The organism is Bartonella sp. AP280QHHD, assembly GCF_042196125.1.
Classification (GTDB): domain Bacteria; phylum Pseudomonadota; class Alphaproteobacteria; order Rhizobiales; family Rhizobiaceae; genus Bartonella.
Window position 1 is genome coordinate 1 of the sequence record NZ_JBHIPQ010000038.1, and the last position, 57,671, is coordinate 57,671.

Consider the following 57,671-nt stretch of genomic DNA (forward strand, 5'->3'; position numbering starts at 1 on the left):
CTAAAACAGCCTAATGATAGGAACCGCGTGCCTATTAATAAAACAATCCCTGCCGAAATCAAGCGAGGAGACAGATGAAAACAAAACAAGCAAAACCAGTGAAAGCCGAACAACTTAGAAGTTATTATGAAGAAAGCCGTGGCTTAGAACGTGATCTTATCAATGAATTTATAAGGTCGCGCAGAACGGCATGGCGTGTTGCGAGTACTGTGGGTCTTTTTGGCTTATTCGGTATGATATGTGGAGTTGTTGGATTTTCTCAACCAGCTCCAACTCCCTTAGTATTGCGCGTTGATAATACGACGGGTGCAGTTGATGTTATCTCAATCATGCGTGAACACGAAGAAAGCTATGGTGAAGTTGTAGATAGATATTGGCTAAACCAATATGTACTTAACCGCGAAACTTACGACTACGATACTATTCAACTGAACTATGACACAACAGCACTTTTAAGTGCGGCATCTGTTCAACAAGAATATTATAAAATCTATGATGGAGAAAATGCACGGGACAAAGTGCTTTCCAACAAAGCACGTATTACAGTTAAAGTACGATCAATCCAGCCTAATGGACTCGGTCAAGCAACTGTACGTTTTACGACTCAGCAACTTGACAGCAACGGTGCTGCTACTGGACCAAAACAGCACCAAATTGCAACAATTGGTTACACCTATGTTGGTGCACCCATGAAATCATCTGATCGATTGCTTAACCCCCTTGGTTTTCAAGTAACAAGTTACCGTTCTGACCCAGAAATACTGTTGAATGATTAAGGAATTGATTGTTATGAAAAAACTTGCGTTCGTTGTTCTATTGTCTTCGTTTTCTTCTCTTTATACGGTACCTGTGCAGGCGCTCAAAAGTCCATCAAATTCACAATATGATCATCGCATTCGCTATATAACATATAACGAAGCCGATGTGGTTCAAATTGAAACAGTTCTTGGTGTGGCAACACATATTATTCTTGAAGAAGGTGAACAGTACATAACTCATGCCTTTGGCGATTCTGAAGCCTATGCCTTTGCTCATAAAGGGCGGCATATTTTTATTAAACCAAAAGCAGAACTTGCCAATACCAATCTCATCGTTGTAACCGACAAACGGAGTTATAAATTCCGACTACAATTTCGGAATGACCGTGCGGGATCAACATATGAATTGGCTTTCCATTATCCCGATTCAAACGATGAAAAGTCAGAAGAAAACAATCGACGCCTTGCGATTGAACGTGGTTTTCACCAAAGCGTCAACGGCTATAATCTCAGTTATACCATGAGTGGTCACCAAGATATTGCTCCGATAAATGCTTGGGACAATGGGCGTATTACTTACTTTAAATTTCCCGCTAACATGGATATGCCATCGATTTATGTCGTAGATGCTGAAGGTAATGAAAGCTTAATACCACGCACCGTTATCGGCAGTTCTAATGATATTATCGCCGTTCATAAGGTCAATCCTAAATGGCTTATACGGCTTGGTAAACGCGCTCTAGCTGTTTTTAATGAAGCCTATGACCCCAATGGCGTACCAAACACAACAGGGACAGTATCTTCGGTGGTTTATCGTATCAATAAAGGAGGAAAATGATGTTTGACAATAAGGAAGGAGAGGGAAAAGGTACAAAACTGGACAACGTCGAACAAAAACATATTGAAGGTACCTATGGAGGGTCCGAACTAGGTTCTGAACGTCGTCCAACAATTCCAGGTACCCGTGCATTGTTAATGGTAGGACTTATTGTCATAGTAGCGATACCGATTGCCTTGACTTGGAAAGCTTTTAAAATGCGTAATACCGTGGAGGTTGAGGAAGAAAAACCACAACAAATAGTACAGCAAATTATACCAAACTATGTCCCTCGGATTATAGAAGAGCCAAAGATTGTAGAAGAAGCAGAAAAATCAACACAAACAGAAGATTCAAACTTGGATATTCCACCGGCATTGAGTAAACTTCTTCAAACAGCCATTCCTCCACATATGCTCCAAGATTCTGAAGAATTAGCACGCAAACGTATGCTCAGTTCTAGCCTTAACAACGGTGGTAGCGAAGGATCTACAGATACAAATAATAAAGCATCGAATAATGATAGAGGTAATGGCGTATTATTTGATAACCTTCAGCCCGTGCGTTTAGGTCAATCACATGCGATGCAACTTCGTAACCGTGACTTTTTGATTACACAAGGAACGCAAATAGATTGTACGTTAGAAACAAAAATCATTACATCACAACCCGGAATGACGACGTGTCATTTAACACGCGATATTTATTCCACGAGTGGACGTGTTGTTTTGCTTGACCGTGGTTCTAAAGTTGTTGGTTTTTACCAAAGTGGCATACAACAAGGACAAACGCGCGTGTTTGTGCAATGGTTACGCATTGAAACGCCTTCTGGTGTTGTTGTCAATCTTGACTCACCAGGCACAGGTCCTCTGGGTGAAGCGGGTATTGGTGGCTGGGTTGACAGACATTTTTGGGAACGATTTGGTAGTGCAATTATGGTAAGCATTATCGGTGATTTAGGAGAATGGGTAAGAGGAAAAGTTGGTAAAAGCAGCAAAGAAAATAAAGATAACTCACAAAATAAAGGAGCTCAGAATGCTGAATCTATAGCAATCGATGTTCTTCAAAATTCCATCAATATCACACCAACACTTTACAAAAACCAAGGCGAACGAGTAAATATTTTTGTTGCTCGTGATCTGGATTTCAGCGATGTCTACAGTCTCGTCACACGTTAACCCGATACAAAAAGATCAAGCAGTTTTTCAGCTTCTGCAACCGCTTGATTGTTTTTTAGAAGATCCCACGATCACTGAATTATCGATTTGCCGCCCCTGTGAAGTATGGACGAAAAGCTTTAAGGGTTGGCAACTACATAGCGTACCAGAGTTAACAACCACTTTTTTGCAAACGCTTATTACAGCTATTATCGTTTATAACGGTATGGCTCCCAGAAGTATTAATTATGTGCTCTTGCCTGGTGGACAACGTGGTACAATTATACAAACACCAGCTGTTGTTGATGGTGCTCTTTCCTTTGTAATTCGTAAACATTCTCTCATAGTTAAAACGTTAGAAGAACTCAAAGAAGAAGGGGCATTTGACGATTTTTCTGATGTAAGTTTTAATAAGCCTTCAGCAAAAGAAGCCAATAACTTGTTATCGAGGCAGGACTTCACACGGTTGGAACCATTTGAAGTTCAACTCTTACAAAGTAAACGTGAGGGAAAAATTCTTGAATTTTTGGAAGAATGCGTCCTTCACAAACGCAACATTATTATTGCAGGCAAAACAGGATCTGGTAAAACAACATTTGCTCGCTCTTTAATTGAAAAGGTCCCTGTAGAGGAGCGTATTATCACAATTGAAGATGTTCATGAGCTTTTTCTACCCAATCATCCCAATCATGTACATATGATTTATGGTAACAATGTAGGCCGTGTTTCAGCTGAAGAATGCCTAGATGCGTGTATGCGTCAGTCGCCTGACAGAATTTTTCTCGCTGAATTGCGAGGCAATGAAGCATGGGAATATCTCAATTCGCTCAACACTGGTCATCCCGGATCGATTACAACAACGCATGCTAACAGCGCTTTGCAGACATTTGAGCGATGTGCCACCTTGATTAAAAGATCAGAAATTGGCCGGCAACTCGAGTTAGAAATGATAAAAATCGTTCTCTATACAACAGTTGACGTAGTGTTGTTCTTTAAAGATAGAAAACTCTCTGAAGTCTTTTACGACCCGATTTTTGCTAAATCAAAAATCGCTTAAGGGGAGCTTCCTCTCTCGGTAATATGAAGCAAACAAAAATAGCCGTAACTAATTGTTACGGCTATTTATTTAACTTTTCCTATTCTCTTTGCTTCTCCGATGGATTTTCTACACTCTTCATGAGGAAAAAAGTTAATAGACAACAACTCTACGAGAAAACCAAATTATACATAAGGTTCTCTTTATTCTCTTGCCTTTGATCATTCTTTCCATTTACCTTTTGAAAAAGTATCTTTGATGCAAAAAAGAAAAAATAGCTGCAAAATAAATATTTAAACAAAAGAAAAGAATAAATTTTGATTCGCCTATCAATGAAAGCTTCGTAAAATAGGTACTTTCGATCATCACAAATAATTATCGTCATCAAGACCAAAACTTATCGTTTAAAAATTCTAAGCGCTATTTTCAAGTGATTAATAAATATGTTTTTTAACCAAACAATCTCCAAATACGGAAAACCTCATACGAAATAAATTATCATTTCGATTTAGCATCCATAAACCACGTTCTATTTGGTAATAAAAAGTATAGTAGTATATACGACGTCTTCTTCGGACGAAGAAAGATTCTTAACCTCCAGTTGTTCGTAAACAACCAAATTTCTCTTAAGCAAGCTTTGCTAACCATATCACGTGGCTTATGTCCCTCTCCTAAAGATGATATCCATAGACTACATAAGGTAAGCTCTACTCTGAATATTCCTGCTCTCTTCTCTGCACCACAAAAAGCAAAAATTCCTAAAAGAACAGATCTACAATCACTCTTCTTAAGATGCATCACATTGTCTTATAAAGAGTGTTCATTATTTTGCGTGTTGGATAAAAGATCTTAGTACCGTAGGATTCTCTCATTTCAAAGCTGTTTATTAACCAAAACCATGTCTCTTGCACATTATAAGTAAATAAAGCCGTATAGAATGAAACTGTACAAAAAAGCACTAAAAATGCCTTTTATAAACCATCCAAAATGCCAAAAATTGTCACAACATTGGGAGTTTGCAAAGTGTCTAATGGCGCCCAACTTGTTCTTTTATGAAGTGTAAAAATGGAGATGCTCTATAAATTTTATATTATTCATCGGGGCTTTACCATTATACCATCCACGAACTCTGTAGTGAAATAAGCTTAGGCACCTTAAAGAAAGGTTTCTTAAAAACAAGCGTGCAAATTGACAAGCAAAGTGTATTTGGTTCGGGGCGTTCTGTTTTACATAAGGGTTTTGATCTTATTAAAGAACGAGAGAAACAAAAGCGTGAAGCAATGTGTAATCTCTATTATTTAAAAGACATTACTCTAGATGCTTTTGAAAGCCGTAAAGCAGAATTAAAAAATGATGCTAAAAATGGAAACTGGTTTGCACCTTTACAGCTTCATATTCTCCTCAAATTAGGCGGCTGTAAGCAACTTTCAAAGATTGCGCCAACAGAGATACATAATACTCTTAACTCCCATCTGATAAGTAAAAGCTGCAACAGCAAAAGCTCTTTTAAAAAAACAACGCCATAAAGTCATTAATAAACCGGCAATGAATTGGAGAAATGTTCCAGATTTTTATCAAACACTCTGCAAAGCAACAATAATGATACAACTGGCTTTGCATCTGCTTATTCTTACAGGTGTTCGTACCCATCTCTTGCATCAATTCGTGAAGATCAGATTGAAGAGGATATATGGACAATTCTTGGCTCGAGAATACGAACGGTCTGCGTGATACTACAGGAAATTTCGCAGGCCCTTATGATCACAAATATTAAAAATTTTAAAACAAGCACGCTTGTTTTTTCGCAATGATTTCTGTTTTCTGTAACCGGCCGTAGTCCTTATTAATGTGAATTTCCTATCACAATATATAAGAGAGGTTAGGTTAAAAACCTGTCCACGTAGATTTCTCTCTCATTTACGTAATTGGCTAACAGACTCCACCTATCACACCTCAAAGGACGAAGCCTCTTAACACGCCACTGATCTGCAAACAATCCGCCCCCTCACCTAGCAGATTTCACCTTCTAACCACTCTAATTACCACATCCTAAATAAGATAGTGTTTTACAGCACAACAGAATAAATACCAAAACAATGACTGATTATACCGTTAATACTTGGACACCTCTTTTTCATGTTAAGAAATATCTTTTATGCTGAAAAATAAAAAACACTTTTACTGCTTAAACAACTTTCTTAAGCATACATACAAGAACAATGAAATACCCTAACATAATAAATAAGATCTAAACCTAGAAATCTCTATTTTTTATAGATAAAAACATATAAAATCAAAACCTCCGAAACTCGTCAAAATACAACATATTTTCTTTGATGATTGAATTTATTCAACTCAAACGAACCTACAAACACCGCTTATTCCACATTCGCAACACGTGTTCTTAGAATTCTTACTATCATTTTCTAAATTTTTAGAGAAACCTATAAATTTGCTATTTTTCAAACGTCTTATCTGCTCTTTAATGAATTTAAATCTATGACGTTACAATAATTTTAAATTACTTCCCCCTTAACTGTATGATCTATCTCTACAATAGAGAGGGATTTTACGTTCTCCATTCTTTGAGAACTATAAATTTTGTTTTTTAATGCGATTAACAATCCAATCTTTAAAATAAAAAATATGACCTTTATATATATAATGATATTATCAAAAATTCCTAATCCTTGAATATTAGCAATGTTTTCGATATTACAATAAATGTGTCGTAAAATGACGAATTGTCATAATGATCACTCCTTTGTATTTCATTTAGATAATTTACATGCGTTTAATATTTGTATCAGCATTTGTTTTTGTGCTATATTTATACAGAGTAATCATTTTTTATAAAAAATGATTACTTAAATCTGCATCAAAGTATAAATTATGATGCGAATTTAATAAAAATAAAAACACATGGCATATTGATTTTATTGTTTTTACATAGAACGCTATTTAAAGTATAGTTTACTCGAAAGACTAATGCCTTTTTAAAGGCAATAATAACTATACTAACCGCCTCATAGAAGCCAATAAATTTTTAGAGATTAAGCCTCAAAGAGGCACAAAAACATGCACAATTTTCTATTTTTCTTTTTACTGTTCGTTAATCGGTCAAATTTCAAAGATAATATTCAACTATGAGTTTTCTGCTCAGCCATTGCAAGGATTGCTTCTACAAGGATTGCTTAATTTTTAGAGATTACTTCGCTTTTAGAATGATTATAGCTACTGCGCCCCTATAAGCAGCCGATCTTCTTTTAGAGATTTAATTGCTAAAAGGAGATACAATTTCCCACCTTGCGCTTTATTTTGATCAATCAGTAAATTTTCAAAGGCGGCGTTCAACCATGAGTTTTTTAATTTCAGCAATCGCTTTCGCTGGATTTAATCCCTTTGGACAAGTTTGCGCACAATTCATAATCGTATGGCAACGATAAAGGCGGAAAGGATCTTCTAAATTATCAAGACGTTCACCACACATCTCATCACGTGAATCCGCAATCCAGCGATAAGCTTGAAGCAAAACAGCGGGCCCCAAATAACGATCACCGTTCCACCAATAACTTGGACATGAAGTCTGACAACACGCACACAAAATACATTCATAAAGGCCATCGATTTTTTGGCGATCGGAGTGACTTTGTAACCATTCTTTTGCAGGTTCAGGAGAAACTGTTTGCAACCAAGGCTCAATGACTCGGTGTTGTGCATAAAAACGCTTTAAATCAGGAACCAAATCTTTAACAACCGGCATGGAAGGCAACGGATAGACCTTAATGGGATGTTTTACATCATCCATCCCTTTGGTACAAGCTAATGTATTGGTTCCATCAATATTCATCGCACATGAACCACAGATGCCTTCACGGCATGATCGACGAAGTGTCAAAGTTGGATCAATATGGTTTTTAATAAACAAAAGCCCATCAAGAATCATAGGACCACAAGCAGAACGATCCACATAATAAGTATCTAAATGAGGATTTTCCTCATCATCAGGCGACCAACGATACACGTGAAATTCCGTCAGCTTTGTAGCACCTTCAGGTTTAGGCCAAACCTTTCCCGGTTTTACTTGAGAATTTTTGGGAAGCTTAATTTGTACCATATTTCATTCTCCCCTTAATAAACCCGTTTTTTAGGTGCAATGCGCTTTAAATCGATCCCACCATCAGCTTCAGATGTTAACGGGTCCACATGGACAGGTCGATATGATAATGTCACCTTACCCTCTTTTGACAAATGTGAAATCGTATGTTTACGCCAGTTTTTATCATCACGCTCTGGATAATCTTCACGAGCGTGAGCGCCACGGCTTTCTGAACGTGCTTCGGCAGAATAAACAGTCATGATTGCATTCGCCATAAGATTTTCAAGCTCTAATGTTTCAACCAAATCAGAATTCCATATCAGAGAACGATCTGTGACTTTGAGATCCGACAATTCCCCCCAGATTTTATTCATCCGTTGACATCCCTGTTTCAAAGAATCTTCTGTACGGAAGACTGCTGCGTCTTCTTGCATCGTGCGTTGCATTTTTTCACGCAATACAGCTGTTGGTATTGCCCCTTGTGCAAAACGTAAACGATCAAAACGCGCTATAATTTCGTCAACAGCTTCTTCATTGATGGGTGGAATTTCTGCATTCCGATCAATAACTTCACCCGCGCGAATGGCAGCAGCACGACCAAACACCACAAGATCAATTAATGAATTTGACCCCAAGCGGTTAGCTCCATGAACAGAAGCACATCCTGCTTCTCCTACCGCCATCAGCCCTGGTTGAATACGATCAGGCGAATCAGCCGTTGGATTGAGAACTTCCCCGTAGTAATTGGTAGGAATCCCACCCATATTATAATGAACCGTTGGCAAGATGGGGATAGGCTCTTTTGTTACATCCACCCCTGCAAATATCCGTGCTGATTCTGAAATCCCTGGTAAACGCTCATGCAAGATTGCAGGATCAATATGATTGAGAATCAAATGAATATGATCCTTCTTAGGTCCAACGCCACGCCCTTCACGAATTTCAAGTGTGATACAACGCGAAACCAAGTCACGTGAAGCCAAATCCTTAAAGGAAGGTGCATAACGCTCCATAAAGCGTTCACCTTCAGAATTGATTAAATAGCCTCCTTCACCACGAGCTCCTTCTGTAATTAAGCAGCCAGAACCGTAAATCCCTGTCGGATGGAATTGCACAAACTCCATATCCTGAAGTGGCAATCCAGCACGTGCGATCATTCCACCACCATCACCCGTACAGGTATGCGCCGATGTCGCAGAAAAATAAGCGCGTCCATAACCACCGGTTGCAAGAACAACCATTTTGGCAGAAAAACGATGTATTGTACCATCATCGAGATTCCATGCCACAACCCCCGTACAAACCCCATCCGTCATGATGAGATCGAGTGCAAAATATTCAATAAAAAATTGCGCATTATGCTTTAAGCTTTGTCCATAAAGCGTATGCAAAATGGCATGGCCTGTACGGTCAGCTGCTGCGCAAGTACGCTGAACAGGCGGACCTTCACCAAATTGTGTCGTATGTCCACCAAAAGGACGCTGATAAATTTTGCCTTCTTGCGTTCGCGAAAAAGGAACGCCATAATGTTCTAATTCATACACAGCAGCAGGAGCATTACGCACCAAATATTCCATTGCATCGGTATCGCCCAACCAATCAGAACCTTTCACGGTATCATATAAATGCCACTGCCAATTGTCAGGTCCCATATTTGAAAGCGATGCAGCAATTCCCCCTTGTGCTGCAACCGTATGTGAGCGCGTTGGAAAAACCTTCGTAATACAAGCTGTCTTTAATCCTTGTTCTGCCATACCCAGTGTCGCACGTAATCCTGCACCACCTGCCCCAACAACAACAACATCAAATTTATGATCTACAGTGCGATAAGGGGCGTTACCTGCTTTAGCACCCAGAGATGATCCTGTACCCGCCATACTTGTTTAACCCCCTAATGCAATTTTCAAAAGAGAAAAAATAATGATACCACCTATGAGAAAACAAAATAAAATATTTAACGTCAAAAAGAATATCCGAAAACCTTCACGTGGAATATAATCTTCAATCACTACCTGCATACCAAGTTTCATATGATAAAGGACCGAAAAAGTCATCAATCCCATCAAAATAGCAACAATAGGATGTGCAAGTCTTGCACGCACAATACTATAATCCTTTCCCACAAGCGAAAGAATAAGAACAATAAAAAATATCAAAAGTGGTAGATTGATAAACCCCGTCAAACGTTCTAGCCAAAAATGCTCTGTTCCTTCATGAGCACTGCCACGCCCCCGTACTTTTCCAAGTTCCGTTCGAAAATCTTTTTTCATGTCTCTTTTCACCCCCAGCTAAACAACGGTATATCCAATAATCCAAATCGCAAAAGTAACAATAAGAGAAATAAACACTGTCGCCCAAGCAGTGACTGTTGCCTTTTCTTTTGCCAAAAGGCAAGGCTTCAGATCCCAAACAATGTGGCGAACACCACCAACCATGTGATGAACCCCTGCCAAAGTATAAAGAAACAAAATACACAATCCAAACCAAGAACTATAAATTTCGTAAACTGTTCTAAATGTCTCCTCGCCACACGCAATAGCAATTAACCAAACAGCAAGAAAAACCGTTCCAACATAAAGTGCCATACCCGTAATGCGGTGTGCAATGGACATGGCCATAGTAATTGTCCAACGATAAATACTTATATGAGGGGAACGAGGGCGCTCTTTTATCCTAGTTGTCTCTATCATAAAATATCCTGACCTGGTTTATCATAAAATATCCTGACCTGGTTTTTGCAACCGCAATGAACGAGAAAGTTCGCGCAAAACGACTAAACATACTCTCTCGTTTTTACTTGTTTGGCATCTCAAGATACCGATATTACAGGTCGGTTGTCTCAAATAACGGATTAAAGGTCACGCATAAAAAAACCGATTACTCCCTGGATATGATCCGCAAAACTCGCCTTAATCTAATACACTTTTATCTTCACGTCAAAGGTCTAAAATCTTTTCCAAATATAAACAGACATTTTTTCAGATTAAACTTATCCTTTTGAGTATTCACGATATACGCAATAGTCTCTTAAACTGCACCCATAATTAAGCATAAAAAGAGGAAAAATTGATAGATTGAACATTTTTATGTCCACTCCAAGCCTTTTAAAAGGCAAAACGAATCAAGAAAGACACAAATAAGCGGCATAAAAGCCGCTTTTGCATAAAGTTTAGCCGATATAATCTTTACTCAGAAACTTGCTTTTCAACATCTGTGCTGACAGATGCTGCTTCTACTTTCTCAACAACCTTTTCAGCTTTTTTCCGATAATCTCTCTTTTCAGCGATACGTGCAGCTTTACCTCTCAAGCCACGTAGATAATAGAGTTTTGCACGGCGCACTTTACCACGGCGCACCAGCTCAACACCTTCAATCAAAGGAGAATAAACAGGAAATACCCTCTCCACCCCTTCACCATAAGAAATCTTGCGTACTGTAAAGGTCTCATTCAACCCACCGCCTGAACGCGCAATACAGACACCTTCATAAGCCTGAACACGCGTCCGTGTACCTTCTGTCACACGCACCATAACACGGACTGTATCTCCTGGCTGAAATGCTGGAAATTGGCGCTTTTCTTCAATTTTTGCACATTGTTCAGCTTCAAGCTGTGCGATAATATTCATTTCTTTTATCCTTCATGTTCTTTATCGAACAGTCAGAGCGCTCAACTCTTACCAAAAAAGCCTTTATTAAGAATAAGGAGCTCTTTAGGCTATGTCTTACACAGGAGCGAATACACCATTCCTTCATTTTAATTTTGGAACTACAGAAAACCTTTTATAAAAAACTCTCTAAAAAGAGAGCCATGCAATACACCACCTTATCATATGAATCAAGTTTTCTGATGATTTTTATTATAACGCGCATAAAGATCAGGGCGACGTTGACGTGTTAACAATTCGGCTTGGCTTTGACGCCAATCTGCGATCGCTTTGTGATGACCTGAGAGCAATACAGGCGGAATACCCCGCCCTTCGAAAAGAGAAGGGCGGGTATATTGCGGATGTTCCAGCAAGTCATTTTCAAAACTTTCACACCTTGCAGAAGCTGCATTCCCCATCACTCCAGGCAGAAGACGTATAATAGCATCTAAGATAACCAATGCGGCTGTTTCACCCCCTGAAAGAATATAATCACCAATAGAGACTTCTTCTAGTTCTCGTGCCTCTATGACTCGCTCATCAACCCCTTCAAAACGTCCACAAACTAACGTTACACCCGTATCACGAGCCAAGCTATGCGCGTAAGCTTGGTCAAAAGGACGCCCACGTGGACTCATCAACAATCTTGGCGAATCCTGTGGACAGCAATCAAGAGCAGCCGCCAATACATCCGCCCGCATTACCATACCAGCTCCCCCACCAGCAGGTTTATCATCAACGCTATGGTGTTTGTCTAAAGCAAAATCCCTAATCTGTACCGTCTCCAGTGACCAAATTCCACGCTCTAAAGCTTGCCCTGCTAAAGAATACCCTAAAAAACCAGGAAACATTTCAGGATAAAGGGTTAAAACGCGCGCCTGAAATTTCATTTTATTTCTTATCCTTATTTTCTTAAACAGACTCTTAATAGCAAAAATAGCACAAACAAGACTTTTAACGCTATAGCGTTAATCTGAGTCTTCTTGATCTGCGCCATATTTAATACGATCCTTCTAAATACTTGCACTAAAAAAGACTCTAAAAATTCAGGACTATTTCGAGATAAAGTGCTTACAATATCTGCTCAAAAGAGCATTTTTAATATTTTCACACATTCCACTTTTTATTGACGAAATTCATCTGTTGTTTTTTACCTTCATCTTTATTTTTAGATTCAAGCTATTTCCTTTTTATCATTGTCTCCCCATCAATTAAACCAGCGGCCATGGGATCAACAACAAGAAAACCAGAATCCATACAAATTTCTGGTACTGCCGCCTTACTAAAGGGAATAAGAACTCTTTTACCTGTATTCAAACGTATTTCAAGCAAATCACCAGCCCCGAAATTAAAAAAACCACACACTTCACCTAAGATTTTCCCCCCACAATCTTGGACACACAAGCCTATTAAATCGACTTGATAAAACTCATCCTCCATCAAATCATCAATTAATTGATCACGCGTCACATAAAGGCGAATCCCTTTTAAAGACTCAGCCGCATTACGATTTTCTACCCCTTTAAAACGTACAATCGCCTTATTTTTTTGTATGCGAAGAGTTACAATTTCATAAGAACGCCCCATATCATCATAAAGAGTGCTGTAAAACTTGAAACGCTGTGGCTCAGCACTTAGAATTTTAACAAAAACATCTCCTTTTATACCATGAGGCATACCAATAATGGCAAGATAGACTTTATTTTTAAGCTTTTCTTTATTATACTTCATGCAAAAATATTATCTCTCAAAAATGAACCCTTCAATCTTATAGTTTTCTATTCAATCTTGTTGCCATATGAGACAATCTTCTAAAAGACCTTTCTTGGTAACAAAAAACAAATTAATAAAGGAGAAAGTCTTATGGCAAATATTATGCTATTTTACAAAGATATCACACCAATCAACAAAATTTCCCATAAAAATCTAAAATTTGCTCCTCCAACTGATATGTCTTTTGCCAAGGATACTCATTGGGTTCCTTTAGCAAGTACTGAATATTTTCAAGCAGCGCTAGACTATCCTATTTTATTTATGTGCGCCGAAGATGAACAAAAAAAACGGCACTACACATCCGCAGCTCTTGTCGGTCTTTCTAATGACGAAAATGACTATATCGCTTCTGATAAAAGTTGGAAAAACAATACTTATGTTCCAGCTTTTGTCCGTCGCTATCCTTTTGTTTTGGCACAAATTAGCAATGAAAAAGAACTTTCTGTCTGCTTTGATCAACAGTCCGGTATGTTTAATGAAGTTGCAGGAACAGAACTTTTTAATTCCGATGGCTCTATTTCTCCTTTTATGGAAGAACGTATTCGCTTTCTTGAAAGTTTTAAAATCGCTATGGAGAAAACCTCTGAGTTTATTGATGCTCTTGTAGAAATGGATCTTCTAAGCCAAAAATCCATCAATGTGAAAAACGATAAAGGTCTCTCAGCGCAATTGGAACATTTTTGGGTTGTTGATGAAGAAAAATTGAATAAATTATCAGCAAGCCAACTTGCCAAACTTCATAAAAATGGCTTTTTAGGATTAATTTTTGCGCATTTGATGTCAACACACAATCTTGTGAAAATACTCTCTCTCAAAGGTGAAAAGCAACTTATCAATCGTGAAGAGCAACCCCAAAACAAGAATGGTCATTCTAACGATGAAAAATCTAAAAAGAAAGAAACTCTCAACTAGATAATGCCTATCAAAAACGACAAGAGAAAAGATGAAAATATTCCTCTTATTCCAGCAGACCATGCAATTTTAAAAGCAAGGAAAAATTGGTTAGAGTGTCTTACCCAAACACGTCGTATGTCAGCACAAACAGTGCAAGCCTATGAACGTGATACGCGGCAATTTTTGTCTTTTCTCTGTCAGCACTTAAATCATACACCAACCCTTACAGATCTTTCTCATTTACGCATCAGTGACTTGCGTGCTTATCTTGCTTATCGGCGTACAAACAATGTAAGTGCGCGCTCTTTAAGCCGAGGGGTGGCAGGCATCCGTTCTTTTTTCAAATACTTATCACGTGAAGGAATCGTCAATGTTCCCGCGGCTCAACTTATCCGAAGCCCCAAACACCCCAAATTGCTCCCAAAACCTTTAGCGATAAAATCAGCACTTCACATAGTCAAACAAGAAAATCAACTGGAAAATGAACCTTGGATTAGCGCTCGTAATGCTGCTGTCCTCATGCTTCTTTATGGCTGTGGAATGCGAATATCAGAAGCCTTAAGCCTCACACCAGAACAATTTTCTGATCCTAAAAAAACAAGTTTATTTATAACAGGAAAAGGCGGCAAAACACGCCTTGTTCCCCTCATAAAAATTGTTTACGAAGCCGTACAAAATTATCTTCAATGCTGCCCATATCCTTTATTGGATAACCAACCCATATTTCGTGGTGCGCGGGGTGGTCCCCTACAGCCTGCCATTATTCAAAAAGCTGTCCGTAATTTACGTGCAAGCCTTGGTTTACCAGAAACTGCAACGCCTCATACACTGCGCCATTCTTTTGCCACCCATCTTTTATCACGGGGGGGAGATTTGCGCACGATTCAAGAACTTCTTGGGCACGCTAGTCTTTCCACCACACAAATCTATACCCACGTCGATACAGACCATTTGTTAAAAATCTATCAAAAGGCCCATCCCCGTTCCTAAAAACGTCTCATCAAAAAATTAGAGTGTTTCAACCTCAAGTGCCAAAGCATGAACACAAGTAGCTAACTCTTCTTGTAAAACTTTATAAATCGCTCGATGTATTTCTACGCGTGTCATATTAGAAAAAGAAGAAGATAAAATTTTCACTCGAAAATGTGTTTCTCCTTTACCATCAAAAGCATGTTCATTATGAGGATGCCCCTCATGAAGATGACTTTCGTTAATCACTTCAAGCTTTTGCGGATGAAAAGCATCCTGAAGCTTTCTCTGAATTATTGTTTCTATAAACATTTTTCATTCCTCAAACAAAATAAACGTGCAAAAATACACCTTTTTCATAATAGAATAAGTGTGAAAACAAATTTTTCAAAAGTCAATTCTTGTAAAATTAATCAATTTTGCATAAACCAATAATATGACAATAACATCTAAATTATTCGATTCAATTCGCATAAGCTCAAATAAAAAACAAAAAGCTGAGCCAGAAGCACAACAGTGTCAGTGGGAAGGTTGTGAAAAAACAGGGTCCCATAAAGCACCAGCAGGTCGAAATCACGAAGGACAATATTTATATTTTTGTATTGAACACGTACGCGCCTATAATAAAAATTTTAATTACTTCTCTGGTCTTAGCAATAAAGATATCGCAAAATTTCAAAAGGATGCTCTCACAGGACATCGTCCGACATGGCCTACAGATCTGAGCAATGGTACATCGAAAAAAACAGCCGCGAATTATGCAAAGATTCGCTCTGGAACAGCTGCCTATCAAAATCGCATGCGCGATCCCTTCACGCTTTTTACTGGGCAGCATTCAAACAATAAGTTCTCACGAAAATTAAAGCCCTTAGAAGCAAAAGCTTTTGATACACTGGGACTACAGGCAAACGCTTCAGCAGAAGACATCAAAATGAAATATAAAGAGTTGGTAAAAAAGCACCATCCTGATTCCAATGGTGGTAATCGTGCTTCAGAAGAGCGCTTTCGTGATGTTTTACATGCTTACAATTTGCTAAAAAAGTCTGGTTTGTGCTGAAAACATGCGCTTATATGAGTCTATTTTCATTTAGACCATCATTATTTGCGCAAAATGTTACTTTTTTTGCAAAACATTATAGAATACGTAAAAAAATCTTTCTTCAATATCTAAGGCTCTCATTATAGAGCATTGCATAAATACTTTAACTCTTGTATCGTTTCTAATGAATAAATAGCGTCCTCTCCCTTCCAGAAACATAATGACAAATCTTACCGTTGAAAATTTGCCCGATATTACACTTTGTGCTCGCGATCTATTTCATATTGAAACAGATCTGAAAGTCCCTGCTTTTAGCACAAAAAGTCCCCATGTTCCTGATATCGATCCTGATTATCTTTTTGATCAGCAAACAACTTTAGCGATTCTCGCAGGTTTTACCTTTAACCGCCGTGTAATGGTTTCTGGCTATCACGGTACAGGGAAATCAACGCATATTGAACAAGTTGCTGCACGTCTTAACTGGCCTTGTCTTCGCATTAATCTCGATAGTCATGTAAGTCGTATCGATCTTGTAGGAAAAGATGCTATCGTTTTAAAAGATGGCTTACAAATCACTGAATTTAAAGAGGGCATTTTGCCATGGGCTTATCAAAATAATATTGCTCTTGTTTTCGACGAATATGATGCGGGGCGTCCCGATGTTATGTTTGTCATCCAACGCGTTCTTGAAACCTCTGGAAAACTAAGCTTACTTGATCAAAGCCGTGTCATCTCTCCACACCCAGCATTTCGTCTTTTTGCAACGGCAAACACCATTGGTCTTGGTGATACAACCGGTCTCTATCATGGTACCCAACAGATCAATCAAGCTCAAATGGACCGCTGGTCTATTGTTACGATACTCAATTATTTACCCCATGATAAAGAGGTTAATATCATTTGTTCAAAGGTCAAATCTTTTCAAACGGCTGAGGGAAAAAAGACAATTTCACAAATGGTTCATGTTGCTGATATGGTACGCCAATCTTTTATCAATGGAGATCTTTCAACTGTCATGAGTCCACGTACCGTCATTACTTGGGCAGAAAATACAACAATTTTTCAAGATGTCGGCTTTGCCTTCCGATTAACCTTTCTCAATAAATGTGATGAACTCGAACGTGCCACTGTTGCAGAATTTTATCAACGCGCCTTTGGACAAGAGCTTCCCGAATCACTCATTCATGGTGTTTCGCCTTAAGGAATCTGTCACTCATGGCTACCGATATTGGCGACAACAAAAATCCGGCAAAAGATTCTTCCAACAACACTCTTAATGCTGAAGCTTTTAAAAAAGCACTTTCCACCTGTATGCGTGCGATTGCAGGCACAAACAACCTTGAAGTTTCCTTTAGTCATAACCGACCATCTTTAAGCGAAAGTTGCGCGCGTTTACCAGAATTACCTCAATACGCAACAAATAAAGACATCACTATTACCCGCGGACTAGGTGATTCCATGGCTCTGCGCAAAGCATGGCATGACAACCGCATTCACATGCAATTTTCTCCACTAGAATCAGAAGCACGTGCTGTCTTTGATGCCCTCGAACAAACACGTGTTGAAGCAATTGGTACTTTAGCCATGGAGGGACTTGCAAAAAATCTTGATGTCATGCTCGCCGATAAATACAAAAGAGCCCATTATCATAAAATTAGCAACCAAAGTGAAGCCCCCATCCAAGAAGCGATTGCACTTTTATTGCGTGAAAAAATAACAAAGCGCGCAGCTCCAAGAGAAGCGGGTTCTGTCTTAGAATTGTGGCGTAAAGAACTCGAACAAAAAGCAGCATCACAACTCAATGAACTCCCACATCATATTTACAACCAACAAGCTTTTGCACAGATTGTTCGCCAAATGCTTGTTACACTCAAAATGACAGTGCAACAAGCTGAAGCTTCTAACAGTGAAAACAATAAAAAATTAAAAAATGCGTGTGAACCTCAAGACCAAAGAGAAGAAGAGAGTAAAAACAAAAAACACGCTCAAAGTGAAGAACAAACCAGCACTGAACAAGAAAGTGATGTGCAAGACGACGGAAAAACACAAGCGACACAATCAAACAACAATGATCAAGCTGACGGCGAGCAAAAAAATGGACCTTGGCAAGAAAAGCCGAGCAAACCCAAACACCTTTTTTCTGATTCGGAACAAATGCAAAGACTTGGCAATTATAAAATCTTCACCCGTCAATTTGATGAAATTTTGGAAGCAACAGATTTTTGTTCTGAAAACGAGTTAGATCACTTACGCCGTTATCTTGATAAGCAAATCAATCATCTGCAAAACATCGTTGGACGTTTAGCAAACCGTCTCCAGCGCCGCTTGATGGCGCAACAAAATCGCAACTGGAACTTTGACCTTGAAGAAGGATATCTTGATACAACACGGCTTCCACGTCTAATTATTGACCCCATGCAACCCCTTTCTTTTAAAATGGAAAGCAACACCCAATTTCGGGACACAGTTGTTTCACTCCTCATTGATAATTCTGGCTCAATGCGCGGACGCCCCATTAGCGTTGCTGCAAGTTGTGCTGATATTTTGGCACAAACTCTTGAACGTTGTGGTGTCAAAGTTGAAATTTTAGGTTTTACCACCAAAACTTGGAAAGGGGGAAAATCGCGCGAACAATGGCTTACCCAAAACAAACTCCATAATCCTGGACGCCTCAATGATTTATGCCATATCATCTATAAAAGTGCTGATACCCCATGGCGTCGCGCACGACGCAATTTAGGTTTAATGATGCAAGAAGGATTATTAAAAGAAAATATCGACGGAGAAGCTTTAATTTGGGCTCATCAACGCCTTTTATCACGGCGTGAACAACGTCGTATCCTCATGGTCATTTCTGATGGCGCTCCTGTTGACGATTCGACACTATCGGTCAACTCCAGCAATTATTTAGAAAAACACTTACGCGCAGTGATTCAAGAAATCCAAACACACTCCCCTATTGAACTCATTGCCATTGGAATTGGTCATGACGTCACACGTTATTACCAACGTGCTGTAACAATTATGAATGCTGAAGAACTTGCCGACGCCATAACAAAACAATTAGAAATACTTTTTAGTGATAAAAGAACTCATATTCATAAGAAATAAACCTGCCTTGAATCAGCAACGATTACATTTAAAAAATTATTTCTATCATTAAACCATTGGAATTTGATGGCTAACAACCTGAGAAGATAATCCCACAAATTGAATATCGAATTTTAAAGAAGCTTCTACTTTACTGGATGCATTATGAGCTCTAAAAGAAATGCTCCAACCATCTTCAAAAATTGTAATGAGTTTGTTTTTACTTTCTGGTTATATTGCGACTGATAAAGTTTTGCTTAGAACTTTCCATTTACGACCATATCCCAGAGTACCATTCAAATTCAAAGACTGAATAATCACCCATTTTTGTCTCGATCTTGTGTTATTTCATTATATTGAAATACACGTATATAGAAAAATATCTCCACTAGACATAGCTCTAAAATGCTGCTCTCACAGAAAATATAATACCTAAACTTTCACCTTCAGTAATACAAAAAGATAAAAGTTGTATTTATTATACGAAAAAAAAGAGGATATTTTAAACACTAAGAATTTCTTTATAAAAGAATCGGCATAAATGGATTCATAGCAATTTTTCGGCAAAAATTGCTAAAGCAAGCGAAAGCCAACCTGTCCCCTAACCTTCCCAAAACAGTACTCACCACGGGTGATCTATCAACATAAGCTCCCATCTCATGGATAAAAGAAAAAATCTTTACTCACATAAAATATAAGAAAAACACGAAAAAAAATATTACTTCATTCACGAAAAAGAACACACCATTATATATCTTATCCGCACTCCTACATTCTTCCTTGCTTCCAAGCTTATTTCACAACAGCGCCCATATATGGCATAATGCAAAATCCAGAATCATCCTTTACTTTACAAGCTACAAGCCAAAAGCAGAATCCTACTTTCAAGTTTCCAATGTTTTTAAGATAAATCAATATACTTTCAGCGCCTAATATTGCACTTTTATTGCATTAAAGCTCTTCATAAGAAGTATTTCTTTCTCAAATGACGTTGTCCGCACGCCAATTCCTCTTATAACATAGGCAAGCAAATGATTTTTATTAACTCAATATAAGAGTATTTAAAACGCGTAAAATTTTATGATATTGGGCTCTTTCACTCAAATGAAAAATATAAGTTATCATTTTAAATCAATCTATTAATAAACATCAGTTGCAATTTCTGTCACATTGAATCATTTGTAAAAGCATATTTAGCCCCTTCTCAAACAAATGACTTTATCTTTTCCTCACAAGAGAATTTTGAAATAAAAAAGCGTTTTGTGTTGGAGTTCTTACTTAAGTTGGTAAATGATAAAGTATCCATTATAACTAACGTGTCACACCAAGCATAGCGTACAATTTTCTTGGCTTCAGGAAAACAAAAAGACAAAAATCCTTATTTGTGACAAACAAAAGAGGAATCATCTTTTGAATGACATTGATAAAGAGGAAGCTTTACGATGTTAAGAATTGTCCCATAAGGAATCAACATCAACAGACTCATAATAATTTTTACCGAAAAATCACCAAAAGCAAGCGATAGCCAAACTGGCATGCCTATCCCTCCCAAAACAGTACTCTCCACCAGTGAACTATCTGCATACCCTGTTATCTTATCAAAAACAGCAAACGAGCTAGAAAAAGCAAGAGCAAAAAACAGCACTGTATCCAAAGCTGAACCAACCAACGCTGCTGCTAAAGGTGCTTTCCACCATGTTTTACGTCGCAAAGGAGTAAAAACCACAATATCAAGGAGTTGCCCAAATAAAAATGCAAAACTAGAAGCAAGTGCAAGCCGTGGTGTCGCCAATATCCAAGAAACAAAGACACCCGTAAAAAAACCAGCATAAACCACACGCCGCGCAGCAGATGGACCATAAAAACGATTGGTCAAATCATTGATTAGAAAAGCAAATGGATAGGTAAAAGCCCCGTAAGTCAACAGCTCATTCAAATCAAACCAATAGACAGGATATTGAACTAAAATATTAGAAGCCGTGACAGCAAGGCACATTGCAAAAATAGAAAAAACAACATACCTTTTCTTTTGCTGTTCTAATAAAAGACCGCTTGAAGACATTTTTTTTAACCTGGGATATGGAACCAATAAAATGAAACGATCAACCTGCAAAAAACTTAACTTCTAGAACAGAAAACCGAAATCAAAGCATTAATAAACCAAAAAGAATGGCGCTAACAATTATGCTGCCTGTTCAGCCTTTTGCTCACCTTCTTGCTCAGCTTTTTTCTTAATGATTTGGCGTTTTAGCAAACGCGCACGTTGCGACAACTCTTTATCGTCTGCTTTAATCAAAAAACCATCAAGACCACCGCGGTGCTCAACAGAACGCAATGCATTTGCTGAAATACGCAAGCGATAACTTTGCTGTAACACCTCTGAAATCAATGTCACATTGCAAAGATTTGGTAAAAAACGACGCCGAGTCTTATTATTCGCATGGCTAACATTATTACCATACAGAACCGTCTTCCCTGTCAATTCACATGCACGAGACATAAACTTCACCCTTAAACTCTAAGAAACTTTCAAATCCCCATACCCAAAGGACACAATGAACGCAAAACACGCGCAATGCAACCTTGAACGGGCATCATTGGGAAGTTTCTTTCTAATAGGGGGTCGACAACAAAAGGTCAAGTCTTTTATAAAACCTTTTTCATCTCTTGTTGGCTCATTTTTCATCTTTTTCCTCAATAAGGCGTGCAAATTCTGCCAAAAAGCGTACAAAATGTTTCTTTTAATATATACCATGTTAGAATAAAAGCCTATTGTCCCGAAAGGAAGCACAAATCATGAGCAAAAAAGACCCCCCCATGACAAAGCTTCAGGGAAATTCTTGCCGTTTTTCTTCTTTTTTATTTGGAACTTTATGTATTTGTTTTTTTCTTCTCTTCAGTGCATTAGGTATATGGCAAGTACAACGGTTAAACTGGAAAACAAATCTTATCACCAGTACCAATCAGCGCATTCATTTACCCCCCATAAAAGCCCCTCCAAAAAATCAATGGTCAGATGTTACTTTTGAAAAATATGAATATCAACCTGTTATTATCACAGGAAAATTTTTAACAGATAAAAATATTTTAGTCACTGCTGCCGCTCAAAATACTACAGGCTATTGGGTTTTGACTCCCTTACAAACTGCTGATAATATACTGATCTTTATCAACCGTGGCTTTATCCCTATGGATGAACGTAACAATTTTCAAAACACAGAGCAATCGCATACAAATGCCTTATCTCAGCAAAATTCTACCACGGACACAGAACAAACAACGATTATAGGTTTATTACGCATGAGTGAAAAAAATGGATTTTTCCCGCGTAAAAATAATCCTGACAAAAATTTATGGTATACGCGCGATCTCCCCGCTATGGCACAAAAACTTGGTTTGTCCACTGTTGCCCCTTATTTCATTGATGCCAGAAAAACATCTCCACAAGCAAAACTTCCCGTCGTTGGTCTTACGATTATCCATTTTCGAAATAATCATCTCGTTTATGCAATCACGTGGTTTATTTTAGCTGCTGGTGTGTTAGGAGGTTTTCTTTTTCTGCTACGGCAAAAAAACTAAAAAAATACCTCTTCCATCTCAAGTAACAAAAATTTTTAGAATCTTGAAAACTGATAAAGAGAATAAAATCTACCAACTTGCGCCTTTGTTAAATAAAGATCATAGGCATACAATAGATCTTTATACCATCCACAAAAGATTTACGCGACACTCTTTAAAAAATCATCATAAAACGAGGGTTTATTCATTAAAAATGTAATGCCCAAAAATGTGAAGCAATGCATTATCTCCACTCTATAAAAAATTCACTCTTAAAAAACATTGTCATAAACGCTTTTGAAAAATATAAAGTTAAATTTAAAAATGATAGGAAAGATGAGCACTCATTTTTGCCTTTATAATTTTATATTCTTGCTTCATTAGATTATTTCCCATTTCAGAGATTACTCCAATTGATATACGCAATACTTTCGCCTTCATCTAGTATAAAGGCTAATATAGCAGAGAACATACGGATGCATTTTTTGTTTCAAAACTGCTATGAAGATGAGATATTGAGTTATAAGCAACAAAAAAATATTTAATGTCTCAATGAGACTTTTATACCTATCACCACACCTCAAATGAGAGGTTTTTACAGGATAATAGAAAAAGGTGAATCATCCTATATTCTAAAAAGACAGTTTATCCTTTCAGTGTATTTTGCTAAAGGCTTATGCTATAAACGTATAAGCGTGTTTTACTAGAATTTTAACTCTTTCATTTTTAAGGCTTCTGTTATGGGTGTTGTTGCCAAAAATTTTCCCATACCTGATCTTCATCGGGTTCGTCGTGTTCTCTTTTCTGTGTCTGATAAAACGGGTGTGGTTGCTTTTGCACAAGCCCTTCATGCTACTTACAATGTTGAATTAATTTCAACAGGAGGAACAGCAAAAACCCTCATAGCAGCTGGTTTACCCGTAAAAGATGTTGCTGAAGTTACCGGATTTCCTGAAATAATGGATGGGCGTGTAAAAACACTCCATCCTTTGATTCATGGTGCTTTGTTAGGGGTAAGAGAAGATCCTAACCATAGGGAAGCTATGGAAAAGAACAGCATTCATGGAATTGATCTTTTAGTGGTGAATCTTTACCCTTTTGAAGAGACGATCCTTTCGGGAGCTGATGGGCAAACGACTCTTGAAAATATTGATATCGGTGGACCGGCGATGATTCGCGCTGCGGCAAAAAATTATGCTTATACCGGTGTTGTAACAGCGATAAAAGATTATGATTCGATTCTAGCTGAATTAAAGCAGCATAATGGATGTTTAAGCTTATCTATGCGTCATCAGCTAGCAATGCGCGCTTATGCACACACCGCTGCCTATGATACGGCAATAGCATCGTGGTTTGCACGGGATTTAAAAATTGAAACTCCATCATGGCAGAGTTTTTCCGGTCATCTTGAAAGTGTTATGCGCTATGGGGAAAATCCACATCAACAGGCAGCATTTTATCGCAATAATGAAAAACGTTTTGGTATTGCAACAGCAAAACTTTTACAAGGCAAAGCGCTTTCTTATAACAATCTGAATGATACAGATGCAGCCTTTGAACTTGTGGCAGAATTTGATCCGCAAAAAACCGCTGCTGTCGCTCTTATTAAACATGCCAATCCTTGTGGTGTTGCGGAAGGAGAAAATTTGAAAGACGCTTATTTGAAAGCTCTTATGTGTGATAATGTATCGGCATTTGGTGGAATTGTTGCTTTAAATCAAACCCTTGATGAGGAATGTGCTGAAGAAATTGTTAAAATTTTCACAGAAGTGATTATTGCTCCTGATGCCACAATGGCGGCACGTGAAATTATTGCCAAGAAAAAAAATCTTCGTTTGCTCATTACAGGTGGAGTTCCTGATCCACGCTGTGGAGGACTTCTTGCGAAAACACTTGCAGGAGGCATTTTAGTACAATCACGTGATAACGTGGTAGTCGATGATCTTAAATTGCAAGTAGTGACAAAGCGGGCACCAACTCAAGATGAAATGCGTGATCTTCAATTTGCTTTTCGTGTAGCAAAGCACGTTAAATCAAATGCTATTGTGTACGCGAAAAATAGCGCAACAGTTGGAATTGGAGCCGGACAAATGAGCCGCATCGATTCAGCAAAAATTGCTGCAAGTAAAGCAGCAGAAAGTGCGCAAAGAGCAGGCTTAACAGAAACTCTCACAAAAGGATCTGTTGTTGCATCAGATGCATTTTTTCCTTTTGCTGATGGTTTATTAGCAGCAGCTGAAGCAGGAGCAACAGCAGTTATTCAACCAGGAGGCTCCATGCGTGATGAAGAAGTTATCGCCGCTGCTGATGCACAGGGGTTAGCGATGGTTTTTACAGGAACACGTCACTTCCGCCATTAATAATTTTGCTGCTTTTCTTTTCGTATGAGACAAATGTTTCAAGGAATTTTTCATAATTATCGTATGACTATTGATAACTGTTGAAATGGAAGCAGTTATTCAATCCAAAGAAGCTACACGTGAAGAAGTTTATCACCGCAGAAAATGCACATAATTTAGCCATTGGTTAGGGATAAGATGTTCTTGTTGATATTTTTAATGGTTACCCTTTCGCATGAGGAAAATGTTAAAGGGACATTATCTTGTATGTAGATGCATACCTGCTATGATATTATAACACAACTCTTTTTAGTAATATACTCTATTCTTAAACTAAAGAGTGTAATGAAAAGTTTGAGTAGGGGATATGAATATTCTACGTTTTTATAGTAATTGGCGCCGTTATCGTCGAACCGTTAATGCGTTAAGTCGTCTTTCAACATATGAACTTAGTGATCTTGGAATTTGTCGAGGTGATATTGATTCAATTGCACGACGTTATTCGCGTAAATCTTTATGAAAATTGTTTAAGATATTTGAGAGAATGCTTTGCTATAAAAAAGCGCGCATTTTGTGGTTTGTTATTATAACTTCATTTTTAGTATAATAACAAAGAGCAGAAGAGTTATTTTTCTCGGCCATTGTTATGTATTGTTTCTCGAATTTTCAATGCTTCTGTGATGTACAACATTTGATTTGTAATAATAATTTAGCGTTATTCATATTAAATTAGAACCCCGAATACCGTAAGATTCTCTCATTTCAAATCTGTGTATGTTGAATCAACAAAAACCATTCGCCTGCACGTTACAAGCGGGGAGAGCTGTATGGATAAAAGCTATTAAGAAAAGGCTAAAAATGCCTCTTATGAACCATCTCTAGTGCCAAGAACTGTTACAAACATTGGGCACTGATAAATAGTGTGATAGTGCCGAACTGCTCCTTCATAAGCATAAAGATGGGGGGTGCTTAATGGATTTACCGTTATACCCATCACGGGCATCGTCGCAAAATAGGCTTGGAAGCGTTAAGGGATTTTTCTTTAAAATAAGTCCGTGAATACAATACAATAGCGCTCTGTTTTTCGTGAAGAGCGTAATCCTATTAATGCAACTCTCTCAGAGAGAAATATTGATCCCAACAGCACACTTAAAAACTTATAGAAGATAAGCAACGGCTTAATTTTCTCTCCATATCTTTAAAGGATCAAAATCCTTAACTAGTACTCATCTGTCAACAATGGTCTTTCAAAAAACCTTTTTTCTGGAGCCAATCCCTTTTAGCATCACCTCATGAGATTCTATGAGCAAACCTTGCCTAAAAACATCCAACCCATACTCTAACAAAACTCTTCGTGTATAAAATTGATATGATCTTCAAATTTTGAGAATATTACCACAATAAACGATGATGTTTTGCGACACGCAAGATAAAACGCAATATACTATGGGTTGGAACAATGTTCTAATTTTTTATCAAACGCTTTACGGATAAAACGCCAACGAACTTTTTCCTGAAATGCAGGACGAAAATATAAAACAATCTGTTGTGTCCGTTGTGGACCTGTTAATTCTGCAAAATCAATCGAATCTTCAAGACAAATATCTGCGTCAGGCGATATAAAATACCATATTTGTTCACTCTTCACGTTCTCATTCTTTACGGCTAAACACACACGTTTGCCATCATAGTTAACTTCAACTTGTGGATGAAGATGAAACCGAACAGCAACATGATTTTGTTCATTTTGCACACTCTTGTGTCTCTTTCCCCCTTTATTTGGCATAAAAAAGCGATCAAAACCTTCAATCGTATCTCCATTTGTCGCCAAAATAAGACCACGCTCATGAATAAGATTAAAGGGTCGCATATAACCATTATGACTCGCAATAAAACCCGTCTTCTCTGAATCCTCTATACGGCACACTTGAACGTCTGTTGGTCCATCAAACAAAAATGGCGCGCCATTTTTGTTTTTATGATAAAAAGCACCCACTGAACAATCATTAAGCGTAGCTGTTGAATGTGCTGCAGTAACACGCCCTAAATGTCGATACTCTTCCCGCCCATCAGGATTAACACCGGCATTGATAATAAAACGGTGCCCTTGTGAAGACATTTCAAAAGACAAACACCCCGAACAAGCCTGCTGTGCTACAGAGCGAGGTGGAAACTTTCCTGTATCTGCAAGCACTGTTGTTTGATTGGCTTTTAAGCGCTGAAATCCTGAATAACGGGCATAACTAAAAGGATGTCCTCCTGTTTCATCAAGCTCCAAAAGTGATGATAACCGTTCCGATACAAGGGGACCAACCCCATTAAAATGGGCCAACGTTTGATCCTCATGGATAAAGAATCGTAAAGCTGGCAACATACGCTCAACAGAATCAATCAAAATACGGGGTGCTGTTTCATTGCTACGCATAAAAAGATGCCGTAACGACAATAAATCCGATAACAAATTCAGCAAAATAACAGGACTACGGGAAATATGCCCACCATCAACTAGGATTTGACGGGAAAGCTCCTCTATAAGTGTGGTTTGTACCTTTTTTTTCACTGCCGCAGAAACAGGCAAAGCAAGAGATGCAAACGTCAAAGCTACAGCTGCTTGTAAACGTTGATCATTGTGCTCCATACTACAAATTGTTACGCGCAAATAACGAAATTGCAAACCAAGTGCACGCAAAAAGCGTTTTTCAAACCGCTCACTTGCCCCTTCTAACAACATTTTCGAATGACAAATCCATGAAATCAAACGCCGCGCCACAACAGGACCACTCCAAGCAAGTCCTTTTACCTTCTTGCCAGCATGGTCAAACCAATCTTCTAAAAGAGAGCGTGCATGTGCAGAAGCTAAATCACTTCCTGCTGCCTCCATATGGCGCAACCAATGAAAATCATGTAGAGCCGCTTCCCATTCTAGCGTTGGTGGAACCAATGAAAACGGCGAAACAGCACCAGAATGAACAATGTGACCAGCAAAAGCAAAACGACCATGATAAAATTCATGCGCCATCATCGGATCAGCTACATGCAAATCTATGGGATGCGCTAAAATTTTATGAGGACGAAACCCTGAAAACCGCCAACGAAACAATGGTCCAACCCATAAACGCCGCATAACATTCTGTATCGTATCGATACAGGCTGCCACTTTTACCTGAGGAGCTTTTACCGCAACCGCCAAAATTTCATCTCCATTTATGCTGAATCAAATACAATTTCGACCATTTTTGTAAATGAAGCGTTAATTAAGCAATTTTTCGTAAGCGCGCAGCAAAAAAACCATCCATTCCTAAAAATACGGTTTTCTCAGCATCAAAATTTTTATGACAAAAATCCGCAGGCGTTGTCCGTAACATCCCCCCACAAAGCAAATGTTCCAGTGCTCCCATTTCCTCTGGATAAATAGGGTCTAAAACAATGTCATTGCGTATCGATAAAATTTTCTCAATAAGATCTTCACCTTCTTCTCTTGCCAATGAACAATTGGAAAAAACAATCCGCCCCCCCTCCTTTACCAAAGAAATTGCTGCGACAAGCAAATCATATTGCAACGCCGCTAACTTGACGATATCTTCCCTCGATTTCGTCCATAAAATATCTGGATGACGACGGATTGTTCCTGTAGAAGAACAAGGAGCATCAAGAAGAACCGCATCAAAAAGCTGTGTTGAATGGAAATTTTTCACATCGCCCTGCCAAATATGAACTGAAAAATGAAGCCGTTCCATATTTTCTTTTAAACGCTTTATGCGGTTAGCAGAAAGCTCAATTGCAGTCACCTCAGCCCCTTGCAAAGCCAATTGTGCTGTTTTTCCTCCAGGGCTCGCACAAAGATCAGCAACGCGTTTACCCTCAATACTCCCAAGTAAACAAGCAGGCAAAGCTGCTGCAAAATCTTGGACCCACCAAGACCCTTCACGATAGCCTGGTAAATCAGAAACAGAACACTCCAGACGCTTCAATCGAACAGAACCATTGGGCAATACCACACCGCCAAGCCTTTCAGCCCATCCACCACTATCAGATTTCACTGTCAAATCGAAAGGAGGTTCCACACTTTGAATTGCGATAATCTGATGTACCTTTTCTGTTCCATAAGCTGATATTAAAAGCTGTCCAAACCACGCTGGCACACCTTCAATGGTAGGAACTTGTTGGCGTAAAGGCTCTGCCTCACGTGCAACATTGCGCAAAAGAGCATTCACCACCCCTGAAAAACGGCGCATTCGAGGATCAAGTTTCGCCACACGCACAGCTAAATCAATAGCCGCATGATCGGGAATATCAAGATAAAGAATTTGTGCAACACTGATATGCAAAAGATGCTGAAGTGAAAGTGCTTGTGAAGGCAAAGGACGCGCCAAAAAGCGTGAGAGAGCCGCCATAATCTGCCCTCGATGACGCAATGAAGCTGTTAAAATAGCCCGACATAACAAACGATCTCGTTGTGAAAGCTTCAAATATTGTGGATGTCCGTGTTCATTATCCGTCAAACCAGACAGAGGCGTGTACTTATCAACTACCGCCCCCAAAAGACGCACACACACCTGTCGAACAGCTAATCCTGGAACATTTTTTTCAGACACATGCCCCGCTTTTTTGTGTTTCAAAACACCACCTTTATATCACAGTTTTCTCAAGAGCTCTCTCAATAATTCTATGAACGAGATCTTTTTGAATTTTCATAACGAAGCCAAGAAGGACGTTTTGTAACACGCTGAAAAGAACTGTTTTCTTGCTCACCTAATGCATGAGCCTGACCACTATGAAAATCTCCATAGTTCATCCCGCTGCTTTTTTCATGTATAGCGTCTTCTTTATTCCATCCCACACTTTTGGCAAGAGCCCCTTTCATCTCTTCTGCTTGCTGATAAAGAGCAGCGATACGATTTGCAGTTGCTGGATGTGTCGAAAAAAGACTATCCGCTCCCTCACCGCTCAAAGGATTAATAATAAACAGATGCGCGGTTGCTGGATTATGCTCTGCTTCTTCATTATATACCCCACGTCCTCCATCAGCAATCTTACGCAATGCCGAAGCCAACCATAAAGGATTACCACATATTTCAGCCCCTCTACGATCCGCAGCATATTCCCGTGTACGGCTAATCGCCATTTGCACCAGCATCGCTGCAAAAGGCGCCACGAGCAATGCAATAAATCCTCCAATTGCCCCAGCGCCATGAGAATCTTCTGAAGAATTACGCTGTCCTCCCATAAAGAAAGCAAAATTACCAAGCATCGAAATTGCCCCTGCAATCGTTGCGGTTAGAGTCATTGTTAACGTATCACGATGCTCAATATGTGCGAGCTCATGCGCCATAACGCCGGCAATTTCCTCAGCGCTTAACCGCTCTAACAACCCAGTACTTGCAGCAACAGCTGCATTTTGCGGATTACGTCCCGTCGCAAAAGCATTTGGCTGTGCATTCTCAATAACATAAACCTTTGGTTGAGGAAGAGAAGCTTTTTTAGCTAAATCGCTTACAATCTTATAATAAACTGGTGCTGAATGCTGATCAACTTCACGCGCCCCGTACATGCGTAAAACGATTTTATCTGAATTCCAATAAGAAAAAAAGTTTAAACCACTTGCCATCAAAAGAGCAATGACCATGCCACCGCCCCCTCCAACAAGATAACCAACTCCCATAAAGAGAGCAGTTAAAAAAGCCAAAAGCATAGCTGTACGCATTATATTCATTACTCAAAAAACTCCATGATAAAAGTCAATCAATACTATATGATGGTGTTTTCTTTCTGCTTCTTCAATGGAATAGGTGTAAAATGAATAAAAAAGATGAGAAAACAAGCAAAAAAAATGCAACTGTCGTTAAACAGCAATCTCTTTCTCCCGCAGCACAACGCGCCCTTAAAGAAGCTGAAGAAAGACGAAAACGCGCAGCAAAAAAGGAACAACCTTTAGAAAACGGCGGACGCGGCGGCAAAGACCCTTCCCGCTATGGAGACTGGGAAATTAAAGGCCGCGCCATTGATTTTTAAAACCATTGATTTAAAAAAAAAAAAACGGCGCAATTTAAACAAGCAGCTTTTTAATGAAAATCCGTTTTTGATAGACAAAAACGGATAATATTTATTTTTCTAAAGCTTTTAAAACACATTGATTAAACAACCATGCTTCTTATGCTGAAGCAGATTCTGCTTCAGCCGCTGCCGCTGCTTCTTCTGCTGCTTGCTTTGCTGCTGCTATACGTTCTTGTGCTTTTTTACCCGGTTCACCTTTATGTGGATTATTACGAGTTGGACGCTTTTTCAAGCCAGCTGCATCTAAAAACCGTAAAACGCGATCTGTTGGTTGAGCCCCTTGCCCAAGCCAATATTGGATACGTTCTTCATTAAGTTTCACCCTCGGTCCATCTTTAGGCAACATTGGATCCCATGCACCAACACGTTCAAGAAACCGCCCATCGCGCGGACTACGAACATCTGCAACGACGATATGATAGTAAGGACGTTTTTTTGAACCTCCACGGGACAAACGAATTTTCAATGCCATATTTTATCTCCTATTGTCAGCTCTGGCTTTCGTTTAAATTGACTTTTTTTATTTTTTGCTCTTCAGCAATAACTTCATGATGACTCACAACTTCTTTAATAATAAATTTTAAAAATCTTTCAGCAAAATCAGGATCAAGATCACTATCCATAGCCAATTGCCGCAAACGCGCTACCTGATATTGCTCACGCAGAGGATCTACTTTAGGCAAATCATAACGCGCTTTTAAGCGCCCAACAGCTTTCGTACAACGAAACCGCTCTGCTAAGATATGAATCAAGGTTGCATCAAAATTATCAATGGATGCTCGTAAATGTGCCAATTCGTTTAATACTGTTTCCTGCATTATATTCCTTTCCCTCTTTACATCTTATTTTTTCTTAGGATGCTGAGGAAAATTTCCCCCATCGACAATGCCATTGGAAAGACCAGGAAATGTAGGTCCACGCTTAGGAAGTCCGGGCAAGAGCTTCCCTCCATTACCATTTTCAATTTGCTTTTGAAGCATTGAGAATTGCTTTGGATCCAATCCCGACAAATCCGGCATAGCTGGAGAATCCCCTCCCAAGTTTCCCATACCACCCAAACCCATTTTGGAACCAAGGCCTCCCAACATTTTTCCCATAAAACCACTTTTTCCTTTACCACCCATGGCTTTCATCATATCAGCCATTTGGCGATACATCTTCAAAAGTTTATTAATATCAGCCGCTGTCGTACCAGACCCCTTAGCAATTCGTTGTTTGCGGCTATGTTTTAAAAGCTCTGGATTCGCCCGCTCTTTGGGTGTCATAGATGAAATAATGGCCAATTGACGATCAAACAAACGATCATCAAACCCCGCAGCCGCAATCTGCTCTTTGACCTTCCCCATTCCTGGCAACATGCCCATAATACCGCCCATTCCACCCAGTTTTTTCATTTTCTGCAACTGTTCTGCAAGATCATTCAGATCAAATTTTCCAGCTTGCATTTTTTTTGCAAAAGCAGCAGCTTTCTCGTGATCCATTGTTTCAGCAGCTTTTTCAACCAAAGAAACAATATCCCCCATTCCGAGAATACGATCAGCAATACGACTGGGATGAAATTCTTCTAAAGCATCTATTTTTTCACCAGTTCCAATTGCTTTAATTGGTTTACCTGTAACAGCACGCATAGAAAGAGCAGCGCCACCACGCCCATCACTATCCATCCGTGTTAAAATAATCCCCGTAATCCCTACACGCTCATCAAAAGAACGAGCAAGATGAACGGCATCTTGCCCCGTCAAACTATCAGCCACCAACATAATCTCATGAGGAAGGGAACATGCTTTAATTTCAGCCAATTCGAGCATCAAAGCTTCATCAATATGATTACGTCCTGCTGTGTCAAGAAGAAGCACGTCATAACCACCCAATTTAGCAGCCTGTACGGCACGTGATGCAATATCAACAGGCAGCTGACCCGCAATAATAGGCAAGCTTGCAAGTTTTGCCTGTTCTCCCAATTGGCGCAATTGCTCCTGTGCAGCGGGACGGCGTGTATCTAATGACGCCATGAGAACTTTTTTATTGTGCTTATCAGTAAAACGTTTTGCAAGCTTTGCTGTTGTGGTTGTTTTTCCCGAACCTTGCAAACCAGTCATCATGATAACAACTGGAGCTGGTGCATTTAAATCACTCAGAACGCTTTCATTTCCAAGAATATGAACCAATTCATCATGAACAATTTTAACCACCATTTGGCCTGGTTTAATTGATTTAACGATTTCGGCCCCAACAGCTTTTTCCCGAACTCTATCGGTAAAAGAGCGCACAACATCAAGAGCAACATCAGCTTCCAATAAAGCGCGACGAATTTCACGCAGCGCCTCTACAACATCCTGATCCGATAAAGCGCCACGTCCCGTCAAATGAGACAGGATAGAACCAAGTCGCTCTTGCAAGGATTCAAACATCATTTACCTCATTGTTGCATAACAAACAAACCAAAATAGCATCCGAGAACGCATCGCGCCGTCGGATGTTGACCTCTGAGATCTCTTTATACCCTTAAACTGGGGTCTCAGTCGGTGGCTCCAAGTTAATTTTGTCACTGAAAGCTTGCTCCTTCAAACAATAAAACCCCAGCTTTGTCAAGTTTTATCATAAAATATCTTTTTATACGAAGAAATAAAAACAACAAATACTATACTTCAAAACTTTCAACTTCAACACGCATAAAACAACCTGTTTCCTGTTCCATGCTCCATAATTTTCCGCTAGAGATATCAAACCAAACCCCATGCAATGTCAAAAAACCTTGATCTTTGCGAAGCTTTATCCACGGAAACGTCTCTAAATTTCTCAACGAATGGCGAATAGAAAGCTGCTCTAATGCCGTCTGTTTTTCTGGCCAAGACAACGACTTATTATTCAAAACGATTTCTGCTGCTGGTGCTAAGAGACTTATCCATTGACCGATAAAATCATTTGATAATAAAGATTTATATGTCTCATTAAGAGCAGTACGAATGCCTCCACAATGGGCATGACCAAAAACGACAATATGTCTCACCTCAAGCAATTGCACAGCATATTCAAGAGCTGCTGATGTTGCGTGATATTGGTCATCAGGAGAAAAAGGAGGAACCACATTGGCCACGTTGCGCAGGGTGAAAATTTCCCCTGGCTTAGCATCAAAAATCATTTCTGGTACTGCACGCGAATCACAACAAGCAATGACCAAAACTTCAGGTTTCTGCCCCTCAATCGCCAATTGCTGATAATCTGCTATTTTATATAAAAAATGATTGTTTATAAAGTTTTGGTAACCACTTAAAAGTCTTTCTGGTAAATGCGCCATTCTCTCTTTACTTTTGCTTATTTTTTTACTTTTATTTTGTATATTTAAAAAAACAAACTATTAACATACAAAAATACTAAAAGTGCCCTTTCCTTGAAGCAAAATATTTCTTTAAAGTACAAAATATTACTAAAAAATAGCAAAAACAAACTCATTCTTTCCAAATAAAGAGCTATTTTCTTTAGAAAGAAGGTGTTACAGTATATAAAAAATATAATGGTCTGCTTTTAATAAAGACCCCTTAAGAGCAAAAAGGGAGAGTGAATGTGTTGCAACAAAAAAAAACAGAGACAAAAAACACCCAAGATAAAATAGAACAAATCCTTTTTGCCCAAACCGATAAAGAAGATATTGCTTATTACGAAAATGAAGAACTTCAAAAAGCCACAGCCATCGCGGTAAAAGCTTTTAATCTCCATCAGACGGGAAAAAATACCATCTGCTTTGAGCAAAATTTAACCCGTAGTAACAGACCTATAACCGTTATCACGCTTGTCAATGATAACAAACCCTTCCTTCTCGATTCTATTTTAAATGTTTTTAATCAACACAAAAACCATATCTATTTGATTGCACACCCCATTATTGATTGTGCTTCTGGAAAACGCATCAGTCTGATGCAAATTCACATCGAGTCATTAAACAAACAGCAAATACAAAAACTTGAAAATGAACTCACCTTAGTTCTTGAACAGGTTAATGCTGCTGTACAAGACTGGAAACCTATGCTTGAAGAAGTTGAAAAGCAGATTCATGCCTACCAAATAAGTCTTCCCCCACACTACAAACAAGAAGGCGAAAAAGCTATTGAATTTCTTCACTGGCTAATGGATGATAATTTCATTTTCCTTGGTATGCGCACTTACAACTTCATCAAAGACCAAAAACCCCTAAAATCCTTTACAGCGAGTAATATTGAGCTTGGTATACTCACGGATGCTTCTATTCATATTGTTGACGATAAAAGCATGAAAGAACCTCCTCAAGAAGTTTTATCCTTCATGGAAAGCGATAATCTGTTTATCGTGACAAAAGCGAACAGCCGCTCCAAAATTCACCGTTCTGTTTGGCTCGATTATATTGGTCTTAAAATCTTTGATAAAGAAAACCAACTCTGTGGAGAATTACGCATTGTAGGGCTTTTTACCTCCTCAGCTTATACACGTTCTATTTTGCAAATTCCTTTCTTAAAAGAAAAAGCCCGAACTATTATTCAACGTCTTGGACACAATCACGCCGATTATTCAGGTAAAGCACTCATCAGTGCTTTAGAAACCTATCCAAGAGATGAAATGTTTCGCTCTGATGTTGATACATTGACAGAAAACACTAAGCTTATTCTACAATTAGATGAGCGCCCACGTTTACGAGTTCTTGCCCACACTGATTCTTTTGGACGCTTTGTTTCTATCCTTGTCTACGTACCGCGTGACCAATATAGCAGCAGCCTGCGTGAAAAAGTTGGCGAACATTTTGTTGAGCTTTATAAAGGTGACTTTTTTGAATCTTATCCGCTATTTTTGGAAAGCCCCCTTATACGTGTCTATTATATCATCCATCGCAAAGGAAACGAAACTGTTCCCCTTCATGAGCGCTCCACACTTGAACAACATGTACGTTCGATTGCACGAAGTTGGGAAGACAGGGTTCAAGCCATCGCTCTTACCCAGAAAATAACAGAGCAACAAACACGTCTAGCCAGCGAATTCCCCAACAGCTATCGTGATTTATTTTCAGCTGAAGACGCTATTAACGATGCCGGACATATTCTAAGTCTTCATGATGAAAAGCCGCTTTTCGTGATCTTTTATCACGCACAAAACAAAGAAAAACAGTACATTTCTCTTCGGCTTTTTCACCGCCACGAAGCTCTTGCCCTTTCCAAACGTGTACCACTCCTTGAAAATATGGGGTTTCGCGTTATTGCTGAACAAACCCTTGAATTACCAGATGGCAATGGGCGCTCTGTGTATCTTCATGATATGCAGCTGGAAAGTACTTTCCAGCGCTGTATCGATTTTGAAAAAGACGGGCAAAAACACGCCGAAACCTTTGAAGCCATTTGGGCACAAAATGCTGATAATGACGGCTTTAATGCTCTCACCCAAACAGCTGAGCTTGATTGGCATGAAATTGTTATTTTGCGCCATTATGGGCGCTATCTCCAACAAGCTGGAATTCCTTATTCGCAAGATCGCGTTGCCCAAACTTTAAATGCATATCCTGACATTACCCAAGATCTTTATGCTTTATTTCATTTAAAATTTCATCAAAGCCATACAGAAAAAGAACGGGAAAAAAACCAACAAGTTATTCAAAAGCGCATTGAAGAAAAATTACGGAAAGTCTCTGGTTTAGATGATGATCTCATTTTACGCCGTTATTGTAACCTTATCGAGGCGAGTTTACGAACGAATGCCTTTACGCCTCTTCCTGATGGAAGTCCACGGCGTATTTTAGCCACCAAATTAAATCCACGCCAGATTGAAGGTTTGCCTGAACCGCGCCCTTACCGAGAAATTTTTGTTTATGGACCAGAAGTTGAAGGGGTCCATTTGCGTTTTGGACCTATCGCTCGTGGCGGCATTCGTTGGTCTGACCGTGCATTAGATTACCGCACCGAAGTGCTTAGCTTAGTCAAAGCCCAACAAGTTAAAAATGCGGTTATCGTTCCTGCAGGTGCAAAAGGTGGATTCTATCCCCATCGGCTTCCCCAAACAAATGACCGTGCTGTCATCATAGAAGCAGCACGACAAGCTTATACAGACTTTATAACAGCTTTGCTCTCCATTACAGACAATCTGATTAACGGCAAAATAAGTTCTCCCCACAATGTCATCTGTCATGATGACCCTGACCCCTATTTTGTTGTTGCGGCGGACAAAGGAACAGCAACTTTTTCTGATACAGCCAACGCCATCAGCCAAGCAAACCACTTTTGGCTTGATGATGCTTTTGCCTCTGGAGGTTCAGCAGGTTACGACCACAAAGACATTGGTATTACAGCTAAAGGTGCATGGGAAGCCGTCAAAAGACATTTTAGAGAATCATTTAATCACGATATTCAAACAACGCCCTTCACCTGTGTCGGTGTTGGCGATATGTCTGGTGATGTCTTTGGCAATGGAATGCTGCTTTCCAAACAAACAAAATTGATTGCCGCTTTTGATCACCGCGATATCTTTATTGATCCAGATCCGAACATAGACGAAAGCTATGTAGAGCGTACGCGTCTCTTCAGACTACCTCGCTCAAGCTGGCAGGATTACGATAAAACCAAATTATCAAAGGGCGGTGGCATCTTCTCACGAAAAGAAAAAACCATTACTCTCTCACCTGAAGCAGCACAAGCCATTGGTTTCGAAAAACAAACAGGAACACCCTTTGAAATTATCTCTGCTCTTCTCAAAGCCCCTGTTGATCTTTTATGGTTCGGTGGCATTGGTACTTATATCCGTGCTGCAACAGAAAACGATGCCCAAGTAGGTGATCGAGCAAATGATGCAATACGCATTACCGGAGAACAAGTGCGTGCAAAAATTATTGGTGAAGGAGCTAATCTTGGTGTTACACAACGTGGACGGATTGAATATGTCTTAAATGGTGGTCGATGCAACACGGATGCCATTGACAATTCTGCTGGTGTGAATTGTTCTGATATTGAGGTCAATCTCAAAATTGTTCTTGCATCAGCACTACGTGCCAAAACGTTAACCCGCGAAGAACGCAATAAGCTCTTGAAAAAAATGACGCCTCAAGTCGAGCAACTTGTCTTGCGCAACAATTATCTACAACCTCTTGCGCTTTCTTTGGCGGAAAACCAAAGCACTACTGATTTGCCCTATCAAATACGCTTTATGCACGATTTAGAACAAAAAAAGCTTCTAGATCGTAGAGTTGAAATACTCCCTGATGAGCAAATTTTACGACAAAGAACAACCCAAGGCAAAGGTCTTCTCCGTCCAGAACTCGCCGTTATTTTTGCCTATGCTAAATTGACCTTAAAAGAAGAAATTGCTAATAGCCCCATTGTTGATGATCACTATTTCAATACAGCCTTGCTGAACTATTTTCCAACCCAAATTCAAGAAAATTTTAAGAAGGAAGTTATTAACCATCAATTGCGTCGTAATATTATCGCAACGCTGATTGCCAACGATATTGTAAATCGTGGAGGCCCCACTTTTGTTAATAGACTACACGATGCAACAGAACAAAAGACTGAAAATATTATTCGCGTTTTCATTGCCATCCGCGATGGTTTCGAAATTCCTCAATTGTCTGAGCAAATTGATAAGCTTGATAATAAAATACCCGGTCTTGTCCAAAATAAATTCTACGCAACAATGACCCCAATGCTCTTTGAAACAACCAATTGGGGTTTGCACAACATAGATCTCTCACGTCCATTAGAAGAAATTGTAAAAACAATAAAACAAGCCCGTAGCGTTATTGAAAAAGAGCTTATGCATTCTCACGGCAACGATATTAAGCAAAAGATTGAAGAAAAAGCATTACACTACAGCGAAGAGGGAGCACCAAAAGCATTAGCGAAACAATTAGCTCTCTTGGAAGCTGCTTCAACAATCTGTGATATTTCTTTGATTGCAAAACAAAGCAACAGTGATCTTATTAAAACCGCAGAGATCTACTTTTCACTTGCGCAAATCATTCGTATAAACCGCATTAACGAAGCAAGTCGTATAATTCCTGTAGTAGATTATTATGATAGTATGGCTTTAAGCCAAGCCAAAGAAAATGTTTCTGAAAGCTTTCGGCAAATCGTTATGAAAATCCTCAAAAATTATGGAAAGAAAAAAGATCCTTTTGACACTTGGAAAAAAACAGAAGAAGATCATATTCACAACATTACAAACCGCATTAGCGCCCTTATTGAAAATGATCTCAATATTTCTCGTTTTACTTTTGCAGCAGGATTGATTTCTCAACTTCAAAATATTGGCTTTCAAACCTAAAGAAAATACAAAACGACCCCCTCAATCTCCCGTTCTATCCCACCACCACAACAAACCAACTAAGACAGAGCAGAAGTTTGCATTTTAGACATAACACCAAAAATAAAAATCTCGCTATTTATCACAATAGAATTGTTTGCAACAATTTCAAAAAAACAACAGGATTGATTTCTCACCCTAAAAACATAAACTTTCAGACTTAAAAGCAGTACAAAACAGCTAAGCTTTTGCTCCGTTCTATCCATCCATGACTAATCAACAAGGGAAGAACGGAAACCCTATCCCGCATTTTTAGACAGAGCACTCAAAATAAAAAATAAATTCAAATTTTACTGTCAAATATCCTTCATCATAAAAATATAATATATTGATTTACAATCATAATTTTATCATTTTTATGATAATCCGATATTCTAAATTTGTCTCATTTAAAATCTATTTATATTCAATTAATTAACCCCATTTCCCCTTGCATATTGCAAATGGGAAAGCCGAATAGATAAAAACAGTAAAGAAAGGACTAAAAATGCCCCTCATAAACCGCCACAAGTGCCAAAAGCTGCAGTAAGATTGAGAATTAGCAAATATAAGCAAATATAATATGATGATGTTTTCCCCTAGCTTGTTACTCCGTAACCGAAAAGATGATGGTGCTTAATGGCTTTATCCTTATACCATTCACAGGCGACATCGTGAAATAGGAAGCACTGAGAAATATTTTTTTAACAAATGCGTAAATATGCAATACAAATATATTCTGTTTTACGTGGAAGGCATATAGCTTCATTAAAAAATATCAGAAATAAAAGGATAAGCTTAATCCATTATTTAAAAGATATAACTGTAACTGCTTTTGAAATGCGTAAAATCGAATAAAAAATGACAGTAAAGATGGATGTTGATTTTCCCCTTTACAACTTCATATCTTCCTCCAACTAGGCTATTTACTTGTTTTAAGAGGTTACACCCAAACAGATATATGCAATATGCTCATTCCATATATAAAGAAAAAGGTTCCTAACAAGTACCATACCACCTGTATAAAAAGGCAATTCAGCATACTTTAAAATGCCACTTTTTCCATAGAAACACTGTTGCTATATGTAGTTTGACATAAGATTTTGTACTAAGTGAAAAGAGGTTGGACGAGTTAGGAGTAGGTGATAATTTTTTATTTTTATAGCTATTTTTTTACCATTAAATACGCATTTTGTTAAAATAGATTTTGACACTCTAAAATTGCAAAAAAGTGTGAAAATCAGAAAAAGTTGAAATTTGGTAGTAAAAATGAAAAAAGGCTTTGGTACAACACCTAAAGTGGAGCAAGACGACCAAGTTTTAAAAAGCCTAATTTTACCCACCCATTGTTAATGAGCAAGGAAAGAACGGGAGCGCCATCCGCATTTTTAGGCAAAGCACCCAAAATAAAAAATAACGCTTGAAGATTATTGGCTTGCGCGGGAAATAAGCGCTGCAGAGTGTCAAGAAGCTTCATAGACTGAATAAGGACAAGTTCAAATTTTGCTGTCAAATATCCTTCATCATCAAAAGAAAAAGGTCCACTAATACGCACTGCACCACCTGTATGAAAAGTCAATTCACCTTGCTTTAAAAGTCCACTTTTTCCATACAGTCGTTGTTGCCAATTTTTTTCTTCATCTTCAGACAGAAAAGACATGTCATTTAAAATCCATTTCAAATTGCCATCAATTTTAGGAATATCAACAAAAGAAGATTTTAAAAAGGGAGAAGCATCAAAACCGTCAAAAGTTATATGTCCCGATAAATTATTCTTTTCATGTTTTAGATCAAAACGCAAAAATTCTGCCGTTATTTTTTGAAGCATATCTTGTGGCTCTAACGGCTGAATAATCACGTCATGCGTATTTTGCAAAGATGCCGGATCTTCAATATTTTCTTGTGTCGTTTTTTTATCTGTCGTTGGTGCTCTTAATGCTTCTTGAAGCTTTTGATCTTCAGGGGAAGAGGAAAAAGATGAAATCTCAAGCCCTTCAGCTATAAACTTCAATGTTTTACCCGTTTTCCAATAAGGCTCTGTTTCAATCACCAAATTGCGCCAATGCGATACTATGGGAGTTTTTCCGGAAAAAACAATTAATGCAGGAGAATGAACATTAAACTCGACCAAATGAGGTGCGTAAATTGGTGCACCAGCTGTCAAACGCCCCGTCGATAAAGAAACCCCATGTAAAGGCCAAGAAAATTGAAACTTGTCACAAACAACACCGACACGTAAAGGATAACCATCCCTGTGCACATTCTCACATACCGCCGCCATATTATGGGAAGATACTTTTGTGAATATATTAGAAACATAGTCTTCTATTTTACGCGAAAAAAAAACCAGAGTGCGCTATAAATAAATATCAGAGCAAGACAAAAGAGCCCACAAATTAAATAACTCAAAGAAAAACTTTTTTGTGATGATGGTATTTGAAAGGATTTAGACAATATTCAAACTTTCTTTATCTCTTAACTTCCTCCCCACCCTAAAAAGGATAAAGATTCCCAACCACGTTCAGTTTATACACAATCCAACTTCTTAATCCACCGGATTTTATCTACTGATCACTTCAAGAAGTCCCTATACATCGTTCTAAAGTACAGTATCTCATAAGCTCAATAAACAAGATTTTCTTAAAAAAACCCATTACACCCTTTAACAAAAAACACCTCATGTGTAAAGTTTTACATAGATTTTCTACCTCTAGCTTAAACCATACTGTTTTACAGCACAACAAAAATGATAATGAATAGTGTTTCTTAACGATAAAGCCATTGAGCCCCCCATCTTTACGCTTATGGAGACCCCAAAGCCAGCACCATCATTATATTTGGCTAGCCCCCAAATGTTGCGACAGCCCTTGGCACTTAAGACAGTTCATAAGAAGCATTTTTAGTCTTTTCTTATACAGTTTTTGCCCACACGCCAGCCCTACTTGTGACATGCAAACAAGAGGTTTTTATTGAGTCAACATACACAGGTTTGGAATGAAAAAACCTTACTATATTCGGGGTTCTCATTCAATATACAAAACCGTGAATTACCTATATAAATCAATTCGTTGTCAACAATCACACAAGTACGGGCGGTGTACAAAAAATCTGGTGTAATGCGCTTTCAAACCATTGGCTCAAAGCTCGATCATAGATTAAACGACCTTTCAAATGTGCACAAGCAGGTTGAGCACCTTTTTCAGTCAATTTATGTGCCGAACGCACGACCAAACGCCGCATCATAGCGCGTGTAAATTCAGCATGAAACTGCAAACCCCATGCATTGTTTCCATAACGAAAAGCTTGTGTAGGATATGTATTCCCTGTTGCCAAAAGCATTGCCTCTTTCGGTAAATCATAAATACCTTCATCATGGAAATGGTAGACCATCTCTGGCCAATTCATCAATTCCTTCCCTTGTGGGGTTGCTTCTAGTGGATACCAGCCGACTTCAACAGTCCCATCACTTCTTGTACCAACGCGCCCCCCTAGATTTCGCGCTAACATTTGTGCTCCAAGACAAATACCCAAAAAAGGCTTATTTTCCTTTAGTGATAACGAAATCCAATCAATTTCCTCACCAATATAGGCTTCGCTGTCATTCACACTCATCGGTCCCCCTAAAATAACAACGCCGGCATAATGCTCTAATGTATCAGGGAGTTTTTGTCCAAAAATAGGACGATAAATATCAAGAACAAAACCATTTTGTTGTAAAAATTTTCCCAACCGACCAGTATAGGTAGAGCGCCGATGAATAACGACAGCAATCCTTGGTTTGTTATTTTTTTGTTTTTTATCAAGACATCTCTGATTTAAAAACATTTTTTAACCAATCACCTCTGCTACCAAGCAAAACTTTATTTTTAAAGCATAAGAGAATAATTTTATTGGACAAGACTAACGATATTTTTTCTTCTAGGTCAATTGTTTCTTCTGAGAAAACATTCGTATTATCAACATTGGTGCAATTTAAAATAAACGAAATTTTTTCCTCGATAAAGATGTTTCTTCTTCTATTTTAACCCCTGGATCATCAACATTTAAGTGAGTTTGACTGAACATTTTTACATCTTTTTCTTTTATATCTTGTTTCTCCACCTGCACATTATGCAAAAGAGAATCATCTACAGGTGTTAATTTTTCAAGCTTCTTATCTCCAACATCATCACTTTTTCCCATAACATACTCTTTGTCTTGCCTTTTCGACACAATATTGTCCGCCTCTAATGTGAGAGAAGGCATACAAGGAGGCGCCTTCCATTCAAAACAGCCCAAACGTCCACTGATTGGAGAAACCACTGACCAAGAAGAAAAAATGGCCCCATCACACATCCACACTGGATCACGTTCAGCACGAAGTGCTAAAGAAAGCCATTGACGCACAGCACCTTGATTGTTTCCCTGTGCCTCTTCAATATCTGCCAACAATAAATAAACACTTTCCCGTGGATGACATTGTAATGCTTTTTGTGCCTTCTCTCTTGCTAATGCTGTTTCACCAGCATCCAAAGCTGCTTTAGCAATAAGGAAAGCCGACTCAAATGCATCTTTATTATAAGAAGCAAGTGTCTTAGCCCTTTTCAATCGCCCAATGGCTCCTTCTTCTCTTTCAAGATAAAGCGCTCCCAAGTCAGGATGAGGCTCCTTTTGCCAAGCCGCTATAATCATTTTATCCGCTTTACGCGTTTCGTTTAATTTATAAAGAATATCAGCAGCAATAACTATTATTGGAACAAAATCAGGCGCCAATTTATGGGCTTTCAAAATAGCTTCACGTGCTTGTACAGGATGTGTATCAAACAAAGAAAGTGCCTGCCCACTTAGTAGTAAAACCTGTATATGCTGCCGCTCTGGAATCGCGCGAATAGAACGCGGGAGAGCTTTTTGCGTTCTTTCAAAAATAGTAAGTGCCTTATCCCATTTACCCTCAGTACTTAACCGATCAAGCACCGCCTGATGCGCCCATAAAAGTGCTGGCGATAAAGTCAGTGCCTCTTCAGCATATTGTTGCGCTGCCTCATAAGCTTTACTCTTCATTGCTTCACGAAACAAACCATAAAGTCCAACCAGTTTTGTCGGATCTTCCTTTCTCATCTCTTCATAAAGACCGATGGCGCGAACAGAGTCATTTTGTAAAGACAAGGTTTGCGCTTGTAAGAGTTTTACCAATGGCTCTTGTTTCCCTGCAAGATATTTAGCAACACGTGCTTCCATTTTTTGCGCAACCATACTATCACCAGCAAAAGTTGCAAGAATCCCCTTTGAAAGAGCTTCGTAACCACGCTTTTGATGGCGTTTATAAAAATAATTGGAAAGAGCATTCGGTATGGAAAAAAAGAAAGACAATAACCACCATAAAAGCACCAGCGTTACAAAAAATAAAATAAGCACACTTAACACTGTAAGAAATGAAGCAGAAAATCTGAAATGCAAAAATGTGAGAACAAAAATACCATTGTGATTAGCAACCCACGTGAAAGCTAAACCGAGGATACAAACAACAAAAATATAAATAAAAACACGTATCATCTTGGGCCTATTTACATCTTTGTTGCTTTAAAAGATCCTTGTTGCACAGACAATAACAATTGCTGCAACAACTGTTGAATAGCAATATGTCTTTCAAGCTGCTTAACAAAATCCATTGAAACATCTTTTGCACTTTGGGGCAATGATTGCCATTCGCTCAAAGCCTTTTCGTAATCACCAGCTTGAATGGCAACTTCCATGCGTGCCGCAATAGCCCCCAGCGTTGTCCCTTCAACATTTCCAATCGGTCGCGAAACAATGAGCCCTTTTATCCACGCTAAAATTCGGTCAAAAAAACCAGCATCTGACGCAACAAGATTTTGCGTACCAACAATTGCATCAGCAACATGAGCAAAATCAACTGAAAGTTGTGCTGAACTTGGAAGACCCACAGTAGCTGTTTTTTGCAACACATCAAGTCCATTAATCGAAGGCGATAATTGCCGCAACAGCTTTAATTCATTATTATAAGATCCACCACGCTCTACAGCATTTTTTAATGAACTAATTGCAGTAAAGAGCGCGGTATCTATTTCTTTTTTCTCACTATTTTTAACAGCAGTTTCTTCCTGTAGTGCTTCTAACTGTTGTTTTAACGCAGCAAGATCATTTGCATTGCTCTGCCCAACAGACAAAGCCGTCTCTATCTCTTTCGACTTTCTAACAAAAGTTTGTACAATTTCTTCAAGAGCTTTTACTTTTTCCTCTAAAATCGCAAAAGCTTTTTTGCTTTCTTCTTTCGATAGTTCATCATTTTTCGTTGTTTTAAACTGTTGTGATGAAAAAGAAGAAAACTCTGTTTTTAACGTATCAATTTCTTGAAAGACCCGCCTCAATTGTTCCTTTGTGTCTTCACCTTGACTTTTTGCGGCTTCAGCAATCTGCAAAGCTTTTTCTCCTCCAGCAGAATTTTCCACAAAAGGAGAAGGAAAAAAACCAGCCCATTGAAGCCCCATAAAAATTCCCAAAGCAATGAATCCCCCCAAAATCCCAGAAAGGGACAAGAAAAGCCAAGTTGTACTAGAGATACTTTTATCCTGACTTTGCATATTCTGTTCTTCTCGCGCTTGAGATTCTACAGAATTATGGATTTTTTCCTCTGAATCATGGGGAACAGCTTCATGTTCAATAACTGGTTTCTTACGGCGCGTACCAGCATAATGTGGTTTAACTTTTGGTTTTGAAGAATCGACCATCTCTGTCACTTTTCGTGCACACTTTTTTTAATGATAAAATAATAAAATGAAAAAAGTTTTAAAAACGCAGCTTTTCTCAATAATATTTACAATTATCGCCTTTAATAGACAAGTTTTTAAAAAACATTTGCATTTTATACTCGAAAATACAGCTTTATTTTTTAATCAACGATATCATAAAATTCAAAGAAAATGCCAAAACACATATTTTTCATAGAAAAAACAATTCTAAGAGAAATACTTTGCATCTTTTTCTGTTCATGGTACGCACGCAGGAAAGAAGCTTCAATATAAGGTTTTGTTTAAAATGCGTCTGCTGGGAATAGAAACAAGTTGTGATGAAACGGCAGCAGCTGTCATTGAATATAACAATGAATCAAACAGCCAAATTCTTTCCAATGTTGTTTGGAGTCAAATTGATCACCATGCACCTTACGGCGGTGTTGTTCCTGAAATTGCTGCTCGTGCCCATGTTGAAGTTCTTGATCATTTAATTCTGCAAGCACTAACAGAAGCAAACACAAAATTAAAAGATATTGATGGCATTGCAGCCACCAGTGGACCTGGTTTGATAGGAGGATTATTGGTAGGCGTTATGAGCGCAAAAGCACTCTCTCTTGCCACTGGCAAACCATTTATTGCGGTAAATCACTTAGAGGGACATGCTTTAACAGCTGTGTTAACGCACAACGTCAGCTTTCCTTATTTATTACTTTTAGTTTCAGGGGGTCATACACAAACAATCATTGTTCATGGAGTAGGCAACTACCAACGTTTAGGAACCACTATTGATGATGCATTAGGAGAAGCCTTTGATAAAACAGCAAAACTTTTAGGTCTTCCTTATCCTGGTGGACCAGCACTTGAAAAAGCAGCTTTATTTGGTGATAAAAATCGCATCCCTCTTCCACGTCCTTTAAAAGGTGAAAAACGATTAGATTTTTCTTTTTCAGGACTCAAAACTGCTGTTCGACAAGCCGCAACAGCCATAGCTCCTCTTACAGAAAATGATATTGCTGACATTGCCGCAAGTTTTCAAGCCGCCGTAACCGATACAGTACGTGATCGCGTTCACCTCGCTCTACAACACTTTGCCCACCAATATCCTCTCTCTCATGATCAAGAAAAGCGTTCTCCTGCTTTGGTTGTCGCAGGCGGTGTTGCCGCAAACCAAGCCATTCGCTCTACATTACAAGAACTTGCCCATCAACATGGCTTTGAATTTATAGCCCCTCCTCTTTCCTTGTGTACCGATAATGCTGCAATGATTGCTTTTGCCGGTGCACAAAAGCTTGCACGAGGAGAAACAAGCCCTCTTGATATTGCCCCTCGCTCACGCTGGCCATTAGATGAAAAAGCCCCCCCCTTGATTGGGATGGGTCGCCGTGGAACAAAAGCATAATAAAATTGACGTCCTACACACATCTTAAAGAACGAAGATTTCTACTCAATCCGGTCTATAGATAGTCCGAATTCTCTATCGAGCAGATTCCACCTGCTTCCCACTCACACAATTCACTTAACCCAAAGATCGATACGTAAACCTAAATATTCACCACACATTCTTAAAAACTTCATGTTTCAAAAAACTGCCTTATATCATTACACTTCAAATGACGGTATTTTACAGCATAATAAGACGCACTCTATCCCACAAAGCATAGATATGAATGCCATTCGTTGACCTCATCATCTTTGATCATTTATTCGTTTCATTGTCATTGTAATTTTAAAGCTTTTTAGAACCAATTTTCTTGCTAAATTCTCTCCAACGCAATGCTCCAATGATCCTATAGTAACTACATTTCAAACAGCAGCTGAAAAGATGATTAAGCTTCCACATGGCTGAGCAATTTTAAGTCTATTACTTCGATACACTGATATATTTTTCTGCTACAAGATAAGCAAAATACCTTTATACAACATAAAATATCAATGGAGCGCATTTTTCTATATACAAGTTATTTTGAAATAAGAAATTCTTTACCCCATTTTTAAAATTATCGTTAAGGATATTACGAAAATACTTATAAAAATCCGTATGATAAATACATAACAGTCTATGAAAAAGGAGAACTCATGGCTTATTGGCTTTTTAAATCTGAACCCCATAAATGGTCATGGGAGATGCAAAAGAAAAAAGGAGCTGATGGCGAACAATGGGATGGTGTACGCAATTATCAAGCTCGTAATAATATGCGCACTATGAAATATGGTGATAAAGGTTTTTTTTATCATTCAAATAAAGGTTTAGAAATTGTAGGAATTGTAGAAATATGTGCTGAAGCACACCCTGATTCTACAAGCTCTGATCCACGCTGGGAATGTGTGGACATCCGTGCACTTTGTGACATGCCAACACCTGTTTCATTAAAACAAATTAAAGCTAATCCCAAACTAGCAAATATGGTGCTGGTCAAAGCCAGCCGCTTATCAGTGCAACCCGTGACAGAAGATGAATGGAAAGAAGTCTGTTTGATGGGCAACCTTAAGAGGGAAATGCTTTTATCTTAAAACAATAATTTTTATTCATTAACTCATATAAAAAGATGCTTCATAGCGCAGAAGAATAAGCACAACACCTCCTTCTGTTGAGGTATTCTCATGCTAAATGCATAAATATGATATTTTTTTTGTCATTTTTTATCCTGCACTCTTTCTCAATACAGTCTCCTTCCAAATTACACAAAAAACCTCTTTATGATGCATCTTTTCGGCATTGCTAAAGGCAAAGCTTGCTCAACAATTATAATAAGCAACACCACGAACATAACACACAGCCCCTTCACACACAAATGCAACAAAAAAACAAAACTGAACGTGGATAAAAAACAATAAAAATGATCGTGAAATTCTCCTAAACAGTGCATATGTGCTAGGTGTTGCACAATTCTCTTCACGCTTAAAAAACGCATCATATTGCGTGTTCATTGTTTTGCATGTTGGACGAGTGCGCCTCATACCGCAGGATTCTCTCATTCCCAACCTGTTTATATTGAATCAATCAAAGGCTATTTGCTTGCACATTCTAAACGGAGAAAGTCCCATATGGAAAAAACCGTGAAAGAAAGGACTAAAAATTCCTCCTATGAATCGTCTCAAGTGCCAAGGACTGTCCGCAACACCCACGAGCTGGCAAAGTGAATGATAGTGCCACACCTTGTTTCTCCATAAAGCGTAAAGATGATGACACTCAATAGCTAAAACACGTTCTAGAACATAAAAAAACGCTTCCAACCAATACGTAAAATACCCTGCAGACGGAATACCGTCTTTTCAGCAAGCAACCATTAGAAATTATAAAAGTTTATTTTTTAGAAGCGCTCTTTTTTAATTTTCCTCTTTTAATTTTTCTTGCATGAAATCTTATTTTTCATGAAACTATATCAATCAGTGCATCAACATGCCTATAAGGAAAAACATGAACCACTATACTCTTTTAATCGTTGAAGACGATGATCTACGCCCTATTTTAGTAGAACAATTGCAAATGCATCAAGAGTTTAAAATTTTCCAAGCAAAAACAGCAGAAGCGGGAATGAGAATAATCCAAGAAGAAAATATTGATCTCACTATTTTGGGATTTCAACTTCCTGATCTTGATGGCTACAAAGCCGTTAAACAATTACGCACCCAAGGATTTCGTGCCCCCATTATCATGATAATAAATTATGATACAGACTGTGATAATATTTTAGATCTTGAAACAGGCGCCAATGATTATGTAACAAAACCCTTTCGCTTTGCGGTGTTATTAGCGAGAATTCGAGCACAGTTGCGCCAATATGAACAAAATGAAGACGCAACCTTTCATATTGGTCCCTATACTTTTAAACTAAGACAAAAACTTCTTCTTGATCAATGCAACAATAAAATCTGTCTCACAGAAAAAGAAGCAGCGATCCTTAAATGTCTCTATCATGCCAATGATAAAATTGTCAGCCGTGAAACATTGTTAGAACAAGTTTGGGGATATAATGAAAATATTATCACCCATACTTTAGAAACCCATATCTATCGTTTGCGACAAAAAATCGAAAACGATCCCTCCAATGCGCAAATTCTCATAACAGATCAAAATGGTTACCGTTTAAATCTTTAATTCGAGATTTTCTGTTTCAAAAATAATTTTAATATTCTAAATGAAAACAGAAACGAGATGAAAAAACCTTCGCATATAATTCGAATGCTATTACATAGAACTTACTCTTATGACAAAATATATAACATTATGAATAAAAAACGAAATATTCCAACATGAGAACCAAAAACAAAAATGCTTTCAACCCTCACGATATACTTTGTAACTTCTGTTTCACATGCTTTTGTTCTTTCTAAAGTTTTTAATATGTTTCGCATATAAATAATCGTGATATCTTTTAGCAACATTCTTGATCATAACTATCATCTTTAGATGAGTGCTATTTATGATTATTTTTTTCAGAAAAACCGCTCCACGCACTGCTTTATCTCACATTCACTAACCTAAATTGAGAGATGTTTTTTATCTTTATAGTTTTCCTCTATTCTTTATGACTTTATCTCCTCTTAAGAGGTTATATAATTCATGATATAACGCTAAATGTTTATCCTAACGATAAAGCCACTGGGCACCACCATCTTTACGCTTATAAAAGAACAAGCCAGCACCATCACACTTATGTTAGATCTCGATGTTGCAGAGGAGCCCTTGATACTTGAGATGGTTTATAAGAAGCATTGTAATCCTTCCTTGTACAGTTTTTAACCACCATAAACCATATTATGTAAGATCTCTTGGACTCTGCTATTTTTACGTTTACGAAGATACCAGCATTTTTTTCTTTTAAAATGTTTCCACTATTCATGAAATATGGTTTGGTATATAGATACTTGAGATTTTTATTCACATACCAATTCCACATATTAATGTACAAAAGAATATTTTTTAATTGTAAATGCAAAAAATTGAAATAAGAGAATGCCTCTATATTTGCGATTCTTATGACAATGACAAAATGATTAATTATTTTTATAAATTAAAATATTTCTTGTCTGTGGTGATAAAGCAGGAATAAAAATACGTCGCGACTGACGACGCTGTACGAGCAAACCCTGATAAACACGTTTTTGTGCCTGACACATTAAGAGTCCACCAAAATAAGGCAAAAGATAGCGAGCAAATGGCTCGTAAAAAAATGAGAACAACCGCGAAAAATACCCCGTAGAGGGCATATAATGTACAATTTCTTGTATTGGCCCAGAAACAAAATTTGTTTTTTCGAACAAACGAGTAATTTGTTGCCGACTATAGGGTTCGCCATAACCAAAGGGCGTAGTAATATTGCGCGCCCAAAAGCCAGAGCGATTAGGTACAATAACGATCAAGTGGCCATTGGGTGCTAAAACACGCCATATTTCATTCAACGTTTCAAATGAATTTTCTGTATATTCTAATGCATGTACCAATAAAATACAGTCAACTGACGCATCCGGAAGCGGCAAATCTTCTTCAAAAACAAGCGCTGTAGCAACTTGCTCAGAACAAGGCCAAGGCGAAACACCCTGAGAAGCTGGCATAAAAGCAAAACATTGTTGGGCACGTTCACGCAATGTAGAAAGATAAGGAAGTGCATAACCCAATCCCATAATCCGTTTATCCGTAAGATCAGGCCACCATAAATTCAATTGGTCACACAGCGTTTTTTGCACACGCAGTCCAAGTGCAGAAGCATAAAAATCTTTCAGCGTAACGATATCCAACTCAACATACCATGTAGAAACAAATTTCAAACATTACAGATTTTCATATACCAAACCTATATGGACTTCTGCTTTTTTTCCGCAATAGCGAACATTTCAATATTGCATATTTTAAACTTAAATGATTAAAAAATCAGTACAACAGGATGATTATTGCCTTACAAGCACTTTAATCATTTTTTTGGAGATAAACCCCATAGAGGTTCTTCATATACTGTTTTTGACATCAATTAAGAAAAAAGCCAACACTGGTTAATTAAAATGAAGCAATCTTTCAAGATAGTTTTTTTCTTCTTCTGAAAGATGCTCTTTACCAAGACGTTTGCGAATTTCATCCAAAATCTGCCGCGTACGCATTTGATCACTTTCTTGTGGTAGTGCCTCGCCTTCTTGTTCTTCATCTGTTGTTGAAGAAAGTGGACGTCCTAACGGATCTTTAGGACCAAAATCAGCATTTTGATCATCTCCCGTTTCTTTAAGTGTTTCGCGCATTTTTTTCAAAACATTTTGTGCACCTTGCCTCAAAGATTCCAAAGCATCAGACTGATTTTGTATAGATACCTGATGATTTCCATTATCAAGAGCATTTTCCGCAGAATTCATTTTTTCTTCTGCCCTTTTCAACGCCCCCCCTGTTTCAAATCCTTGTTCTGATAATTCTTTTTCTAATGTTGATAATTCAGATTGCAATTCAGCTTGACGTTTTTTTAAAGATTTTTTTTGTGTTTCCGGTACATTTTCTCCGCGTTTTTGTTCCATCTCTAACTGATGTGTTTCATTGAGAATTTCTTGCTGACGACGCATTAAATCTCCAAGCTGGTCCATCTTTTCTTTCATTTGTGCAGATTGGCTTTTTTCTCCCTCATTTTGATTGCCTTTTTGCACATGCAAATGATCAAGCGTCTGTTCAACTTCCGCCAAGAGTTGTTCAGCTGCTAAAGAAGAGCCCGTTTTAGCCATTTCCTCAATTAAATTTAGCTTTTCTTGTAATGTAGCTTCAGAAAGATTAGGACTTTTTGAGCTTTTAGAAACTTGACTATCCGGTGCTTTTTCAGCCAAAGCACGAATATACTCATCCATAGCTTGACGTAAATCTGCCATAAGCCGTTCAATTTCTGCCGCTGAAGCACCGTAACGCAATGCATCACGTAAAGCAGCTTGTGCTTGTTTTAACTTTTTTTGCACGGATTCAAGTTGATTGTCTTCAATACCCAAAGCAATTTGCCATAAATAATCCACCACATCGCGCAAATCCTCGTCTGTTTGTGCTAAAGAAAGTCTTGTCCACGCACTTTGTAGAACAATAAAATGCGATGCATTTTGCAACCCCTTTTCTGGACGTACAAGCAAAGCAGAAAGCATATCAAGTACCCGCTCTCGCGCTAAAGGATTAAGAGCTAATAAACGACGCAGTTCAACCACTGCGCGTGCAACAGGATTCGAAAAAACACGCTGTGGTAATATCATAACAAAAGTTTTGCTACGCCCTTTCTGCCCCGCACCATCTTCTGCCACCAAAGTAATTTTGACTTGCGAACCCGCCCATGGATGCGCTGATATATCCTGTACCATTCGCATTTTCCCCTTTCCACCACGCGGAAGAAGAAGTTCTATTTCCGGAGCATTATAAAGAGAAGAAGCACTTTTATTCTGAGGAAGAAAAGGCTCTATTTCAACAAAAGCCTTTGTCACACCATAATCATCATCCACCACATATCGTAACTCCAATGATCCCGTTAAAATCCTCCCTGGTTTTTCCAACCAATGAATTGTTGGAAGCGTGTCCTTAATTATCTGCAAATGCCATTGCTGTTTTTTACGACGTGATGATACAAATAAATTTATTGGATGCTTTAAATGTGTTTCAAAATGAACAATTGGATCATTCAAAGCTGTTTGTTCCGTTTTCTCTGAAAACGAAACTTCCCTCCCATCTTCTACAGACTTTGCTTTTACTGTAATGCCAGCCCCATTGACAACACGCACAACAACATTACTCCCTTCAGGGATTTCTAGTTGTGTTTTCTCATCTTTTGTCAAATAAATCGGTGCCACACCGGTATAAGCAGGTGGTGTTACCCAAGCATCAATCCGCATGAGTTTTTCATCAACGATAGGACGAAAATCAAAGGCATCAGCCAAACGCCCCCCTTGTGAACCAAAAGAAAAACTAAAAGCGCACACAAAAAGAAGAGCACACAAAGCCCTCAAAGCTAAAGGATCATAATCCGCACTATTAAGAGAGATAAATCCAGTTTTTAAATGGTATAATTGCTTTGCCATTCGGCGTTGATGTTCACGCCAAATAACAGCACTAAAATCTTCATCATTTTCAGAACATAAACGATCTGTCTGAATATTCAAAGGCTGGTGTCTAAGATCATTGACGCGTTCAAGGCGGCAATTTACTTCCCGCATTGTGGGAAACCGAAAACGAATAAGAAAAAATAAACTCGCCCCAGCACAAATAAGTATAACCCCAAGTAAGAGCAAATGTGACCAATAGCCCAAAATACCAAAAAGTCCCAACCAGCTAAACGAACAAAAGAGACTAAGAACGAGGAAAAATGGCAACAACCGTACCCACATCCGTTCAAATGAAAGGATCCCCCACATCAAAATGCGCACACACAAAAGCTTCATTGCAAAACCTTTGATGTTTTTATTTTTCATAAACAAGCATTTATCCCCTTTTATCGTGGTGCATTAAGATCATAAACCCCATACAAAACAATTTCTAGAAAATAAATTGTTTCATCAAAGTTTAGTAAAAATAAGACCCAAAATATTTAATAATGCTCAATCTAATTTGGGCTCAATCCAATCTGGAATATGATCACAGCCTATCAATTGTGCATAATCAAGGCGTGGACGAATGACTGCATAACGCGTATCCTGAACCAGAACTTCCGGCACCAAAAGTCGACTATTATAAGTGCTTGCCATCACTGCGCCATAAGCCCCTGCTCCTGTTAACATCAAAACATCACCCGCTTTTAACACTGGTAAAGAACGTTCCAAACCTAAATAATCACCAGTTTCACAAATAGGACCGACAATATCAGCATTAATCAGAGGGGCATCTATTGGTGTTTTTTTCACTGGCATTACATTTTGCCACGCATCATAAAGCGTTGGACGCATGAAATCATTCATCGCCGCATCAACAATAACAAAATTTCGTCCTTCCCCCTTTTTAAAATACACAACCGATGTCACCAACACACCGGCTTCACCAACAATACTACGCCCAGGTTCTAGGATAATATTGATCCCTAAAGGCGCAATATGTTTCTTTACCAGTGCTGCATACTCAAAAGGAGAAGGTACTGGATGCTTCTCATAACCATAAGGAATACCAAGCCCGCCCCCAATATCGATATGGGTTATCGCATAACCATTATTCCATAATTGACGCACAAAATCTGCAACAATAACAAATGCATCTTCAAACGGTTTTAAATCACAAATTTGACTGCCAATATGGAGATCAACACCACACACATGAAGACCAGGCAATTGAGCTGCTTTTTTATATACATCACCCGCCAAAGACAGTGGAATACCAAATTTATTCTCAGACTTACCTGTTGTAATTTTCTTGTGAGTCTTAGCATCCACATCAGGATTAATGCGTAAAGAAATACGAGCCGTTTTTGAAAGCGCAGCAGCCCGCGCCGATAATTGTTCAAGTTCTGGCTCTGATTCAACGTTAAAACAATAAATATCTTGTGCAAGAGCAAAATCTATTTCTCTCACTGTTTTACCAACACCAGAATAAACAATATTCTGCGCAGGAATACCAACAGCAAGTGCACGCCGTAATTCCCCTTCTGAGACCACATCAGCTCCCGCTCCATTGTTAGCTAAAAGTTGTAAAACTGCTTGATTGGAATTCGCTTTAACCGCATAAGCAATTAAACTCGGCATATCATGAAATGCATTCTGATAATCTTTAAAATGTGCAACGATTGCGCTAGCTGAATAACAATAAAAAGGTGTTTCAACTTCTCGCGCAAGTTCCAAAAGAGAAAGACCTTCAGCGTGAAGCACACCCTGATGATAAGAAAAAAAACGCATAAAAATTCCTATTGTATTAACCGATCAAGAATAAAAGGTTTATCTGTTTTACCTTGAGAAACAAAAGTTCCTTGTGAAGAATTCACTCCTGTTGAAGGAGGTAACTCTAATGACCCTTTACGCCCACACCCAACGATACCCAAGCCCCCAAAAAGGACAATTATCAACCCCTTTAATATAATTTTCATCTGTCCTCTTTCCTCATCTCGATCTCTTTGTTACCTTTAAAATACAATCACTCAAGCGCTCACGAGACGCTTTTTCCAATACGCAATTTGCCGAAGAACCTCTGAAGGCGCTGTTCCCCCAAAGCTTTTACGACTTTCAACAGATTTTTCAACGGTCAAAACATCAAAAAGTGTCGCATTGATATCAGGACAAATTGCTTGAAGTTCATCTAATGATAAATCATGAAGGCGACACTGTTTTTTTTCTGCCAATGCCACAGCACACCCTGTGATGTGATGTGCTTCGCGAAAAGGAATCCCTAAATTGCGTACAAGCCAATCCGCAAAATCTGTAGCTGTTGCATACCCTAAATCCGCTGCTTGTTTCATGGCTTTTTTATTCACTTTCAAATCAGCAATCATCCCTGTCATTGCTGCTAGTGATAATTCCAAACTCAAAGCCCCATCAAACACATATTCCTTATCTTCTTGCATATCCTTTGAATAAGCAAGCGGTAATCCTTTCATCACCGTTAACAATCCCATAAGTGCACCATTCAATCGACCTGCTTTCGCTCGTACTAACTCTGCCGCATCAGGATTTCTCTTTTGTGGCATAATGGAAGACCCTGTTGAAAAAGCATCTGATAAATGAATAAAACAAAACTGTTCACTTGACCAAAGAATTATTTCTTCTGCTAAACGTGAAAGATGTGTTGCACAAAGAGCGCCAGCGCTTAAAAATTCCAATGCAAAGTCACGATCTGAAACACTATCAATTGAATTGCGTGTAGGTTCGCGAAAGCCTAGCGCTTTTGCTGTCATAAAACGGTCAATTGGAAAGCCTGTCCCCGCTAAAGCAGCCGCCCCTAAAGGCGATTCATTCATTCGCTCAAGAGCATCACGCATCCGCGATAAATCTCGACCAAACATTTCAACATAAGCCATCATATAATGACTCAATGTTACGGGTTGAGCCAATTGTAAATGCGTAAAGCCTGGCATAAAGGTATCAACATGTTGTTCTGCGCGAATAAGTAATTGCTCTATCAATCCTTTTAAAGCTTGTGCTATCTTTTGCGTTGCTTCACGTACCCACAAGCGAAAATCAACAGCAACTTGATCATTGCGTGAACGCGCCGTATGCAAACGCCCAGCTACAGGACCTATCAATTCGCTCAGCCGCGCTTCAATATTCATATGAATATCTTCAAGCTTTCGTGAAAAAACAAATTTACCGTCTTCAATTTCTTGGCGAATAAGTTTCAAACCATGAACAATTTTTTCATAATCTGATTGTGAAATGATTTTCGTTTGCGCTAACATAGCTGCATGAGAAAGAGAACCTTCAATATCTTGTCGATAAAGTTTTTGATCAAAATCAATAGAAGCATTAATTTCTTCCATAATTGCAGCAGGGCCTGCCGCAAACCGA

The 57,671-nt window shown here is 38.5% G+C and carries 44 protein-coding genes and 2 pseudogenes (1 of these 46 running past the window's edge); 19 read left to right on the forward strand and 27 right to left on the reverse strand.

The annotated features are described in order from the left end of the window. The 6 genes and pseudogenes from ACFIMK_RS04970 to ACFIMK_RS04995 all read left to right on the forward strand — a co-directional run. Nucleotides 1–78 (forward strand): annotated as a pseudogene (locus ACFIMK_RS04970) (TrwH protein); the annotation flags it as partial. Further along, entirely contained in the window at nucleotides 75–776 is a 702-nt protein-coding gene (locus tag ACFIMK_RS04975) for a virB8 family protein (RefSeq protein ID WP_375606007.1), read from the forward strand. The pseudogene ACFIMK_RS04970 and the gene ACFIMK_RS04975, both read left to right, overlap by 4 nt. Before the next feature lie 13 nt (nucleotides 777–789). Continuing rightward, a complete protein-coding gene (gene virB9, locus ACFIMK_RS04980) occupies nucleotides 790–1,596 on the forward strand; it encodes a P-type conjugative transfer protein VirB9 (protein WP_375606008.1) in 807 nt (268 codons plus the stop codon). Further along, entirely contained in the window at nucleotides 1,596–2,753 is a 1,158-nt protein-coding gene (gene virB10, locus ACFIMK_RS04985) for a type IV secretion system protein VirB10 (RefSeq protein WP_375606219.1), read from the forward strand. Before virB9 ends, virB10 begins: the two co-directional genes overlap by 1 nt. Continuing rightward, nucleotides 2,728–3,789: a P-type DNA transfer ATPase VirB11 gene (gene virB11, locus ACFIMK_RS04990; RefSeq protein WP_375612249.1), complete on the forward strand. Its 1,062-nt coding sequence runs from the start codon at nucleotides 2,728–2,730 to the stop codon at nucleotides 3,787–3,789. Before virB10 ends, virB11 begins: the two co-directional genes overlap by 26 nt. A 1,160-nt stretch (nucleotides 3,790–4,949) precedes the next feature. After that, entirely contained in the window at nucleotides 4,950–5,294 is a 345-nt protein-coding gene (locus ACFIMK_RS04995) for a hypothetical protein (protein WP_375682789.1), read from the forward strand. Between the two features lie 1,811 nt (nucleotides 5,295–7,105). Here the strand turns inward: ACFIMK_RS04995 and ACFIMK_RS05000 are convergent. The 7 genes from ACFIMK_RS05000 to rimM form a co-directional block, all read right to left on the reverse strand. After that, nucleotides 7,106–7,885, reverse strand: a complete 780-nt coding sequence (locus ACFIMK_RS05000) for a succinate dehydrogenase iron-sulfur subunit (RefSeq protein WP_005774220.1) — start codon at nucleotides 7,883–7,885, stop codon at nucleotides 7,106–7,108. Between the two features lie 14 nt (nucleotides 7,886–7,899). Next, a complete protein-coding gene (sdhA, locus tag ACFIMK_RS05005) occupies nucleotides 7,900–9,744 on the reverse strand; it encodes a succinate dehydrogenase flavoprotein subunit (RefSeq protein WP_375682788.1) in 1,845 nt (614 codons plus the stop codon). A 6-nt stretch (nucleotides 9,745–9,750) separates the two neighbouring features. Continuing rightward, nucleotides 9,751–10,137, reverse strand: a complete 387-nt coding sequence (sdhD, locus tag ACFIMK_RS05010) for a succinate dehydrogenase, hydrophobic membrane anchor protein (RefSeq protein WP_375612246.1) — start codon at nucleotides 10,135–10,137, stop codon at nucleotides 9,751–9,753. An 18-nt stretch (nucleotides 10,138–10,155) separates the two neighbouring features. After that, complete coding sequence (sdhC, locus tag ACFIMK_RS05015) at nucleotides 10,156–10,557, reverse strand: succinate dehydrogenase, cytochrome b556 subunit (RefSeq protein WP_375606014.1); 402 nt, start codon at nucleotides 10,555–10,557, stop codon at nucleotides 10,156–10,158. A 495-nt stretch (nucleotides 10,558–11,052) separates the two neighbouring features. Continuing rightward, entirely contained in the window at nucleotides 11,053–11,493 is a 441-nt protein-coding gene (gene rplS, locus ACFIMK_RS05020; RefSeq protein WP_375612245.1) for a 50S ribosomal protein L19, read from the reverse strand. Between the two features lie 209 nt (nucleotides 11,494–11,702). Then, nucleotides 11,703–12,401: a tRNA (guanosine(37)-N1)-methyltransferase TrmD gene (gene trmD / locus ACFIMK_RS05025; RefSeq protein WP_375612244.1), complete on the reverse strand. Its 699-nt coding sequence runs from the start codon at nucleotides 12,399–12,401 to the stop codon at nucleotides 11,703–11,705. 289 nt (nucleotides 12,402–12,690) lie between these two features. Further along, nucleotides 12,691–13,242, reverse strand: coding sequence for a ribosome maturation factor RimM (gene rimM / locus ACFIMK_RS05030; protein WP_375645284.1), 552 nt, complete (start codon nucleotides 13,240–13,242; stop codon nucleotides 12,691–12,693). Nucleotides 13,243–13,374: 132 nt separating this feature from the next. On the opposite strand from rimM, the gene ACFIMK_RS05035 reads away from it, so the two are divergent. Both ACFIMK_RS05035 and ACFIMK_RS05040 read left to right on the forward strand, forming a co-directional pair. Beyond that, entirely contained in the window at nucleotides 13,375–14,196 is an 822-nt protein-coding gene (locus tag ACFIMK_RS05035; protein WP_375612242.1) for a SapC family protein, read from the forward strand. 3 nt (nucleotides 14,197–14,199) lie between these two features. After that, the gene (locus ACFIMK_RS05040; protein WP_375682859.1) at nucleotides 14,200–15,168 is read left to right on the forward strand and encodes a tyrosine recombinase XerC; all 969 of its coding nucleotides are present in this window, start codon (nucleotides 14,200–14,202) and stop codon (nucleotides 15,166–15,168) included. Nucleotides 15,169–15,186: 18 nt separating this feature from the next. On the opposite strand, the gene ACFIMK_RS05045 is transcribed toward ACFIMK_RS05040, so the two are convergent. Beyond that, on the reverse strand, nucleotides 15,187–15,459 hold the full coding sequence (locus tag ACFIMK_RS05045) for a BolA family protein (RefSeq protein WP_375612716.1): 273 nt from the start codon (nucleotides 15,457–15,459) through the stop codon (nucleotides 15,187–15,189). A gap of 124 nt (nucleotides 15,460–15,583) precedes the next feature. Between ACFIMK_RS05045 and ACFIMK_RS05050 the strand changes: the two genes are divergently transcribed. The 3 genes from ACFIMK_RS05050 (at nucleotide 15,584) to cobT (ending at nucleotide 19,297) form a co-directional block, all read left to right on the forward strand. Continuing rightward, nucleotides 15,584–16,204 (forward strand): J domain-containing protein, encoded by a 621-nt coding sequence (locus ACFIMK_RS05050; protein ID WP_375612239.1) that lies wholly within the window; start codon nucleotides 15,584–15,586, stop codon nucleotides 16,202–16,204. 202 nt (nucleotides 16,205–16,406) lie between these two features. Further along, complete coding sequence (cobS, locus tag ACFIMK_RS05055; RefSeq protein ID WP_375612717.1) at nucleotides 16,407–17,387, forward strand: cobaltochelatase subunit CobS; 981 nt, start codon at nucleotides 16,407–16,409, stop codon at nucleotides 17,385–17,387. A gap of 14 nt (nucleotides 17,388–17,401) precedes the next feature. Further along, nucleotides 17,402–19,297: a cobaltochelatase subunit CobT gene (cobT, locus tag ACFIMK_RS05060; protein ID WP_375628610.1), complete on the forward strand. Its 1,896-nt coding sequence runs from the start codon at nucleotides 17,402–17,404 to the stop codon at nucleotides 19,295–19,297. Between the two features lie 48 nt (nucleotides 19,298–19,345). Here cobT and ACFIMK_RS05065 read toward each other — a convergent pair. From ACFIMK_RS05065 to rpmB, 3 genes and pseudogenes are all read right to left on the reverse strand, one after another. Continuing rightward, a pseudogene (locus ACFIMK_RS05065) lies at nucleotides 19,346–19,492 on the reverse strand (HaeIII family restriction endonuclease); the annotation flags it as partial. Nucleotides 19,493–20,654: 1,162 nt separating this feature from the next. After that, the gene (locus tag ACFIMK_RS05070) at nucleotides 20,655–21,338 is read right to left on the reverse strand and encodes a VUT family protein (protein WP_375612236.1); all 684 of its coding nucleotides are present in this window, start codon (nucleotides 21,336–21,338) and stop codon (nucleotides 20,655–20,657) included. A gap of 120 nt (nucleotides 21,339–21,458) precedes the next feature. Then, nucleotides 21,459–21,776, reverse strand: coding sequence for a 50S ribosomal protein L28 (gene rpmB, locus ACFIMK_RS05075; RefSeq protein WP_375612235.1), 318 nt, complete (start codon nucleotides 21,774–21,776; stop codon nucleotides 21,459–21,461). Between the two features lie 296 nt (nucleotides 21,777–22,072). On the opposite strand from rpmB, the gene ACFIMK_RS05080 reads away from it, so the two are divergent. The 3 genes from ACFIMK_RS05080 to ACFIMK_RS05090 all read left to right on the forward strand — a co-directional run bounded on the left by ACFIMK_RS05080 (nucleotide 22,073) and on the right by ACFIMK_RS05090 (nucleotide 25,693). Continuing rightward, entirely contained in the window at nucleotides 22,073–22,855 is a 783-nt protein-coding gene (locus tag ACFIMK_RS05080) for an SURF1 family protein (RefSeq protein WP_375612234.1), read from the forward strand. Between the two features lie 719 nt (nucleotides 22,856–23,574). Beyond that, a complete protein-coding gene (gene purH, locus ACFIMK_RS05085; protein ID WP_375638442.1) occupies nucleotides 23,575–25,194 on the forward strand; it encodes a bifunctional phosphoribosylaminoimidazolecarboxamide formyltransferase/IMP cyclohydrolase in 1,620 nt (539 codons plus the stop codon). Between the two features lie 346 nt (nucleotides 25,195–25,540). Next, nucleotides 25,541–25,693, forward strand: a complete 153-nt coding sequence (locus ACFIMK_RS05090) for a DUF1127 domain-containing protein (protein WP_273790070.1) — start codon at nucleotides 25,541–25,543, stop codon at nucleotides 25,691–25,693. A 924-nt stretch (nucleotides 25,694–26,617) separates the two neighbouring features. On the opposite strand, the gene ACFIMK_RS05095 is transcribed toward ACFIMK_RS05090, so the two are convergent. The 3 genes from ACFIMK_RS05095 to htpX form a co-directional block, all read right to left on the reverse strand. After that, nucleotides 26,618–28,363, reverse strand: coding sequence for a heparinase II/III family protein (locus tag ACFIMK_RS05095; RefSeq protein WP_375682860.1), 1,746 nt, complete (start codon nucleotides 28,361–28,363; stop codon nucleotides 26,618–26,620). 64 nt (nucleotides 28,364–28,427) lie between these two features. Further along, complete coding sequence (locus ACFIMK_RS05100) at nucleotides 28,428–29,792, reverse strand: RsmB/NOP family class I SAM-dependent RNA methyltransferase (RefSeq protein WP_375612722.1); 1,365 nt, start codon at nucleotides 29,790–29,792, stop codon at nucleotides 28,428–28,430. Between the two features lie 47 nt (nucleotides 29,793–29,839). Beyond that, on the reverse strand, nucleotides 29,840–30,886 hold the full coding sequence (gene htpX / locus ACFIMK_RS05105) for a zinc metalloprotease HtpX (protein ID WP_375638440.1): 1,047 nt from the start codon (nucleotides 30,884–30,886) through the stop codon (nucleotides 29,840–29,842). Between the two features lie 83 nt (nucleotides 30,887–30,969). Between htpX and ACFIMK_RS05110 the strand changes: the two genes are divergently transcribed. After that, complete coding sequence (locus tag ACFIMK_RS05110) at nucleotides 30,970–31,185, forward strand: DUF1674 domain-containing protein (RefSeq protein WP_273790074.1); 216 nt, start codon at nucleotides 30,970–30,972, stop codon at nucleotides 31,183–31,185. A 139-nt stretch (nucleotides 31,186–31,324) separates the two neighbouring features. Here the strand turns inward: ACFIMK_RS05110 and rpsP are convergent, their stop codons facing one another. From rpsP to ACFIMK_RS05130, 4 genes are all read right to left on the reverse strand, one after another. Further along, nucleotides 31,325–31,699 carry a 30S ribosomal protein S16 gene (gene rpsP, locus ACFIMK_RS05115; RefSeq protein WP_273787601.1) on the reverse strand — a complete coding sequence of 125 codons (375 nt, stop codon included), beginning with the start codon at nucleotides 31,697–31,699 and terminating at the stop codon, nucleotides 31,325–31,327. Between the two features lie 16 nt (nucleotides 31,700–31,715). Then, nucleotides 31,716–32,045: a chorismate mutase gene (locus ACFIMK_RS05120; RefSeq protein ID WP_375638439.1), complete on the reverse strand. Its 330-nt coding sequence runs from the start codon at nucleotides 32,043–32,045 to the stop codon at nucleotides 31,716–31,718. Between the two features lie 24 nt (nucleotides 32,046–32,069). Beyond that, on the reverse strand, nucleotides 32,070–33,638 hold the full coding sequence (ffh, locus tag ACFIMK_RS05125; RefSeq protein ID WP_375638445.1) for a signal recognition particle protein: 1,569 nt from the start codon (nucleotides 33,636–33,638) through the stop codon (nucleotides 32,070–32,072). Between the two features lie 230 nt (nucleotides 33,639–33,868). After that, nucleotides 33,869–34,525, reverse strand: coding sequence for a carbonic anhydrase (locus ACFIMK_RS05130; protein WP_375612226.1), 657 nt, complete (start codon nucleotides 34,523–34,525; stop codon nucleotides 33,869–33,871). 266 nt (nucleotides 34,526–34,791) lie between these two features. Here ACFIMK_RS05130 and ACFIMK_RS05135 point away from each other — a divergent pair, with 266 nt between their 5' ends. Beyond that, entirely contained in the window at nucleotides 34,792–39,501 is a 4,710-nt protein-coding gene (locus ACFIMK_RS05135; RefSeq protein ID WP_375681877.1) for an NAD-glutamate dehydrogenase, read from the forward strand. 1,312 nt (nucleotides 39,502–40,813) lie between these two features. Here ACFIMK_RS05135 and ACFIMK_RS05140 read toward each other — a convergent pair. The 4 genes from ACFIMK_RS05140 to ACFIMK_RS05155 form a co-directional block, all read right to left on the reverse strand. Further along, nucleotides 40,814–41,800: a DUF2125 domain-containing protein gene (locus ACFIMK_RS05140; RefSeq protein WP_375682861.1), complete on the reverse strand. Its 987-nt coding sequence runs from the start codon at nucleotides 41,798–41,800 to the stop codon at nucleotides 40,814–40,816. Between the two features lie 797 nt (nucleotides 41,801–42,597). Continuing rightward, entirely contained in the window at nucleotides 42,598–43,344 is a 747-nt protein-coding gene (locus tag ACFIMK_RS05145; RefSeq protein WP_375606037.1) for a glutamine amidotransferase, read from the reverse strand. A 147-nt stretch (nucleotides 43,345–43,491) separates the two neighbouring features. After that, the gene (locus ACFIMK_RS05150; protein WP_375612224.1) at nucleotides 43,492–45,051 is read right to left on the reverse strand and encodes a heme biosynthesis protein HemY; all 1,560 of its coding nucleotides are present in this window, start codon (nucleotides 45,049–45,051) and stop codon (nucleotides 43,492–43,494) included. Between the two features lie 11 nt (nucleotides 45,052–45,062). Further along, nucleotides 45,063–46,247, reverse strand: coding sequence for a COG4223 family protein (locus ACFIMK_RS05155; protein WP_375682786.1), 1,185 nt, complete (start codon nucleotides 46,245–46,247; stop codon nucleotides 45,063–45,065). Between the two features lie 307 nt (nucleotides 46,248–46,554). On the opposite strand from ACFIMK_RS05155, the gene tsaD reads away from it, so the two are divergent. The 3 genes from tsaD (at nucleotide 46,555) to ACFIMK_RS05170 (ending at nucleotide 50,349) form a co-directional block, all read left to right on the forward strand. Further along, a complete protein-coding gene (tsaD, locus tag ACFIMK_RS05160) occupies nucleotides 46,555–47,649 on the forward strand; it encodes a tRNA (adenosine(37)-N6)-threonylcarbamoyltransferase complex transferase subunit TsaD (protein WP_375668524.1) in 1,095 nt (364 codons plus the stop codon). A gap of 677 nt (nucleotides 47,650–48,326) precedes the next feature. After that, the gene (locus tag ACFIMK_RS05165) at nucleotides 48,327–48,761 is read left to right on the forward strand and encodes an EVE domain-containing protein (RefSeq protein WP_375612221.1); all 435 of its coding nucleotides are present in this window, start codon (nucleotides 48,327–48,329) and stop codon (nucleotides 48,759–48,761) included. A gap of 907 nt (nucleotides 48,762–49,668) precedes the next feature. Continuing rightward, complete coding sequence (locus tag ACFIMK_RS05170) at nucleotides 49,669–50,349, forward strand: response regulator transcription factor (RefSeq protein WP_375612220.1); 681 nt, start codon at nucleotides 49,669–49,671, stop codon at nucleotides 50,347–50,349. A gap of 899 nt (nucleotides 50,350–51,248) precedes the next feature. Here the strand turns inward: ACFIMK_RS05170 and ACFIMK_RS05175 are convergent. The 5 genes from ACFIMK_RS05175 to argH all read right to left on the reverse strand — a co-directional run. Continuing rightward, the gene (locus tag ACFIMK_RS05175; protein ID WP_375612219.1) at nucleotides 51,249–52,019 is read right to left on the reverse strand and encodes a class I SAM-dependent methyltransferase; all 771 of its coding nucleotides are present in this window, start codon (nucleotides 52,017–52,019) and stop codon (nucleotides 51,249–51,251) included. A gap of 222 nt (nucleotides 52,020–52,241) precedes the next feature. Then, the gene (locus tag ACFIMK_RS05180) at nucleotides 52,242–54,662 is read right to left on the reverse strand and encodes a TIGR02302 family protein (RefSeq protein WP_375638433.1); all 2,421 of its coding nucleotides are present in this window, start codon (nucleotides 54,660–54,662) and stop codon (nucleotides 52,242–52,244) included. A gap of 126 nt (nucleotides 54,663–54,788) precedes the next feature. Continuing rightward, entirely contained in the window at nucleotides 54,789–56,069 is a 1,281-nt protein-coding gene (gene lysA / locus ACFIMK_RS05185; protein ID WP_375628585.1) for a diaminopimelate decarboxylase, read from the reverse strand. A gap of 8 nt (nucleotides 56,070–56,077) precedes the next feature. Beyond that, nucleotides 56,078–56,257, reverse strand: a complete 180-nt coding sequence (locus ACFIMK_RS05190; RefSeq protein WP_375622099.1) for an LPS translocon maturation chaperone LptM — start codon at nucleotides 56,255–56,257, stop codon at nucleotides 56,078–56,080. A 51-nt stretch (nucleotides 56,258–56,308) separates the two neighbouring features. Beyond that, nucleotides 56,309–57,671: the 3' portion of an argininosuccinate lyase gene (gene argH / locus ACFIMK_RS05195; protein ID WP_375612734.1), read on the reverse strand. The gene runs 38 nt beyond the window's last position; 1,363 of the gene's 1,401 nt are visible here — the last part of the coding sequence; its start codon lies off the right edge, out of view; it ends in the stop codon at nucleotides 56,309–56,311.

Bases quoted from the DNA above. Each gene is read 5' to 3' on its own strand.
- lysA (WP_375628585.1), bottom strand. From the start codon at position 56,069: ATGCGTTTTTTTTCTTATCATCAGGGTGTGCTTCACGCTGAAGGTCTT.
- ACFIMK_RS05150 (WP_375612224.1), bottom strand. From the start codon at position 45,051: ATGATACGTGTTTTTATTTATATTTTTGTTGTTTGTATCCTCGGTTTA.
- ACFIMK_RS05110 (WP_273790074.1), top strand. From the start codon at position 30,970: ATGAATAAAAAAGATGAGAAAACAAGCAAAAAAAATGCAACTGTCGTT.
- ACFIMK_RS05165 (WP_375612221.1), top strand. From the start codon at position 48,327: ATGGCTTATTGGCTTTTTAAATCTGAACCCCATAAATGGTCATGGGAG.
- ACFIMK_RS05050 (WP_375612239.1), top strand. From the start codon at position 15,584: ATGACAATAACATCTAAATTATTCGATTCAATTCGCATAAGCTCAAAT.
- htpX (WP_375638440.1), bottom strand. From the start codon at position 30,886: ATGAATATAATGCGTACAGCTATGCTTTTGGCTTTTTTAACTGCTCTC.
- virB9 (WP_375606008.1), top strand. From the start codon at position 790: ATGAAAAAACTTGCGTTCGTTGTTCTATTGTCTTCGTTTTCTTCTCTT.
- ACFIMK_RS05000 (WP_005774220.1), bottom strand. From the start codon at position 7,885: ATGGTACAAATTAAGCTTCCCAAAAATTCTCAAGTAAAACCGGGAAAG.
- ACFIMK_RS05190 (WP_375622099.1), bottom strand. From the start codon at position 56,257: ATGAAAATTATATTAAAGGGGTTGATAATTGTCCTTTTTGGGGGCTTG.
- rplS (WP_375612245.1), bottom strand. From the start codon at position 11,493: ATGAATATTATCGCACAGCTTGAAGCTGAACAATGTGCAAAAATTGAA.
- ACFIMK_RS05130 (WP_375612226.1), bottom strand. From the start codon at position 34,525: ATGGCGCATTTACCAGAAAGACTTTTAAGTGGTTACCAAAACTTTATA.
- ffh (WP_375638445.1), bottom strand. From the start codon at position 33,638: ATGTTTGAATCCTTGCAAGAGCGACTTGGTTCTATCCTGTCTCATTTG.
- ACFIMK_RS05070 (WP_375612236.1), bottom strand. From the start codon at position 21,338: ATGTCTTCAAGCGGTCTTTTATTAGAACAGCAAAAGAAAAGGTATGTT.
- ACFIMK_RS05170 (WP_375612220.1), top strand. From the start codon at position 49,669: ATGAACCACTATACTCTTTTAATCGTTGAAGACGATGATCTACGCCCT.
- ACFIMK_RS05145 (WP_375606037.1), bottom strand. From the start codon at position 43,344: ATGTTTTTAAATCAGAGATGTCTTGATAAAAAACAAAAAAATAACAAA.
- cobS (WP_375612717.1), top strand. From the start codon at position 16,407: ATGACAAATCTTACCGTTGAAAATTTGCCCGATATTACACTTTGTGCT.
- sdhD (WP_375612246.1), bottom strand. From the start codon at position 10,137: ATGAAAAAAGATTTTCGAACGGAACTTGGAAAAGTACGGGGGCGTGGC.
- trmD (WP_375612244.1), bottom strand. From the start codon at position 12,401: ATGAAATTTCAGGCGCGCGTTTTAACCCTTTATCCTGAAATGTTTCCT.
- rpsP (WP_273787601.1), bottom strand. From the start codon at position 31,699: ATGGCATTGAAAATTCGTTTGTCCCGTGGAGGTTCAAAAAAACGTCCT.
- ACFIMK_RS05180 (WP_375638433.1), bottom strand. From the start codon at position 54,662: ATGAAAAATAAAAACATCAAAGGTTTTGCAATGAAGCTTTTGTGTGTG.
- ACFIMK_RS04975 (WP_375606007.1), top strand. From the start codon at position 75: ATGAAAACAAAACAAGCAAAACCAGTGAAAGCCGAACAACTTAGAAGT.
- rpmB (WP_375612235.1), bottom strand. From the start codon at position 21,776: ATGTCTCGTGCATGTGAATTGACAGGGAAGACGGTTCTGTATGGTAAT.
- tsaD (WP_375668524.1), top strand. From the start codon at position 46,555: ATGCGTCTGCTGGGAATAGAAACAAGTTGTGATGAAACGGCAGCAGCT.
- sdhA (WP_375682788.1), bottom strand. From the start codon at position 9,744: ATGGCGGGTACAGGATCATCTCTGGGTGCTAAAGCAGGTAACGCCCCT.
- ACFIMK_RS05120 (WP_375638439.1), bottom strand. From the start codon at position 32,045: ATGCAGGAAACAGTATTAAACGAATTGGCACATTTACGAGCATCCATT.
- ACFIMK_RS05155 (WP_375682786.1), bottom strand. From the start codon at position 46,247: ATGGTCGATTCTTCAAAACCAAAAGTTAAACCACATTATGCTGGTACG.
- purH (WP_375638442.1), top strand. From the start codon at position 23,575: ATGGGTGTTGTTGCCAAAAATTTTCCCATACCTGATCTTCATCGGGTT.
- ACFIMK_RS05040 (WP_375682859.1), top strand. From the start codon at position 14,200: ATGCCTATCAAAAACGACAAGAGAAAAGATGAAAATATTCCTCTTATT.
- ACFIMK_RS05035 (WP_375612242.1), top strand. From the start codon at position 13,375: ATGGCAAATATTATGCTATTTTACAAAGATATCACACCAATCAACAAA.
- virB10 (WP_375606219.1), top strand. From the start codon at position 1,596: ATGTTTGACAATAAGGAAGGAGAGGGAAAAGGTACAAAACTGGACAAC.
- virB11 (WP_375612249.1), top strand. From the start codon at position 2,728: ATGTCTACAGTCTCGTCACACGTTAACCCGATACAAAAAGATCAAGCA.
- ACFIMK_RS05090 (WP_273790070.1), top strand. From the start codon at position 25,541: ATGAATATTCTACGTTTTTATAGTAATTGGCGCCGTTATCGTCGAACC.
- cobT (WP_375628610.1), top strand. From the start codon at position 17,402: ATGGCTACCGATATTGGCGACAACAAAAATCCGGCAAAAGATTCTTCC.
- sdhC (WP_375606014.1), bottom strand. From the start codon at position 10,557: ATGATAGAGACAACTAGGATAAAAGAGCGCCCTCGTTCCCCTCATATA.
- ACFIMK_RS05080 (WP_375612234.1), top strand. From the start codon at position 22,073: ATGAGCAAAAAAGACCCCCCCATGACAAAGCTTCAGGGAAATTCTTGC.
- ACFIMK_RS05140 (WP_375682861.1), bottom strand. From the start codon at position 41,800: ATGGCGGCGGTATGTGAGAATGTGCACAGGGATGGTTATCCTTTACGT.
- ACFIMK_RS05045 (WP_375612716.1), bottom strand. From the start codon at position 15,459: ATGTTTATAGAAACAATAATTCAGAGAAAGCTTCAGGATGCTTTTCAT.
- rimM (WP_375645284.1), bottom strand. From the start codon at position 13,242: ATGAAGTATAATAAAGAAAAGCTTAAAAATAAAGTCTATCTTGCCATT.